This is a genomic window from Streptomyces nidicola (assembly GCF_050106155.1).
Classification (GTDB): Bacteria; Actinomycetota; Actinomycetes; order Streptomycetales; family Streptomycetaceae; genus Streptomyces.
Genome location: NZ_JBNBPI010000001.1, coordinates 7,429,575 through 7,485,454, shown reverse-complemented (window position 1 = coordinate 7,485,454; position 55,880 = coordinate 7,429,575). Strand labels below are relative to the sequence as shown.

Here is a 55,880-nt window from a genome sequence, read left to right as displayed (position 1 = left end):
CATGCGTGCCACGTGGTTCATGCGCGCTACGTAGAGGTGGGTTGCCATCACGCGGCCTCCGTCCGGCCGGCGGCCATCCCGACCGCGTCGAGCAGGGCCGTGCCCACGATGAGGTCGGCGCCGCCGAACTCCGGGTCGTCGAGCTCGGTGCCGTCGTCCACGGCGAAGAGCAGCTTCTCCTCGCCCTGGCGGTAGGCGGTGCCGACCGGCGGGCTCGCCGCGTGGACCGCCAACAGGGCCACCAGATAAGGCAGTTCGGTGTCGCGCTTGCGGGCGTCCGCGAGCAGCCCGGACAGCCGGCGCGGCGCGTCCGACGGCAGGTCGAGCAGCTCCATGGCGCCCGCGAGCTGCTCCTCGCTGAACCGGCTGTCGTCCGGCGTGGCGATGAGGTCCGGCTCGGGCATCTCCGCGCCGAGGTGCTCGCGCTCCATGGGCGGCGTGAGCAGTATGTCGACCAGGTCGCCGACGCGTACGGACACGGGCGTACGAAGGCCGGTGCCGCGCGCGAAGAACGCGTCGGTCGCCTTCTTCGCGCTCTCCACCGGCAGCGGCAGCAGCGGCGCGAGGAGCTGCCCGTACAGATCGAGGCCCGCGCGCGCGGAGGGCGCCGTGAAGGCCTGCCGGTCCTGCTCGGCGCGGAACAGCGGACCGGCCTCCAGGAGGCGCGACTGCAGCTGCGTGTGACGGCGGATGCAGTCCTTGACGATGTCGACGAGCTCAGCGGCGCGGCGCTTCTGCTCCGGCTCCTCCGACTCGTCACGGGCCTTGCGGATGTTCGTCAGGATCGCGTTCTCGTGCCGGTAGCGGTCCGCGACGTGCTCGAGCGCCTCGGCGATCATGTCGGGCACGGCCTGCAGCCAGTCGACGGCGCGCACATTGCGGCGCGTCGCGTCCAGCGCCTTGCGGAGCGTCTCCGAGTACTGCACGGTCCGGTACCTGGCCTGCTCGGCGGCGAGCTGCGCGTCCGCGAGCCGGCCGCGGCTGATCAGCACCTCCAGCTTGACCTCGGCGGCGATCTGCGCGCTCGTGACGTCCGTGTCGAGGGCGCCGACCAGGACGTTCACCGCCTCGTCCGTCGTGCGCAGGTAGACGCTGCCCCCGTAGCCGGGGACCTCCTCGATCAGCTTGAAGTCGTAGTCACGCCGTACGTAGGAGCCGTCCTGCGCGAACGTGCCGTACACGGCGCGGAAACCGCGGTCCACGCTGCCGACGTTGATCAGGTTCTCCAGGACCCAGCGGGCCACCCGCTCGTGCTCCGCGGCGGGCCGCTGCGGGGCCTGTGCCGCGATGCGGGGCACGAGCCTGGCCACTATCTGCTCGTGGTCGGCGCCCGTGTCGAAGTCCATGTTCAGTGTGACGAGGTCGATGGCGGACAGCGCCACCTCCGCCATCCCGTACGTCGAGTACTCGCCGGCGAGATTGGCCTTGCGCACGTCCAGATCGTGCAGCGGCGCGGTGCACGCGAGCGCGCGAAGGCGGCGCGCGAGCCCTTCGTCGGCGGCCGGGCCCGGTGCGGGGCGCGGCCCCGCGCTGAGCTGGGGCGGAACGGATTCCGTGCTGGCAGGCGAAGTCACGGAGCACAGGGTATGCGCTGGGTCTGACAACGGTCGAAACGGCGCAGATGCGACGGCTTTCGGGACTGCCCGCGACGGGCCTCGAAAGGGAGCTACCCGTCCTTCGGCATCCGCTGCCGGTACGCCTCGACGAGCCCGTCGCGGGAGTCGTCGAGGTACTCGCCGAGCAGCGTCTCAGCCGTGTCCCTGCGGCCCTCGCGCAGCATCTCGACGAGTTCCAGATTGCGCGCCAGGTACGGCTCGTGGAGGCGTTGCGGGTCGTCCACGACGTGGAACGCGAGCCGCAGCTCGGCCAGGACACTGCGCATCAGTTCGTCGGTGCGCTCGCTGCGCGCCAGAGCGACGAGTTCGCGGTGGAAGTGGATGTTGGCGGTCGAGACGCTCTTCCACTCGCGCCGCTCGGCCGCCCGATGTCCGTCGGCGACGGCTCCGGCGACCCGGTCGAGCGCGTACGGCGGGTCTCCCAGGGACCGTACGACGGCGCACTCGACCATGCGCCGGGTCCGGTAGATGTCCTCGACGTCGTCGACGCTCAGGACGCGCACGAAGACCCCGCGGTTCAGCCGGTGTTCGAGCAGCCGCTCGTGCGTGAGCAGCCGGAACGACTCACGGAGCGTATTGCGGGACACCCCGAGGGCGCCTCCGATGCTGTCCTCCGACAGGCGCGTGCCGGGCGGGAAGTAACCTTCCGCGATCCGGCTCCGCAGGATGTCCGCGACGCGCTCCGCTGTGCTGGTGCGTCCCAGCAGCGCGCGGTCGTCCGCGAGGGCGTTGAGTTCGTCCATGGCCACGGCCGAATTCAAGCGCAGTTCCAGGAACGAGACAACGTGGTATCGATGGATCGTTCAACGACACCTCGAACGTCTCAGGACACGACCGTCTTCAGAGCCGTGAGCAGCCGCTCCACGTCCTCCGCGCTGCTGTAGGGGGCGAGCCCCACGCGGATGCCGCCCGTGTCCCCGAGGCCGAGCCGCCGCGAGGCCTCCAGCGCGTAGAAGGAGCCGGCGGGGGCGTCGATGCCGTGATCGGCCAGGTGCCGGGAGATCTCGGCCGGGCTCCGGCCCTCGACCGTGAACAGGAGGGTGGGGGTGCGCCGCTCCGCACGCGAGTACAGGGTGACGCCGCCGAGGTCCGCGAGCCCTCGCTCCATGCGCTGCCGCAGCGCGTCCTCGTGCTCCTCCAGGGCCGCGAAGGAGGCGATGAGGCGCTCCCTGCGGCTGCCGCGCGTACCCGTGGACAGGTCCGCGAGGAAGTCCACGGCGGCGCTCGCACCCGCCAGCAACTCGTAAGGAAGCGTGCCGAGTTCGAAGCGCTCCGGTACGGCGTCGCTGGACGGCAGCAGCTTGTCGGGGCGCAGCGATTCGAGCAGTTCGGCTCGGCCGGTGAGCACGCCCAGGTGCGGGCCGAGGAACTTGTAGGGCGAGCAGACCAGCGTGTCCGCGCCGAGCGCCGCCAGGTCGACCGCGGCATGCGAGGCGTAGTGCACCGCGTCCACGTGGAACAGGCCGCCCACTTCGTGGGTGAGGGCGGCCAGGGCGGACAGGTCGGGCCGCGTGCCTATCAGGTTGGACGCGGCGGTCACGGCCACCAGGCGGGTACGTTCCGAGAGCACCGCCTTGAGGTGCTCGGGCCGCAGCTCGCCCGACTCCGGGTCGAAGTCGGCCCACCGTACGGTGGCGCCCGCCGCCTCGGCCGCCTGGATCCACGGGCGGATGTTGGAATCGTGGTCGAGCCGGGTGACGACCACCTCGTCGCCCGGCCCCCAGGTCTTGGCGAGCGTACGGGACAGGTCGTAGACGAGCTGCGTGGCGCTGCGCCCGAACACGACGGTCCCGGGCGTGGTGCCGAGCAGATCGGCCAGTGCCGCACGGGCCTCGACGACGATCCCGTCGGCGCGACGCTCGCCCTCCGTCGTCTGCCCCCGGTTCGCCAGCGGCCCGGTCAGCGCCGCGGTGACGGCCTCGATGACCGGCGCGGGCATCTGGGTGCCGCCCGGCGCGTCGAAGCGGGCCGTGCCGGATTTCAGGGCGGGTATCCGTGCGCGGACGGCGGCGATGTCGAGGGCCATGGCTCAACTCCTATGGTGCGTAGGCGATGCGGGGCCCGCTCCCGGTCAGGGGCAGACCTCGCACGGCTGGCTCGTACCCGGAGCCGCTCCCGCGACTCCCGTCACATGATCGCAAGCCCCAAGCGGCAGCTCCAGACCCGGGACCAGCGGCACCTCCAGACCTGAGACCGCCTGCGCCTCCAGGCCCGGGACCGAGGCGAGCGCCGCCGCGACTCCTGCGGAGGCCCGCAGGTCGAGACGGGCGCCGGTGCCGCGCATGTCGTGCCGCACCTCGTCCGCGGCGAGCGCCAGGAGCCCGGGCAACAGGTCGGCGCAGCGCCGCGCGAGCCAGCCGGTGCCCGCCGTGGCGAGCCACCACAGGCCGGCGGCGCGGGACGGCGCGGGCCGTTCCGGTTCGACGTCGGGCGCCGGGCCGAGCGCCTCCCCCGCGGCGGCGAGCACGGCGTGGAAGCGGGCGGCGAACTGGCGGTGTCCCCGCTCGCCGGGGTGCAGCCGGTCCGCGCTCCACAGGGCACGGTCGGCCGTCCAGTGGGCGTCGGCGGCGTGCAGATGGACGGCTCCGTGGCGTTCGGACAGGGCGTGGACCACGGAGTTGACCGCGCGCTGGCGACGCGCGAGAGGGCGCGCCAGGGCGCCTGGCAGGCCCAGGAGGGCGCCGGGGTCGGGCAGGCACGCGGTGAGCAGGACGGTGCCCCGTTCGGCGAACGCCCCGTACACGGCGTCCAGGTGGGCGGCCACGGCGTGGATGTCGAAGGTGGCGCGCAAAGTGTCGTTGACGCCGATCACGACGGACGCGACTTCGGGGGTGAACGCCAGCGCGTCTGGCAGTTGCCGCAGGAGCACATCGGAGGTCTGCGCCCCGCCGACAGCGAAGTTGCGGAATTCTACGGGTATTTCGACGGGCGCCAGGCCCTCGGCGAGCAGCGCGGCCCAGCCACGCCACCCGCCGCCGACCCGGTCGCCGACGCCCTCGGTGAGCGAGTCCCCGAGCGCGGCGAACCTGAGCGCCTTCATGCCGGGCCCCCGACCGGAATCCGAACGGGGGCGTCGTGCGCCGCCAGGAAGGCGTCCACGGCGGCGTCCCACCCGAAACACTCGGCACGCGCGCGTGCCCTTTCCCTACGTTGCCGTGCGGGCCGCCCGAGCACGTCCCGGACGGCTGCCGCGAACGCCGCACCGTTGTCCTCGGCCACAACCCCTGCCGCGCCGATCACCTCCGGCAGCGCCGAGGACGCACTGACGACGACCGGTGTCCCGCAGGCCAGCGCTTCCAGGGCGGCGAGCCCGAACGTCTCCGCGGGCCCCGGCGCCAGACATACGTCGGCCGTGGCCTGCAGGGCCGCCAGCGCGGCCGGGTCGGTGACGTGCCCGAGGAAGTCGACCGGCAACCGCCGGGCCCGCGCACGTTGTTCGAGCCGCGACCGCAGCGGCCCGTCGCCCGCCACGACGAGCCGGGCGGGCACACCGGACCGGCGCAAGTGCGCCACCGTGTCGAGGCCGATGCCCGGCCGCTTCTCCACGGAGAGCCGTGTGCACATGAAGAGCAACACCTCGTCCACGCGCGCGTACCGCGCACGCACCGCCGCGCTCCGCTCCCCCGGCCGGCACCGCACGAGGTCGACGCCGAGCGGCGCCCGGACCACGTTGCGCACCCCGATCCGCACGAACTCGCGCTCGGCCCACTCCGTGGTGCACACCACGCGCGTGTAGGCGTGCGCCGTACGGACGTTGAGCACGTCGGCGGCCCGCCGTGCGGCGCGCTCGGGCACGCCCCATGTGCGCAGCACTCCATGGGCGGTCTCGTGGGACACCATCACGGCGGGCACCCGCGCGCGGCGCGCCCACTCACCGGTCCAGCGCAGCGTCGTCCGGTCCGACACCTCAAGGCGGTCCGGGCGCAACCGTTCCAACAGCCGTGCCACGCGCTGCCGGTCGGTCAGGACGCGGTAGCCGCCGCTCGCGGGGAGCGGCGCCCCCGGCAACGTGATGACGCGGCCTTGAGGTGTCTCCGTGTCCGAGAGCCGCTCCCCCGGCACGATCAGCACCGGCTCGTGCCCGGCCGCCAGATACCCCGCACCCAGCTCGCGCAGCGCGGTCCGCAGCCCGCCGGACGCGGGAGCGACGAAGTTCGCGAGCCGTACGATCCTCAGGCGCCCGTTCATGCCGCCACCACCCCCGTCCCGGCCTGCCGCGCATGCAGCACTTCTACGTAGTGCTCGACCAGGAGGTCGCCCACGGCCTCCCAACTGCGCCCGGCCACCGCGGCCCGCCCGGCGCTTCCGTATGCGGCGCGCAGCCCGGGGTCCCCGGAGAGCGCCCACACGGCGTCGCGCAACGCCTCCGCGTCGCCGGGCGGTACGAGCATCCCGGTCCTGCCGTGCGCGACGAGGTCGAGGGGTCCGCCGGCCGCCGGGGCGATCACCGGCACCCCGCTCGCCATGGCCTCCTGCACGGTCTGGCAGAACGTCTCGTAGGGCCCTGTGTGCACGAACACGTCCAACGAGGCGAAGATCCGGGCGAGTTCGTCCCCGGTACGCCGCCCCAGGAAGCGCGCGCCGGGCAGCGCGCCGCGCAGGGAGGCCTCGCTCGGCCCGTCGCCCACCACGACGACCCGCACACCATCGAGGCCGCAGACCCGCGCCAGGAGCTCCACGTGCTTCTCCGGCGCGAGCCGCCCCACGTACCCGACGAGCAGCTCCCCACGCGGCGCCAGGTCGGCGCGGAGGAGCTCGCAGCGCCGCTCGGGCCGGAACCGCAGGGCGTCGACCCCACGCGGCCACAACCGCACCCGTGGCACCCCGTGCGCCTCCAGGTCGCGCTGCGCGGCGGTTGAGGGCGCGAGGGTGCGGTCCGCGGCGGCGTGCACGGTGCGGATCCGCCGCCATGCGGCGCCCTCACCCGCCCCCACGTACGTACGCGCATAGCCCGCCAGGTCGGTCTGGTAGACGGCCACGGCGGGCACGCGCTGCCGGGTCGCGGCCGCCATGCCGCGCATACCGAGCACGAACGGGCTGGCCAGGTGGACGAGTTCGGCCCGGTGCGCGGCCACGGTCTGCGCGAGGCGGCGCCCCGGCAGCGCGACCCGGACCTGCGGATAGCCGGGCAGCGGCAGGGACGGCACCCGGACGACGGGGCAGGGCGCCGCCGCGTCCGCCTCCGGCCCGGCGGGGGTGGCGGGTGCGACGACGAGGGGGTCGTGGCCGCGGGCGGCGAGGTGGCGCGCGGTCTGCAGGGCGCAGTGCGCCACACCGTTGATGTCGGGAGGGAAGGACTCGGTCACGATGACGACACGCATACGGGGTTTGTCGCCCCGCCGGACGTGCTCACGTCAAAGTGGATCTTTCCTGGCGAGGAACGGTCCGTGAGCGTTGGCCGCCGGTGAAAACCGCAGGTGAACGACCAGGAGGCGGCCCCTCACCGAAGGGCCACCTCCCGGAAATCAACGCGCCACGTGCGCCGCAGCGGCGGGACGGATCAGCGCGCCACATGCGCCTCCGCGGCGTGACGGATCAGCGCGTCACAACGCAGGAGCGTCGGGGCCGATCCTGCTGCGGACCGCGGTCTGCACCTCGTCCTCCTCGGCCGGATCGGCGGCGAGGCGGCGCAGTTGATCGACGACGCGGGCGTCGCCCGTCTCGGCGTGCCGCGCGGCGACCTCCCGGGTGCTCTCCTCGCAGTCCCACAGGCATTCGACGGCGAACCCGGCGGCGAAGGAGGGATCGGTGACGGCGAGGGCGCGGGCGGCGCGCCCTCGCAGATGCGAGGACGCCGTCTCGCGGTAGATGTGCCGCAGCACGGGGGCGGCGCAGACGATGCCGAGCCGTCCCGCCCCGTCGACGAGCGGCCAGAGAGTGGGGGCGTCGGGGCCGTCGCCGCGTACTGCCTCCCGAAGGGAGGCGAGGACGAGCTCGCCGTCCTGTGCGCCGCCCCTGCAGGCGAGCACGCGGCCCGCCGCGGCGCCGAGCGCGTCCGGCCGGGGGGCCCACTGCCGGGCCCGCTCCACCACGGCGACGCTGCGCATCCGCTCGAAGGCGTCGAGGGCGGCGTCCACGACGGCGCGGGACGGCGCTTCCACGGCGGCCTCGATGAGGTCGAGCACGCCCGGATCGTGCATGTCGGCGAGGTAGCGAAGGGCGGTGCAGCGCGCCCCGTCGGTCCCGTCCTGCGCGGCCCGCACGATCTCGGCGTGGTCCTCGGGACCCGCCACGGCGGTCAGGCAGCGGGCGGCGGGCACGTACAGGACGGCGCCCCGCTCGAAGCCCTCCTGGGCCCAGTCGAAGACGGCCTGCACGCTCCACTCGGGGCGCGGCCCCGCAGGACGCATCTGCCGCTGCCAGCGGTCGAAGGAGCCGGTTTCCTGCGCGGCACGCACGCGTGCCCCCACATGTGGCCGCGGATCCTCGGCCCACAGACGCCAGGGGCGCGGCTCGAACGCGTCGCGCACGACGGCGGCGAGCTCGGCCTCCGCGTCGGCCGGGAAGCGGGCGAGGACCGGCTCGGCGAGCGCGCGCAGGCCCGCGTCGTCGTCGCGCAGAGCCAGCTCGTCGAGCGCCCAGGCCCAGTTGCCGCCCACGGCGGCGTACTTGCGCAGCAGCTCCAGGGCGTCCCGCCTTCCGTAGGAGGCGAGGTGGCCGAGGACCGCGAGCGCCAGGCCCGTGCGTGACTCCTCGGTGTCGAGGAGATCCTCGGGGTCGAAGAGGTGCCGCTCGATCTCGTCGAGCTCGCCATGGAGATCGACGTAGATCCGGGCGTAGTACAGCGAGCGGTTCTCCACCTGCCAGTCGTGGCGGGGGTCGCTCAGCACACAGTGATTGAGAGCCGCGAGCGCCTCGGCACGCGGCGCCGTCAGCGCGTGCAGCGTGCCGTCGCCGCGGCCCCGCTGCAGCAGGCCGAGCAGCGTACCGCTGGGCGCTATGACCGGTTCGAACATGGGAAACAGCCTCAAATCAAGCGTCGACGCAACCGGGATGCTCACCTACCTGGCCACGCGACAACACGTCGGAGCGCCCGCCGTCTCTTGCTTGCTGCTACCCATTTCTCTGCCTCTCGTCCAAGGCCCGGAACCGGGCCGTTCACGGCCCGCTCTGCACGTGGGCACCACCTGCCCCGGCCTCGCGTCCGTAAATCACGCCGTCATCATGACCCAGCGGCGGAGCACACCGCGACCACATTTCCCGTACCCCCGTTTTGCCTGGTCAGAGCCGATGTGTCAGGAGGTGCCGAAGAGGTCGACGAGCTCCGTCTTGCCGAACATCCGAGCCGTGTCGACCGCCGAAGGGGTCCCCGCGGCCGGATCTGCGCCCCCGTCGAGCAGCGCCCTGATCACGTCGTCGGCGCCCTTGAAGACGGCGCCCGCGAGCGGGGTCTGGCCCTTGTCGTTGGCGCGGTTGGCCTCGGCGCCGCGCTCCAGGAGGGCACGCACCGCCTCGGCGTGCCCGTGGTAGGCCGCGAGCATGACGAGCGTGTCGCCCCGGTCGTTCGTGAGATTCGCCGGCACCCCGGCGTCCACGTAGCCCACGAGAGCCTCCGTCTCGCCGCGTCGCGCGAGGTCGAAGATCTTGGTGGCCAGCTCCACGACCTCCGGGTCGGGGGCTTCGCTCATCGGGCGGACCGCCTTTCTCATACGTGCCGGTACGGCTGTGCAGCCGTACGAGTGAATCGACAGGGTACTGCCCGGTCCGGCACATGACCCGAACCCACCGAGGCAAAGATCACGAAGAGTGCGGACGACCGTCCGGCAGCACGCTCGAGCGGCCCAGCAGCAGATGGGCGAACGGGTGAAACCAACAAATTTCCACCCATTTGCACCTTTTGTCGTATAGATACATGCTGTGAGCCTGGAAGAACTCATGGTGACTGTCCCCATCAACCAGGAGAACCCTCATGATCCTGTCCATCTCGGGCGTCGTGCTGCTCGGCATCATCGTCTTCTTGTTCTTCCGCAAGGACGGCCTGAAGGCCTCGCACGCACTGGTCTGCGCCCTCTTCGGCTTCTACTTGGCGGGCACGGCCATCGCCCCGAGCATCAAGGCGGGCGGCCAGAGCCTCGCCAGCCTGCTCGGCGGGATCAAGTTCTGACGGACCACTCACCCGCACACACCTTCAGGAGAACGACGTGGCCAGGCGCCCACTCCCCCGCATTCTGAGCAACGGCAGCGCCACGATCGCCCGGAGCCGGGACATGGCTCGGACGGCCGCCGACGGTGCCACCGACGTACTCCACCCCCTCATCACGGTCAGCCGTGGGCTGCGCCGCCTGGCCGGTGCCGGGCGGCAGAAGTGGGCGAACACCCCCAAGGAGCGGCGCGGACCGCTGCTCTTCCTGGTGGCCGCCGTCGTCCTGGTCGTGGTGTTCATTCCGTACGGTCCGCTGCTGGCGCTCATCACCCTGATGGCGGCGGCCGGATGGAAGGGGCGCGATCCGAAGCCGCCGGAGCAGACCGGCCCCGACGATTCGCAGGTACAGCGCCTCTCGTCCCTCTACGAGGCGCTTGTACCGTACTTCTCCGTAGCCGACGACCCGAGTCCGCTGTACGCGCACGGGGGCGACTGGGAGAAGGCCTTCGAGACGTTCGACTTCGACGGCGACGGCCGGGTCGACCGGATCGACATCCGCTACCCCGCGTACTTCACGGACGGGGAAGCGGCTTCGCGGGCCCGGATCGAGCAGCTGCTGCACGCCAAGCTCGGCCGGGGCCGCGAGTACCACTTCGCCTGGGACGAGGAGGGCAACCACCTCACGGTGAACGTCCTCGACCCGCTGCCCACGGACATCGCAGCCCAGCCCTTCGTGACCTCGCCCGGTGAGACCGTGCTCGGCTTCACCGACGGGACCGGCGTCCAGCGCACGCTGCCGGTGATGGCGGGCGAGGAGGAGCGGGACGTGCCGCCCGTCGTGTGGCGCACCGGCGTCCGCTCCACCGAGCCCCACCTGCTGGTCGCGGGGCAGCCGGGCAGCGGCACGACGTCCCTGCTGCGTTCCGTGGCGCTGCAGGCGCTGCGCCACGGTGACGTGCTGGTCATCGAGGGCAGCGGGACGGGCGACTACGCGTGCCTGGTCGGCCGCTCCGGGGTGCTCGCCGTGGAGTGCGGTCTCGCCGGCGCGCTGACCAGCCTCGAATGGGCGGCGCACGAGACGGAGCGGCGGCTGATCGCCGCGAACCGGGCGCGACAGGCCGGGCACCCCACCCCGGACGACATCAAGCGCCCGCTGTGGATCCTGCTGGACCGTCCGAGCGCCCTGGGTCACCTCGCCGCCGCGGACGGCCGCAAGGACCCGCAGACGCTGCTCCAGGTGCCCCTCAGGCACGGCCGCGCGGCCGGCGTGACGGTCGTCGTGGCCGAGCAGCTCGACAGCCTCGACGCCCTGATCGACCCGGTCAGGCAGCACACCCGCGCGCGCGTGGTGCTCGGCCCGGCCGCCCCGGAGGAGCTGCGGGACGTGCTCGGCACGGTGCCGCAGACGACGCCCACGGCCGACGTCCCGGCGGGCCGCGGCTACGCCCGCCTGGGCACCGGGCCGGTCCATCGCCTCCAGGTCCCCGCCACCCCGGACCCGTACGACGACGCGACGAGTGAGGCTCACCGGCAGGCGGTCATGGCGCTCCTCCCGGAGCGGGGCACGCCGGCCGAAGCGGCCATGGAGACCCCGGTCGAAGCGGTGCCCGACGAGGCCGAGGCGCTGGCCGAGCGCTGAACGCCCGGGCGGGAACGAGCCGCCTGCGAGAGTGGCGCCCGGCTATGCGATCAGGGTGCGCGGCACGTCCCCGCCCGCGCCCTGACCGTCCCGGACGAGCTGCGCCGCGGCCGCGAGCCGCGCCGCCGCCTCGTCGGCCACGGCGCCGCCCACGGTGAACGGCAGCCGTACGTAACCCTCGAAGGCGCCGTCGACGCCGAAGCGGGGTCCCGAGGGGACACGCACCCCGACCCGCTCGCCGAGCTCGGCGAGGCGCGAGCCCGACAGACCGCCGGCCTTCACCCACAGGGTGAGGCCGCCGTTCGGCACCTCGAACTCCCAGTCGGGCAGCTCCCGCCGCACGGCGGCCACCAGCGCGTCACGGTTCCCGCGCGCCTGCGCGCGCCGCAGCGCGACGGCCTCTTCCCAACCCCCGGTGTTCAGCAGCCAGTTCACGGCCAGCTGCTCAAGGACCGGGGTGCCGAGGTCCGCGTACGCGCGGGCGGCGACCAGGCTGCGGATGACGTCAGGCGCGGCCCGCACCCAGCCGATCCGCATGCCCGCCCAGAACGCCTTGCTGGCCGAGCCGACCGTGATCACCGTGGAGCCCGCGGGGTCGAACGCACAGACCCGGCGCGGCATTGCCGCACTTTCGCTGTCCTCCCCGTCGAAGTGCAGCTCGGTCATGGTCTCGTCGACCACCAGCACGGTGCCCGCCGCGCGCGCGGAATCCACCAGCGAGCGGCGCTGCTCCTCGTCGGCGAGCGCGCCCGTCGGATTGTGGAAATCGGCGACTACGTAAGCGAGCCGGGGCGCCGCCTCGCGCAGTACCTGGCGCCAGCGCTCGAGGTCCCACCCCTGGAGCCCGTCGGCCATGGCGACGGGCACGAGCCTGAGGCCCGCCTCGCGCATCAGTTGAAGGATGTTCGCGTACGAAGGTGATTCCACGGCCACGCGTTCGCCGCGGCCCGCGAAGAGGTGGCAGATCGCGTCGATGGCGCCCATCGCGCCGGTCGTGACCATGATCTGTTCGGGCATGGTCGGGATGCCGTGCGCGGTGTACCGCTCGGCGATCATGGTGCGCAGCGCGGGCAGCCCCGCCGGGTAGTCGCCGTGGGTGTGGGCGTACGGCGGCAGTTCTTCCAGGGCGCCCTGTACGGCGCGGGTCAGCCAGGGTTCGGGCGCGGGCAGGGCCGCCGTGCCGAGGTCGATCATGGAGCCGAGGGCCTCGGGCGGCAGGGGTTCCAGGCCGCGCGCGGGAAGCGGGTTCCCGGCGGGCACGGCGGTCCAACTGCCCGCTCCCCTGCGGGACTCCAGGAACCCCTCGCCGCGCAGCGCCTCGTAGGCGGCCGCGACCGTGGTGCGGCTCACCGAGAGTGCCTGGGCCAGTTCGCGTTCGGCAGGGAGCCGTGTGGCCACCGGGACGCGGCCCTCCAGGACGAGCAGGCGGATGCCGTCGGCGAGGGCGCGGTAGGCGGGCGGGCGGCGGGTGCCGGGGCCCGCGGGGCGCGGCTGCTGCGAGGTGAGCAGCCGGGCGAGCTGGGTCGAGCCGATCGCCGAAGTCCACTGAGCCATACGAGCCAGTCCACCTTCCTCGAATTGGCCATGGTTGGCATCCGATTCCACGCCACAGAGTGTCATGCGTCAGTCCACTACGACCACAGAGGGGCTCCCCTTGTCCGCGTCACCGTCCGCTGCGTCGCCCGGCGGCCCGCTCGTCCGCCGCCTCGTGCAGCTCTACGTAGGTCTCGCGCTGTACGGCGCCAGTTCGGCGCTCCTCGTGGAGGCGGGACTCGGCCTGGAGCCGTGGGGCGTCCTGCACCAGGGGCTCACCGAGCTGACGGGCATCTCCATCGGCGTCGTGTCGATCATCGTGGGCGCGATCGTGCTGCTGCTGTGGATCCCGCTGCGGCAGCGGCCCGGCCTCGGCACCGTCTCGAACGTCTTCGTGGTGGGCCTCGCGATGGACGGCACGCTCGCGGTCGTCCCGGATCCGCACTCCTACGGAGTGCGCATCCCGTTGATGCTGGCGGGCGTCGTGCTCAACGGTGCCGCGACCGGCCTCTACATTGCGGCGAAGTTCGGCCCCGGTCCGCGCGACGGCCTGATGACCGGACTCCACCAGCGCACCGGCCGCTCGATCCGCCTGATGCGCACGGTCGTCGAGATCGCCGTCGTGGCGAGCGGCTTCCTGCTCGGCGGCACGATCGGCGTCGGCACGGTCCTGTACGCCCTGACGATCGGCCCGCTGGCCCAGTTCTTCCTGCGCGTCTTCGCCGTCCCCGCGTCGCCCGCAGGCCCCACCGCGGTCGCCGGCCGCACACCCCGGCGGGCCATACTGCGACGGTGACCTCGCGCGTACGCCATCCCTACCTCGACCACCCGGGCCCGCTCGCGCTCGCCCACCGGGGCGGGGCGGCGGACGGCCTGGAGAACACCGCCGCCGCGTTCCGCCGCGCCGTGGACCTCGGCTACCGCTACCTCGAGACCGATGTGCACGCGACGTCCGACGGGCGGCTCGTCGCCTTCCACGACACCACGCTCGACCGGGTCACGGACGACGGCGGCCGGATCGCCGACCTCCCGTGGTCCGCGGTGCGCCACGCGCGCGTGGCGGGCACCGAACCGGTGCCGCTCTTCGAGGAGTTGCTGGAGTCGTTCCCCGACGCGCGCTGGAACGTGGACGTGAAAGCGGGACCCGCCCTCGTCCCCCTCCTCGACCTGCTGCGCCGCACGCGCGCGTGGGACCGCGTCTGTGTCGGCTCCTTCTCCGAGGCGCGCGTCGCCCGCGCGCAGGCGCTCGCGGGCCCCCGCCTCGCCACGTCGTACGGCACGAGGGGTGTGCTCGGCCTGCGCCTTCGTTCGTACGGGATTCCGGCGACGCTGCGTCGCTCGGCGGTCTGCGCCCAGGTGCCGGTGGCGCACGGGCGGGTCCGGGTGGTCGACCACCGCTTCGTGCAGGCAGCCCACGCGCGCGGGCTGCAGGTCCACGCGTGGACGGTGAACGACGAGAAGGAGATGCGGCGACTTCTCGACCTCGGGGTCGATGGCATAGTTTCCGATCACATCGAGACGCTGCGGGACGTCCTCAAGGACCGGGGGGCGTGGGTCTGACCGCCACCCCGCGGCGCCGGACGTCGGGGACGGCAAGGGGACACGGGTGGGGACCGAGATCGCGCGGGAGACGGCGCAGGGGGCGTCCGCGGCCGCCGAGCGCAGGCGCGAGCAACGCGGCTGGTACTTCTACGACTGGGCGTGCTCGGTCTATTCGACCAGTGTCCTGACGGTGTTCCTGGGGCCGTATCTGACCTCGGTCGCGAAGGCGGCGGCGGACCCGGACGGCTTTGTGCACCCCTTGGGCATCCCGGTCCGCGCGGGCTCGTTCTTCGCGTACTCGGTCTCCCTGTCGGTGATCCTGTCGATCTTCGTGATGCCCCTCGCGGGCGCGGCCGCGGACCGTACGGGCCGCAAGAAGCCGTTGCTCGCGCTCTGCGCCTACATAGGCGCGGCGGCTACGGCCGGGATGTTCTTCCTGGACGGTGACCGCTATCTGCTGGGCGGCCTTCTCCTTGTAGTCGCGAATTCCTCGCTCGCCGTCTCGATGGTGCTCTACAACTCTTACCTGCCGCAGATCGCGCCACCGGAGGAGCGCGACGCGGTCTCCTCGCGCGGCTGGGCCTTCGGTTACGCCTCGGGCGCGCTCGTCCTCCTGGCGAACCTGGTGCTGTACACGGCACACGACACCTTCGGTGTCTCCGAGTCGACGGCGGTACGCATCTGTCTGGCGTCGGCGGGCGTCTGGTGGGGCGCGTTCACCGTGGTGCCGCTACGCCGCCTGCGCGACCGGCGCACCCAGTCCGCGCCGGGTGGTACGGCTTCCGGGCCGCGGCAACTGCTGGCCACGGTGAAGGACATGCGCCGCCACCCGTTGACGCTCTCCTTCCTCCTCGCGTACCTGGTCTACAACGACGGCGTGCAGACGGTGATCTCGCAGGCCTCCGTGTACGGCTCCGAGGAGCTCGGACTCGACCAGTCGACGCTCATCGTGGCGGTGCTGCTCGTGCAGCTCCTGGCGGTGGCCGGGGCGCTCGCGATGGGCCGCCTCGCGCGTGCGTACGGCGCCAAGCGCACGATCCTCGGCTCTCTTGTCGCGTGGACGGTGACGATCGGGGCCGGCTACTTCCTGCCTGCCGGGGCGCCGGCGTGGTTCTTCGTGCTCGCCGCCGGCATCGGGCTCGTCCTGGGCGGCACCCAGGCGCTGTCCCGTTCGCTCTTCTCGCACCTCGTACCGGCCGGCAAGGAGGCCGAGTACTTCTCCGCGTACGAGATGAGCGACCGCGGGATGAGCTGGGTGGGACCGCTGGTGTTCGGGCTCGCGTACCAGCTGACCGGGAGTTATCGCGACGCGATCGTGTCCCTTGTCGCCTTCTTCGTGATCGGTTTTGTTCTACTCGCGAGGGTTCCGGTCCATCGGGCGGTGCGCGCCGCGGGCAATTCCGTACCGGCCCGGATTTAGCACCTGAAGGCAAATCCCGGTAGTGTACGCGGTTGGCCTGCCAGGCGTACCGTTACTGCACGTCTAGATCGCGAAACGCTAGGTGACAACCTGCGTGAGATGTGACAAACCGGTCACCGGTGGGTACTGCACAGGTCAACAAGGCTGCGGCTCCGACGGCGACGCATGACCCGGGAACCGGGAATCTTTACCGCCGACCGGACGTTGACCGGATGACGACGACAGCGACACCTGTCCTGTGGGCGACAAGCCCGGGAGGCACGATTCATGAGTGAGCGAGCTCTTCGCGGTACACGCCTCGTAGTGACCAGCTACGAGACGGACCGCGGCATCGACCTGGCTCCGCGCCAGGCCGTGGAGTACGCATGCGAGAAGGGACATCGCTTTGAGATGCCCTTCTCGGTGGAGGCCGAAATTCCGCCGGAGTGGGAGTGCAAGGTCTGCGGGGCCCAGGCACTTCTCGTGGACGGCGACGGCCCTGAGGAGAAGAAGGGGAAGCCGGCTCGTACGCACTGGGACATGCTGATGGAGCGGCGCACCCGTGAGGAGCTCGAAGAGGTCCTCGAGGAGCGTCTGGCAGTTCTGCGTTCGGGCGCGATGAACATCGCGGTGCACCCGCGGGACAACAGCGGACGCAAGTCGGCCTGACTCCCAGAAACACACCGCACAACGGCCGGGGCCGGACACACACCGTGTGTCCGGCCCCGGCCGTTTGTCGTGCGTCCGCCGTCGCGGCTTCCGTCAGGGGGTGAGCGGCGGCCGCGGATCGGCGTCGTCCCCGCGCGGACCCGGACGCTCGTCGTCCTTGATCACCTCGCCCTGGATCACGGTGCCGCCGGACTGCCGCATCCGGGCCTGCTGGAACGCGTCACCGAACGAGCCCGGGCCCGCCGCCGCGCCCATCTTCCGCTCGACCTTGCGCTCCGTGTACCGGCTCAGCGCCGTGCGCAGCGGCGGAACGAGCAGCAGCAGACCGAGAGCGTCCGAGATCAGCCCAGGGATCATCAGGAGGAGCCCGGCGAGCATCAGCAGCCCGTTGCCCTGCGAGCGCTGCTCAGGGGGCTTGGAGGCCTCGGGAGAGCCGCTCTGCTGGCGCTGCAGCGTCTCCGTGAGGTTCTGGAACGCGCGGCGCCCCGCGGACTTCATCACCACGGATCCCAGCACGATGCCGGCCACCAGCAGGATGCCGAGCGTGAAGCCGCCGATCGCGCCCGCCACCACCGTCAGCAGCCAGATCTCCAGGACCATCCAGGCCGCGACGGCGAGCGGCAGATACCTGCGGAGCCGGGAGCGCCGGGCCCCGGAGGACGGGTTACGAGGCGGAGTGCCAGTGGTCATGCATCCAGTTTGCCTGGGCCCGGATGCGATTGGCATAAGCGGGGGATCAAGATCGCTCTCAGCGGACGTCCGGCTTGCGGCCCAGGACCTTGTCCACCCGCGCCCCCACGCCCCACGTGGTGACCCGCCACAGGGCCTCCACGACGATGTCCTTGCTCATCTTGGAGTCGCCGCGCTCGCGCTCCACGAAGGTGATGGGGACCTCGACGACGTGATAGCCCTCCCGCACCGCGCGCCGGGCCAGGTCGACCTGGAAGCAGTAGCCCTGCGAGGCGACCTCGTCGAGACCGAGGCCCTCCAGGGTCTCGCGGCGGAAGGCGCGGTAGCCGCCGGTGACATCGCGGATCGGGACGTCCAGGAGGAGACGCGAGTACGTGGAGCCGCCGCGGGAGATGAACTGGCGGGACTTGGGCCAGTTGACGATCCGTCCGCCGGGCACCCAGCGCGAGCCCAGGACCAGATCGGCGCCCTTGAGGGCGGTCAGCAGCCGGGGCAGCTCCTCCGGCTGGTGGGAGCCGTCGGCGTCCATCTCGACCAGGACGCCGTAGCCATGCTCCATGCCCCAGGCGAAGCCCGCGAGGTAGGCGGCGCCCAGGCCCTCCTTGCCGGTGCGGTGCAGGACGTGCACCTGCTCGTCGTCGGCGGCCAGCTCGTCGGCGAGTTTGCCGGTGCCGTCGGGGCTGTTGTCGTCGGCGATCAGGACGTGCGCCGCGGGCACGGACTCCCGCACGCGGCCCACGACGGGCTTGATGTTCTCCGCCTCGTTGTAGGTCGGAATGATCACCAAGGTCGTGCCCAGAGGGCCGAACTTCCGCCCGCCGCCGTCGCTCACAGCTTCCCCTTAAAACTTCCGTCCACAAGGGGACCACCATAGCGAGCACCCCAGTTCACGCCGATAAGGCGCCCTGGGTGAGCTGTGGAGGGCGGGAAACGGAACCCATCACTACTTGTCTACGAATACTGCGGATCGGGGCCGGGCGTCCTTCGGGCCGACCTGGGGCCCGCTGGCTGCGGGTCGACCTAAAGCCGTTGTCTACTGAACGCCCGGGCCCCACCCGGGTCGCACCTGGCCGACCGGCCGGAACGTTCCAGCGCCCCGTGGCGCGGGCGCTGGGCCTGGCTCCCAGTGGTGGTACGCCGGTGCGGCGCACCACCCCCTGACCCAGCTGCGTTCTACGACTGCCTGGACTTCCCCGGTCGTGCCTGGAGGTGGTGGACCCGGCCGAACCTACCCGTCGACCGCCGCGCCTTGTCAACAGGCGTTCGACCTGCGGCTCTCTGCGAACTGTGCTGGTCAGCGCGGAGGATTCGCAGGTCGCACGGGACCGTGTCGCGGCAAGATCGAAGTCGTGGCGCCCCGGTTATCACTCGTCCGGCCCTACGAAGACGGTCTGACCGAACACCACCGTCCGCAGGCAGACCGGGAGTTGGACTCCCGGGGAGAGGTCCGGCAGGCCGGGTGTGCCGGAGCGCGGATCGGTCGACCAGCGGGCCACACGGTCGTCCGGCGCCTGCACGACCAGCTCGTCCGTGCGCCAGACGGCGTAGTCGGCGGGGGCGCCCGGGACGAGGATGCCCGCGTCGTCGCGGCCGACGGCGCGCCAACCCCCGCGCGTGTGGGCGGTGAACGCGGCGCGTACGGAGACGCGGTGTTCGGGCGTCTTGTGGAAGGCGGCAGCCCGGATCGTGCCCCACGGGTCGAGCGGGGTGACCGGGCTGTCGGAGCCGAAGGCGAGCGGGACGCCGGCCTTCAGGAGGGCCGCGTACGGGTTCAGGGTGCGCGCCCGCTCGACACCGAGGCGGTCGGCGTACATGCCGTCCTCGCCGCCCCACAGGGCGTCGAAGGCGGGCTGCACGGAGGCGGTGAGGCCGAACTCCGCGAAGGCGGCGACGGTTTCGGGCGTGAGCATCTCGGCGTGCTCCACGCGGTGCCTGGCCGCGCGCACGCGCGCGAGGCCGACCTTTTCGGCGGCGGCGCGCATGCCGTCGACCACGGCGGTGAGGGCGGCGTCGCCGATGGCGTGGAAGCCGGCCTGGAGGCCGGACTCCGTGCACGCGACTACATGGGCGGCGATTTCTTCGGCCGACATGTATGCGGTGCCCTTGTGCGACGCGTCGGCGATGTCGGCGTACGGCTCGTGCAGGCACGCCGTGTGGGAGCCGAGGGCGCCGTCGACGAACAGGTCGCCCGCGGCGCCCAGTGCGCCGAGTGCGCGGGCGCGCTGGATGTCGCGGTCGGCCCAGTAGCCGGCGACGCGCGGGCCCGGCTCGGAGCGGGCGAGGTCGAGCAGGCCGGTGAAGTCGTCCTCGGAGGAGATGTCGGGGCCCGCGCACTCGTGGATCGAGCCGATGCCGAGCGACGCGGCGTGCTTCAGCGCGGCGCGCTGGGCCTCCGTACGTTGCTGGGGGCCCACGGCGGCGAACGCGGCGGAGCGCACGGCGTGGTGGGCGTCGCGGGTGAGGGGGCCCTCGGGGGCGAATCCGGGGCGGTCCGCGATGCCGGGGACGAGGTCGAGGAGGGCGGTGCTGACGGCGGCCGAGTGCACGTCGATACGGGAGAGGTAGAGGGGGCGGCCGGCCGTGGCCTCGTCGAGTTCGGCGCGGGTGAGGGGGGCGCGGTCGGGCCAGCGGGCGGCGTCCCAGCCGTGGCCGAGGAGGACGCGGTCGGCGGGGTTGGCCGCGGCGTGTTCCCGTACGAGGGTCAGGGCTTCGGCGCGGGTGCGGGCGGCCGTGAGGTCGAGGCCGGTCAGGGCGAGGCCGGTCGACGTGGTGTGGACGTGGGCGTCGGTGAACGCGGGGGTCACCAGGGCGCCGTCGAGGTCGATCACCTCGTCCACGCCGTCCGTGAACGCGTCCGCCGCGCCCTCCGAGCCGACCCAGGCGACGTGGCCGGCCTCCACGACCATCGCGGTGGCGAAGGGGTCGGCCGGGCTGTGGATCTCGCCTCGACGCAGGAGGACGGTGCGGGGGGTGGGGGGCGTGCTCATGGTGACAGTTTCCCGTGTCCGGGGGGTGGGGTGTGCCGCGGGGTGGTCGTCGTCGGTTTTCCTACCCGTGCCGGGGCGGCGCCTGCGGTGATCGTGGCGCGGGGGCGGCGGGGGAGCCGGGGGGCGCCGGGGGCGACGCCCTCCGTCGTGCCGTGCGGCACGTGGCCAGGGGGTTGCCGGGGTCAGCGCCTGTCGTGTCGGGGGCCGGGGGGGGCACCGGGGGTGACGCCTTCCGCCATCGTCACGCGGCACCGGGGCCGCCTTGCCCACCCTGCCGCCCCAGGCGGCAGATTGCCCAAGTCGGTGGCGGCCGAACGCCGGGGTGGGGAGCCGTGGTTGGCGGAGGTTACCCAAGGCGGGGCGGCGTCGACTGCGACGGGTGGGGAGACCTGGTGGCGCCGCGGGTTGCACAAGGCGGGTCGGCGTCGACCGCAATCGGGTGGGGAGCCGTGATCAGCGGCGGATCGCCTAGGGCGGGTGCGGCACCCCGTCGGGCCGACGCCCCCGGAGGGGGCAGGTGGGTGGGAGATGGGCGGAGATCGGGAGGAACGCTGGACCGGCGGCCAGCGACGGCACGGCGCCGCACCCCTCCGGCACCGCACCACCGGAACGGTCGCGTCGCTCCGGACCAGACCCACCTCACCGACCCGGACCCGCCGAGCCCACCCGGGCCCGCCGAGCCGCCGGGCCCGCCCCCTAAATCCGCGGAGGCCGCGCCTCGTACGGCGTGGAGAGGACCACCGTTGTGCGGGTGGAGACGCCGGCCAGGGAGCGGACTCGGGCCAGGAGGTTTTCCAGTTCGTGGGGGGTTTCCACGCGGACCTTGAGGATGTAGTTCTCGTCGCCGGCCACGCTGTGGCACGCCTCGATCTCGGGGACACCCGCGAGGCGCTCCGCGATGTCGTCGGGAGCGCTCGGGTCGAACGGCTTCACCGAGATGAACGCGGTGAGCGGCAGGCCGACCGACTCCGGGTCGACGACCGCGGCGTAGCCCCGGATCACACCGCGCTGTTCGAGGCGACGCACCCGCTGGTGCACCGCGGACGTGGACAGGCCCGTGGCCTTGCCCAGGTCGGTGTAGCTCATCCGCCCGTCCTTGACGAGCAGCTGCACAATCTGTCGGTCGAGCTCCTCCATGCCGCTGAACCTACCGGTCCCTTGATCCTCACGGATACCTGAAAGAACGAGATGGGCGATACGTCTACCGCCGGGCGGGCAAGTCCATTCGACATGTGACGAACACCACAGGACTCGGACCGTGTCCACCGGCATGGAGTGATTACCTCGACGAACAGCCGGGAAATGCTTGCTGTGGCCGAGGCCGCCACTCATGGACATCCGCGGCCGGCCCACCCGAGGGGGAGAATCCCATGCAGAGTGTGAAGCGTTCCGGACGTCCTGGCGCGCGCGGCCGCCAGCAGGCGATCGCCGAGCCCCAGCCGGAGGGCGTCGAACCCGACGCCTTCGACGCGGCCGGGGACGAGGGGGACGGGTACGACACGTTCGAGATGTACCGGGTGGCCTGCCCCGACTGCGGCAAGGCCATCGCCCTCCTTGCGGAGGAGGACGTACTGCCGGAGCACGCCCATGTGACGTCACCGTGGGACCCGTTCGGGCTCACCGTCTGCGTCGGCAGCGGCAGGACCGTCGCGGAGTCCCTGCCCACGGACGACCTGGTGGGTGCCCAAGAGCAGGCCACCGCACTCCTGTTGACGCTCCCTCAGGGGCTCGACTGGCGTACACAGCCCTTCTCGCACGCCGGTGGCCCCGGCTCGCGCCCCATCCGGGTGCCGGACCAGCCCTACCGCCGAGCCGCCGCCTGACCCGCTACGACCGGTCGGCCCAGTAACTGCCCCGCACCATGGCCCGCAAGCTGTCATGGTGCAGGATCAGTGTGTCCGCGTCGGCGGGCTCGGTGGCCTCACCGAAGTGGATCTGCCGGTAGGTGACGCGGAGCATCACGCACGCGTGCCGCAGGGCCGCGTACAGCGTGTAGAACTCCATGTCGCGCGGGGTGTGGCCGGTGAGCCGGGCGTAGCGCGCCTCGACGCGGTCGCGGCGCAGGAAGTCCGGCAGGCCGCGCTGCCCGAAGGCCTCGGTCAGGTCCTGGAAGAAGCGGTGTAGATACACCGTCCAGCCGAGGTCGACCTCCCGCGGGGCCAGCGAGGCCATCTCCCAGTCGAGGACGGCGGCGGGTGCGAACCCGTCCTGCTCGTAGATGATGTTGCCGATGCGGGCGTCGCCCCAGTTGAGGACCGCGGGGCCGGGCTCCCGCGGCCACATCTCCTCCAGGCGCGCGAAGGCGCTCTCGATGAGGGGCGAGGGGCTGCGGCCCTCCACCACCCATGCGTAGTAGGCGCGTTGGGCGTCAACGTGCCGTCGCAGCGGGCTTCCCTCGCCGGGCAGTTCCAGGAAGGACGCCTCGACCGCCGGCACGCCGTCGTGCAACCGCGCCAGCACCTGGACGCTCGCGTCCTCCAGGCGTTCCCGCTCGTCGTCGGTCGCCTCGTGCAGCCAATTCCCCTCGTACGTATAGGGCATGACGTCGGGCGGCACACGGCCCGCCACCCGTTCCATGACGAAGAACGGGGCGCCGAGCGGCCCCGCGTCCTCCTCCAGCCACAGCACGCGCGGCACCGGCAGTCCGGTGCGCTCGGCCGCGAGCCGCATCGTCCGGTACTGGCGCGGCATGTCGTACACCGGGAAGATCGTGTACGCGGACGGGTCCGCGGCCAGCCGCAACGCGCAGGCGCGTACGGGCGGTTCGGGGTGTTCGATGTCGAAGAGCAGTGTCTCGCTCGACATGCCGTTGGACTCGGGGACGGTGACGTTCACCGCCTTCGCTCCCGGCAGCCGGCGCCCCAGCCAGGCGGTGAGTCGGCGGGACACCTCCTCGGGTTCACGGGTGGATGTGCGGGGCCTGGGCTGTCGGGGTGTTGTCGCCATCGCCGAACTCCCTTTTCGTGAAGGGTGGTTACGAACGCTCCGGGGCCACCGAGTCGAAGCCCGTGAAGCCGCTCGGATCGTGGCGGCCGAAGGAGCCGTGCTCGAAGATGCCGTGCCCGACCTGCCCGTCGAGGGTGAAGCGGGCCGCGTGGTCGATGACCCCGTACGCGGCCAGGGGGTGGGCCGCCGGGTCCGCGAGGTCGTACGTCCGCCGCTCGCACCAGTCGTGGCCGCGCCAGGTCCCGTGCTGCCAGTCGTCGGCCGGCGGGTAACCCGCACCGACGGCGAGCGGGGAGGAGGCGAGGATCTCGACGCCCACGTCGAGCGGTTTGCGGTCGACCGGGTCCATGAGGTGGATGACCGCGCGCTCGGGGTGGCGGGTGCCGGGGCGGTACGTGATGTCGGTGTGCGGCCAGCCGAGTTGGCGGTCGCGGTGGCCCTCGCGGACGACCGTGGCATCGTTCAGCGTGCGGTAGCCGTCGGCGTCCTCCTGGGTGATCACCATGAGGAACCGGTCGTCGAAGCGGATCGGCGCCCAGATCCAGTGGAAGCCCTCGGTGGGGTACTCCTGCGCGAGCCGGCCGCCCTCCTCCCCCGGCACCGGCCGCACGCCCCAACTCCGGTCCCGGGTCCCGGTCCAGCCACCCACCCGGATCTCCCGGCCCCCGATCCGCAACCACCCGTCGCACCGCCCGGCCTGCACGAACCGCTTGCCCTCCAGGGTGAGCCGCGGCCCCTTGCGCTGCGTGTGGTGCGGCTCCCACAGGGCGGGGAAGTCGGCGCTCCAATTGATCTCGTACGAGAGTCCGTCGGGGTCGTCCGGGTCGGCTGCGCAGGACAGGATGAAGTCCTTGAGCGGGCGCTCGACCATGATGTGCAGCGGTCCGACGCGCATGCTCATCCGCGTGTCCTCGCTCAGGGCGTCGGAGGCGCGGACCGCGTGGAGGGTGTCACCGACGCGCAAGGTGGCGTAGGCGTCGATCACCCCCAGGTTCGGATAGACCCCGAGGCCGAGGATGAGCAGGAACTGCCCTGTGGGATCGAAGACATGGAAGATGCAGCGGTCGTAGGCGTTGCGGTCGCTCGTGGCGACATGCTTCATCGACAGCGGGACCTGGTGGACGGGCCACTCGTCGAAGGCGACGGGACGGTCGGCGGCCTCGTTTGCGGACACGGCAAACCTCCCTGGAATCACGGCAGTTGACGTCGCCCGCAGGGGTGCGGCCTACCCGGCGGCGGAGTTGACGGTACGTCAGCTCCGCGTTGCTGGCCAGATGTTCGACCGGTCGACGCCACGCGTACGGGGATGTCGCGAACTGACGCTCGAATTCGTCAACCAGTGACCTCTTCGATCCCCCTTTCGTTGACCCGGCATGACCTCGACGCAGACCTCGGCACCTGCGCCCACGGGACGACGCAGGCGCATCCTCGTTCCGGTTACCGCAGAATCGGTTCACCAGGGCCGGCAGTCCCCCACGTCCCACCCGCTTCCCCAGGGTCAGCAGGTGCCACAGGAACAGCAGTCCCAGCCAACGTCACAGGTTCAGCGCACCCCCCGGGCCGCCCAGTCCCCGCGGCCCTCGACGCCCCCGGCCGCACAGCCCCCGGGGCCGCCCGCGCTCCAGCCCGCGGGACCGCAGCCGCTCCCCCGGCCCCAGCAGGCCCGGCCGCCGCAGCCGCCGCGCCCGCAGCCGCCCCAGCCACGCCTGCACAACCCGCCGATCTACCAGGCGATGGTCGCGGCCTGGACCGAGCGCGGCAGGACGCTGCCGGGATGCGAGGACCCGGAGTGGGCGCGGCTGATCGCGCCCACCGTGCGCACCGGGCAGTTCAGCGCGATGCAGAGCACCCGGCAGTAGGTCCCGCGGCGTCGCGGGGCTCCTTCCTCCGCGCTACCTACTGCCGGCCCCTCTCAGGACCGGCGAGGTGACGGGCGATGACCATGCGCTGGATCTGATTGGTGCCCTCGACGATCTGGAGCACCTTCGCCTCGCGCATCATGCGCTCCACGGGGAAGTCGGCCGTGTAGCCGTACCCCCCGAGGACCTGCACCGCGTCCGTGGTGACCTTCATCGCGGCGTCCGTGCACAGCAGCTTCGCCATGGCGGCCTGCTTGGAGAAGGGCCTGCCCGCGTCCCGCAGCCGGGCCGCCGACAGATACAGGGCGCGGCCCGCCTCTATCTGCGTGGCCATGTCCGCGAGCATGAAGCGCAAACCCTGGAAGTCCGCGACGGGCCGGCCGAACTGGGCACGCCCCTTCGCGTACTCCACCGCCGCGTCGAGCGCGGCCTGCGCGACGCCGACCGCGCAGGCCGCGATCCCGAGGCGGCCCGAGTCGAGCGCCGAGAGGGCGATCTGGAAGCCCTGCCCCTCGTCCCCGAGGCGGCGCGCGTCGCTCACCCGCACCCCGTCCAGGTGGATCTGGGCGGTGGGCGAGCCCTTCATGCCCATCTTCTTCTCGGGCACCGCCGCGCTCAGCCCCGCCGCGTCGCCGGGCACCAGGAACGCCGTGATGCCGTGCGCGCCCTCGCCGCCGGTGCGGGCCAGGACCGTGTAGAAATCGGCCACGCCGCCATGGGTGATCCAGGCCTTCGTCCCTGTGAGCACCCAGTCGTCGCCCTCGCGGACCGCCTTGGTACGCAGGGACGCCGCGTCGGAGCCCGAGGACGGCTCGGAGAGGCAGTAGGCGCCGAGCAGGCCGCCGCCCAGCATGTCGGGCAGGTGCTCGGTGCGCTGCTGCTTCGTGCCGAAGTTCGCGAGGGCGTGACAGGACAGCGAGTGCACGCTGACGCCGAGGCCCACCGTGAGGCGGGCGGCCGCGAGTTCCTCCAGGACCTGGAGATAGACCTCGTACGGCTGCTCGCCGCCGCCGAACTCGGCGTCGTACGGCAGTCCGAGCAGTCCCGACTCGGAGAGGAGCTTGAAGATCTCGCGCGGGAAGCGGCCCGCCTCCTCGTCCTCTGCCGCGCTCGGCGCGATCTCGCGCTGTGCGATGTCGCGGACGAGCCGCAGCAGATCCTGAGCTTCGTCCGTCGGCAGCTGACGCTCGACTCCTGGCTCCGGCATGGCGACGCTCTCCTCCCTGGGCGGGCGCTGCGGCGACGACCGCCGGGTGGGCGGGCGTCGCCGGATGGTCACTGCCGGGCCGATGCTGCCCTTCCGGATCACGGAAAGCGCAGACCAAGCGGCTGCGGCGTGTTGAGTATTCCCGATCCGGAGGCCCTCGTCACTAGTTAACGACCGCTTACTCCAAGTTTTTCGGAGCGCCCGAAATTGGTTCGGACCATTGACCCCACTGGTCTAGTCCTTCTAAGGTGCGGCGCGCAGGTCCACAGCACGAACCCCCACGCTCCCCTCCCCCACGAGGAGACACGATGCTCAGACCGCACCTCCCCCGTAGGGGCCTCAAGGCCCTCTTCTCCGCCGCATGTTGCGCCGTCCTCGGCGCGGGGCTGCTCGCCGGAGCGGGCAGCGCCTCCGCACAGCAGCAGGCCGACACCGAGCCGAAAGCGGCCGGCTCGAAGGTCGTCGGATACTTCACCGAGTGGGGTGTCTACGACCGGAACTACCACGTCAAGAACATCGAGACGTCGGGCTCCGCCGACAGGCTCACGCACATCAACTACTCCTTCGGCAACGTCCAGGGCGGCAAGTGCACGATGGGCGACTCCTACGCCGCGACCGACAAGGCGTACACGGCCGATCAGTCCGTGGACGGTGTCGCCGACACCTGGGACCAGCCGCTGCGCGGCAACTTCAACCAGCTCCTGAAGCTGAAGAAGAAGCACCCGGACCTCAAGATCCTGTGGTCCTTCGGTGGTTGGACCTGGTCCGGCGGGTTCGGCGAGGCGGCCAAGGACCCGGCCGCGTTCGCCCAGTCCTGCTACGACCTGGTCGAGAACTCCAAGTGGGCCGATGTCTTCGACGGCATCGACATCGACTGGGAGTACCCGAACGCCTGCGGTCTCACCTGTGACACCAGTGGGCGCGACGCCTACAAGAACCTGATGTCGGCGCTGCGTTCGAAGTTCGGCGGCGACTACCTGATCACCTCCGCCATCCCGGCCGACGCCTCCGAGGGCGGCAAGCTGGAAGCCGCCGACTACGCGGGCGCCGCCCAGTACGTCGACTGGTACAACCCGATGACGTACGACTTCTTCGGTGCCTGGGACGCGAAGGGGCCCACCGCCCCGCACTCGCCGCTGACCTCGTACGACGGGATTCCGAAGGCGGGTTGGGACACCTCGGCCACCATCGCGAAGCTCAAGGCGATGGGCGTGCCCGCCTCCAAGCTGCTGCTCGGGATCGGCTTCTACGGGCGCGGCTGGACGGGCGTCACACAGGACGCTCCCGGTGGCACGGCGACCGGGCCCGCGGCCGGCAAGTACGAGCAGGGAATCGACGACTACAAGGAGCTCAAGAGCAAGTGCCCGGCCACCGGCACGGTCGGCGGCACCGCGTACGCGCACTGCGGGAACGACTGGTGGAGCTACGACACCCCGGGGACCATCGCAGGGAAGATGGACTACAAGAACCAGCAGGGGCTCGGCGGCACCTTCTTCTGGGAGCTGTCCGGGGACACCTCGGACGGTGAACTGATCAAGGCGATCAACTAGCCCTACAGCCAACCCCTCACAGGCTCCCCTGGCCGCACGCGCGCGTACGTGCGCGTGGTCAGGGGAGCACCGGCGCGGGGTAGGAGGGTTCGAACTCCTCGATCACGCGCAGGGTTTCGCCGAGCGTGCGCACCAACAGGGCGCGCACGGCGTCCCGTTCGAGCTCGCGGTGGCCGATCCAGTCGAGCGTGATGCCCTCGACGCTGCACAGCCAGCCGAGCAGCGCGGTCCGCGGGAGCCGTGGCACCCACGAAGTCCCGTACGCGGCCCGGGCGATGGTGTCGATCAGCGCGTCGCGCACCCCGTCCCTGATGGCCTGCACCTGGGTGTCGAACCCCACGCCACCCGTGACGATGGTGCGGTACGCCGCCTGGTTCCGCTCCGCGTAGCGCAGATAGCCCTCCACCGTGCGGTGCACCCGGTCCACGGGGGCGAGGTCTCCGACGCTGCTCGCGCCGTCGACGAGTTCGCCGACGGACTCCTCGATGATCGCCAGGTAGTAGCCGCGCTTGGAGTCGAAGTAGTAGTAGATCAACCCCTTGGCCACGCCCGCGTGCTGCGCGATGTCGTCCATGGACAGCGCGTCGTAGGACGTGTCGGCGAACAACTTCCGTCCGATGGCGATGAGTTCGGCGCGTCGGGTGGCGGAGCGTTCGCTGCCGCGCACCCGCTGGTGGCTAGTGTTCAATTCCGGCCCTGGTCTCGGACTCCGTGCGAATGCCGCAGTATGGCACTTCCCGGGGTGTCCGCACGCCTGCGCGGTGGGAGCCGTAGTGGTGCGTGTCACATCGCGGTGGGCGACGGGCCGGTCACATCAGGCCGAGCTGTGTGACGAGCATCGCGAGGACCACGACGAAGGTCCAGCCCAGGACGTGTTCGAGGATCTTCGGCCCGTTGTCCTCGGGCCCGCCGGTGCGGGTGCGCGTAGCGGCGGTGGAAGCGGTGGCGGAATGTGCGGTCATGGATCTCTCGCTCGGGTCGCGGTGCTGGTCCTGGCTCCCCCGGCTGCGCCCCGGGCCCGACAGACCCAGCCCCCTGCGGCGCCTTCTCCACCATGCCATCGGATCGCCGACCCGCCGCCGAGACCTTGGTCACGTACAACCGGGCCGCCGTGTCGTGCGTCCCATACAGCGACGCGTTCCGTCCGACCGGAAGGTTCTCGATGAGTACGTACCGGACACCACGCCGCAGAACCCGTCTCGTCCTCGCCGCGGCCATCACCGTCACCGCGGCGCTGACCGGCCCGGCGGCCGTCTCCCGGGCGGCCACCGACACGCCGACGCCGGGTGCCGCGGGACTCGGCGACCCGATGTTCCCGCTCGACGGGAACGGGGGCTACACCGTGCGCCACTACACGCTGGACTTCGACTGGCAGGCGCCGAGGACCCCGTTCGCCGCCTCCACCACCGTCAAGGCCACGGCGACGCAGGCGCTGTCCCGCTTCGACCTCGACTTCGCCGGGAACGAGCTGCACTCGGTGACCGTGAACGGCCGCGCCGCGCAGACCCGGCGCGAGGGCGACGAGCTGATCGTCACGCCCACCTCGCCGATCCCCAAGGGCAGCGCCTTCACCGTGAAGGTCGCGTACACCGCCGACCCGACGCAGGTGCGCCACCGCGACGACGCGATCGAGGACTACGGCTGGATCCCGACGCCCGACGGGACGGTCCTGTATCCGCAGCCGAACGGCGCCAAGATGATCTTCCCGGCCAATGACCACCCGAGCCGGCGCGCCCCCTTCACGTTCCGCGTGACGACCCCGGCCGACCGGACGGCCGTCGCGAACGGGCGCCTCGTCGACCGCATCGAGCGCAGCGACGGGCGGGTCCGCTGGACGTACGACTCCGAGCAGCCGATCGCGACGCAGCTGGTCCAACTGGCCATCGGTGACTTCACGTTGATCGACAGCAAGGGCCCGGGCGGGCTGCCGCTGCGCGATGTCGTGCCGGACGCGCTCGTGGCGCCGACCAAGCAGTACCGCGACCTGACGCCCGATCATCTGGCCTGGCTCCAGCAGAAGTTGGGGCCCTATCCGTTCAACCGGTACGGCGTCCTCGTCGGCGACACCGACCTCGGCGTCGCCCTGGAGACACAGACCCTCTCGCTCGTCCCGAAGGCGGACCTGCTCGGCACCAAGGTCGACGCCGAGCGCAATCTCGTCCACGAGCTGGTCCACCAGTGGCTCGGCGACAGCGTCGGCATCGCCACCTGGTCCGACCTGTGGCTGAGCGAGGGCCACGCCCGCTTCTACGAGCGCTGGTACTCCGAGGAGCACGGCGGCGACAGCTTCGAGGCCGCGATGAGGACGGCGTACGAGAACCACGACCAGTGGCGCCACGACGCCGGCGCCCCCGCCGAGCCCACCGAGCCGAACCTCTTCAAGCGGATGCGCTACGACGGCTCGGCGCTCGTCCTGTACGCGCTGCGCGAGCAGGTCGGCGCGGAGACGTTCGCGAGGATCGAACGAGCGTGGGTCACGCAGTACCGGGGGAAGACCGCGTCGACGGCCGACTACATCGCACTCGCCTCGAAGGTCGCGGGCCACGACCTGAAGGGCTTCCTGCGCCCGTGGCTGTACGGCTCCAAGACCCCGCCGATGCCGGGCCACCCCGACTGGGTGGTGAACCCGGTCGTCACCGGCTGACCCGCGTCACCGGCCGGCGACCCGCTCGTACACGACCCCGAAGTCCGTCTGCCACGCCTCTCCGTCCTTCGACGCCTCCCAGGCGCCCGTGAGCGTGTCCCCCGACGCGTCGAACCGGGCGGAGAAGCGCTGGTGGAAGTCCGGGGCCGCCCGCCAGATCCGCAGCTCCCCGTCGGCCAGGCGCAGCCCGTACACGCGCGAGACGCCGCGCCCGTCGGCGTAGAGCATCGTGAAGTGCCCGGCAGCGTCGTCGTATCCGATGTAGGCGACGGTCGGGAACGGGTGGTGTTCGCGCCAGCCCTCCGGCAGGGCGGCCGCGGTGTCCGGCGCGAGGTCGGCGCGCTGCACGAGGAAGCCGCCGTCGGGCGTGCGCGCGTACGAGGTCGGGATCGGTCCGATCCGGCCACCGGGAGCGCCCTCGACGAGGGCCCACTGCCGCCACTCGCCGAGGAGCGGGTCCAGCGTGCTCAGGGCCGGGTGGTTCGTGTTCTGCTGCCGCATGGCGTCTCCGTGGTCTCCTCATAGGGATGCACAGGGGTGCACCGGGATGCACAGGGGTGTGCCGGGGTGCCCCTTCACATGAGGAGACCACGGTGGGCGGCCCGATTCATCGGTCCGCGGGGCGGTCAGCGCACGCCCACCGCCGCCAGCGCCTTGCGCTGCTTCTCGGTCGGGGCGGCCGGGAAGTACAGGTAGCAGACGCCGCCGGTGCCGGAGACGACCTTGCCGTCGGCGTTGTAGCGCTTCGTTCGGAGCCAGATGTTCTCCCACTCGCGCCTCTTGTAGACGCGGCGGACCGCGGCGTCGCTGGGTGAGGCCGGGTCGTTCGCGATGACGTCGCCGCCGGCGGTGAAGCCGATGACCGTCATCAGGTGTCCCGAGGTGCCGTAGCCCGCGCCGGTCAGCTCCTCCTTAAGGAACGACTGGGACGTTATGGCCGGGATACCGGCCGCGATCAGCTTCTCCAGGTCGGCGAGGGAAGAGAGGCGGGTGACGACGCCCTGAAGGTCCTTGTACGTCGCCGCGTACGCCGCGTTGAACGGCCAGTTGCCGCATCCCTCGTACTGGTAGTCATACGTATAACGCGCCGCGTGGCAGACCTGCGGATCGGCGTACGAGGGGTCCACCCAGGCGAGCTGCTCGGCCGTCGGCTTGCGACCCCAGTACTCGATGATCATCTGCGAGGACGTGGGGCTGCACCAGGCCTCTCCCCCGTTGTCGTACTCGGGGTACTGGCCAACGTGGATGTTCTGCGAGTAGCGCGGGACCTTCAGCTCCTTGGCGAGACCCGGCGTGGACGCGGGCACCGTGAAGCGGTCGGGGACATCCGAACCCATGGCGCCCAGGCGCCACACCGTGGGCGCCGCCTTCGAACCCGGCGCGCGCAGCAGTGTCAGGCGCAGCCGGTACGAGACCAGGCGCAGGCCCGAGGCCGCGTCGTCGATGGAGAACGTGTCCGTCCAGATGCTCGACTTCCCGTCCGACTGGTCGTCCACGGACGTGCGGCGGATGTCGGCGTCCTTGTCGTCGCCCGCCGTCCAGCGGCCCATGACGTACCAGGGGGTCGTGGCGCCGTCCGTGTAGGTGCCCTGGAGTTCGATCTGGATCCAGGTGCCCTTCGGGGTGCGCGCGTTCCAGGACGCGATGACCTCGGTGGCGGGGACCGAGAGCGCGTGGACCGGGGAGAGCCACTCGGCGTACTCCCACTGGGCCGTCTTGTTCAGGTGCGGATCCTTGTACGTTCTCGTGCCGGCGGGCGCGCCGATCGTCACGCCGGGGCGCGCGCCGCTCACGACGCGCGTGCCGTGCGCGGTGCCGGAGTGCCAGTCGACGGACGTCGTCCAGGTGCGGTTGTCCACGAGGCGGGTCGCGGCCTTCTTCTGTGTGAGCTGTGCGGATTCCCGGGCGCCGGTGGCGGCGCGCGCGGAGCCCGTCGCGGCCGTCGTGGCGAGCGCGGCGCCCGCGGCCGCCGCGAGAACGGTTCTCCGGGAGAGCGGGGACGGGGTTTCGGGTCGGGTCATCGGCTGATCCCTCGGTCGTCGGTTCTGACAAACGTGGCGGACGTGACGGAGACGGAGACTGACGTGACAGAGTGCGCCAACTATGGCCGCCGGGGCGGGATTTCCACCAGCGTTTCGCAGCGGGGCACCGGCACGAATATTGGTCTTCACCACTGGCATGACCTGCGGCGGCGCGCGCGAAACCGATCCGGGCGGCGTCGTACCCTTGCGGCCGTGAGCTACCACCATGTGCCCCTCGCCGACTGCGCCGACCGGATCCGCCGGCTGCCGCCCTCCTGCGGCCCCGTGCGGCTCGTCGGCGTCGACGGGCACGCGGGTTCCGGCAAGTCGACCTTCGCGGTGCGGCTCGCGGAGGCGCTCGGCGGGGCGCCCGTCCTGCGGCTCGACGACCTCGCGAGCCACGACGCGCTCTTCGGCTGGACCGAGCGGCTGCGCACCCAGGTCCTCGCCCCGCTCTCCCGCGGCGCGACCGCGCGCTACGAGACGTACGACTGGCACGCCCGCCGCTACACCGCCGTGCGCGAACTGCCGGTCGCGGATGTCGTCCTGATCGAGGGCGTCGGGGCGGGCCGGAGCGAACTTCGGCCGGAACTCGCGATGTTGCTGTGGCTCGACATGCCCCGCGAGGCGGCGTGGGCACGGGGGCGGGCGCGGGACGGCGAGGCGCAACGAGAGTTCTGGGACGGCTGGATCCCAGCGGAGCAAAAGCACTTCAAAGAGAACCCTTCCCTCCCCTTCGCACACCTTTTGGTACGCGAGTGTCCGGAGGGATATGAGATGCGGGAAGGGCCTGATGGGATCCCACCCTTGAACGAGACCATCACTCACAGTGATGGACCGCCAGCGGTCCGGTGAACCTGTGGAAACGGCCTTCCGCCACTTTCCGCGAGAGCTCCAACTCTGCTTGACCGAGGGGCCGTACAGGACTTACGTTCTCAATGTGCGGCCTTTCGGGACCGCCTACAGACGCGAAGCCCCCGGTTGTTCCCCCGTGATCGGGGGCTTCGTTCTGCCCTCAACGCCCCTTCTCGAGCGCACCGAGGCGCCTTCCGCTCACCCTGGGTCACCATCCGGAACCACGCCCACCTGCGCCGAATCCCCCCGCCCGGACCCCGATCCGACCGGGTTGCGCCCTACGGCCGAGCTCGCCCCCGCAGGTACGATGCCCTCGGTGCGGTCTACGGACGGCTCGCTGTCCGCATCGTGACAACTCCCGTCCATGACAGAGCGGTTCATCGGGGGCACGGTTTGTGGGGGACGTGATGGACTTCGGCACCGGTGCACAGGCCGGCCCGGCCGACCTCGCCTGGCTGCGAGGCGTCGACGCCTACACCATGGGTGCGTATCCGCAGGCGGAGGACGAATTCCGCACGGCGGTACGGATGGACCCTGGGATGGCCGACGGCTGGCTCGGGCTGCACGCCCTGCGCGTCGACACGACGACGGCGCTGCTGCGCATGTTCCGGCACCGCGACCGGTTCGGCGAGCAGCGCATGCGCCACAGGCGCACACTCAACTCCTGGTACTGGCTTGGCTGGTGGGTACAGCCGGTGCTCGAGCACCCGCGCGACCTGCTGCTCGCGCACGCCTCGCACTGGCTGGACGGGCGCCATGTCCCGGACCTCGACCGGGCGTTGGCCACCCTGCCCCCGTTCGACGCGGATCCACAGGTGCGGTTCCTGCACGCCTGCCGCTCGTACCTCGTGAAGGACTGGGATCAACTGGTCCGGCACACCGACCCGTTGACCGACGACCCGATGCTCGGCATCGAGGCCGGTCTCTTCGGCGGCATGGCCCGGGTGCGCCTGGAGATGTACGGGCAGGCGGAACCACTGCTCTCCTCGGCCCTGATGCGCTGTCGCAGCGAGCAGCCGCAGCGCAAGGAGCTGCGCTACTGGCTGGCCAGGGCCCATGAGGGCACCGGGCGTTCGGCGGCCGCGCTCCCTCTGTACCGGGCTGTGCACCGGGTCGACCCTGCTTTCATGGACACCTCCGCGCGGCTCGCGGCGATCGCCGAGGGGGACGGGTACGGGGACTTCGGCGACGGGTCGGACCTCGCGCCCCTGTCCATGACGGGATATCAGGACGGGCCCGACGGTGACATGGGCGATCCGCTGTACGAGAGTGACGGGCGGGATCTGAAGGTCACCGACCCCGATCTGCCGCCTCCCGGCGGCTCGGCCGCCGATGACGCCGACATGGTGCGGGAGAAGGCCGTGGTGCCGGTGCCCGCGCCGCCGCCGGCCAGCAGCACGGATCCGGTGCTCCTGGAGGAGGCGCTCAGCGAGCTGGAGCGGATGGTGGGCCTGGAGCCCGTGAAGCGCCAAGTGAAGGCGCTGTCCGCCCAGTTGAACATGGCGCGGCTGCGGTCCGGGCAGGGGCTTCCGGTCCAGCCGCCGAAGCGGCACTTCGTGTTCTCGGGGCCCTCGGGCACGGGCAAGACGACCGTGGCGCGGATTCTTGGGCGGGTCTTCTACGCGCTCGGGCTGCTGGGCGGCGACCATTTGGTCGAGGCGCAGCGGGCGGACCTGGTGGGCGAGTATCTGGGCCAGACGGCCGTGAAGGCGAACGAACTCATCGACTCGGCGCTCGGTGGCGTGCTGTTCGTCGACGAGGCGTACGCGCTGTCCAACTCCGGCTACGGGAAGGGCGACGCGTACGGCGACGAGGCGCTTCAGGTGCTGCTGAAGCGGGCGGAGGACAACCGGGATCACCTCGTGGTGATCCTCGCCGGGTACCCGGAGGGCATGGACCGGCTGCTCGCCGCCAACCCCGGGCTCTCGTCGCGGTTCACGACGCGGGTCGACTTCCCTTCGTACCGGCCGCTCGAACTCACCTCCATCGGCGAGGTGTTGGCCGCGGAGAACGGGGACGTGTGGGACGAGGAGGCGCGGGACGAGCTCCGCTCGATCGCCGGGCATGTGGTGGACCAGGGGTGGATCGACGAGCTCGGGAACGGGCGGTTCCTGCGGACGCTGTACGAGAAGTCGTGTGCGTATCGCGATCTGCGGTTGACCGGGTATGCGGTGGAGCCCACTCGGGATGACCTGGCGACGTTGCGGTTGCCGGATCTGATGCAGGCGTATGGCGAGGTGTTGTCGGGGCGGGGGCCGTCCGCCGGGTGACGCGGTGGCGGACGGCTCCCGCCCGGAAAGGCTGGGGCTCTGCCCCCTACCCCGCTGCTCAATCGCCGCAGGGGCTCAATATGCCGAACCGGACTTGACGGAAAATTACGCCAGCGCCCCCTCGCGCCTTCGGGCCTCCGGGACGCGTGGGCTCTCGCGGTGGGCCGGGTCGCGGACCTCGCCGACCAGGAGTTCCAGTACGTCCTCCAGGGCCACCAGGCCGAGTACGCGGCCGGAGGCGTCCGCGACCTGGGCCAGGTGGGTGGCGGCGCGGCGCATCACCGTGAGGGCGTCGTCCAGCGGGAGTTCGGCCCGCAGCGTGGCCATGGGGCGCCAGAGCTGCTGCGGCACCGCACGGTCCGTGTCGGGGCCGTCGATCAGGTCGAGGACGTCCTTGACGTGGAGGTAGCCCATGAACGCGCCGTCGTCGGAGCAGAGCGGGAAGCGCGAGTAGCCCGTGCGGGCCGTGAGTCCGATGATCTCGGCCGGGGTGACCGCGGGGCCGACCGTCACCAGGGAGGCGCGGTCGATCAGGACGTCCGTCACCGGGCGGGAGCCCAGTTCCAGGGCGTCCTCCAGGCGCTCCTGCTCCTCGGGGGCGAGGAGACCCGCCTGGCCCGAGTCCTCCACGAGCCGGTTGAGCTGCTCGCTCGTGAAGACCGCCTCCACCTCGTCCTTGGGCTCGACCCGGAAGGCCTTCAGGATCAGGCGGGCGCAGGCACCGAGCGCGATCGTGACCGGCTTGCAGAGGCGGGCGAAGGCGACGAGGCCGGGGCTGAACCACAGCGCCGTCTTCTCCGGCGCCGCCATCGCCAGGTTCTTCGGGACCATCTCGCCGATGACGAGGTGGAAGAAGACCACGGCCGCGAGCGCGATCGCGTACCCGAGGGGGTGGATCATGCCGTGCGGGACGTGGGCCGCCTCGAAGACGGGCTCCAGGAGGTGGGCCACGGTCGGTTCGGCCACCGCGCCGAGTGTCAGCGAGCAGACGGTGATGCCGAACTGGGCCGCCGCCATCATCTGCGGCAGGTGCTCGAGGCCGTACAGGACCTGCTTGGCCCGCTTGCCGGGGATGGGTTCGATCTGGCTTCGGCGGACCGACACGAGAGCGAACTCCGCGCCGACGAAGAAGCCGTTGGCGAGGACCAGCAGGGCCGCGAAGACGAGTTGCAGCGCGCTCATCGGGCCGCCTCCAGGACGGGCGTGGGCGCGTCGGCGGTCTTCACGATGCGAACGCGCTCTGCCCTGTAGTGGTCCACCGCTCGCACCGACAGGCGCCAGCCCGGGAGTTCGGCCTTGTCGCCGGGGGCCGGGATGCGGCCCAGGAGGTCGGCGACGAGCCCCGCCACCGTCTCGTACGGGCCCTCGGGGACATCGAGGCCTATGCGGCGCAGGATGTCGACGCGGCAGCTGCCGTCGGCCTCCCAGGCGGGACGGCCGTCCTCGGGCGGGGCGACCGCCAGTTCGGGAAGGTCGAGGCCGTCGTGCTCGTCGCGGACCTCGCCGACGAGCTCCTCCACGATGTCCTCCAGGGTGACGACCCCGGCCGTGCCGCCGTACTCGTCGACGACGACGGCGATCGGCTGCTCGCTGCGCAACCGGGCCAGCAAGGGCTGTACGGGGAGGGTCTCGGGGACGAGCAGCGGGGGTTGCGCGATGCGGCCGACCGGCGTGCGCAGCCGCTCGTGCGCGGGCATCGCGAGGGCGTCCTTCAGGTGGACCATGCCGATGATCTCGTCGATCCGCTCCCGGTAGACCGGGAAGCGGGACAGGCCCGTGGCGCGGGTCAGGTTGACCACGTCCTCGGCGGTCGCGGACGACTGCAGCGCGCTGACCTTCACGCGCGGCGTCATGACGTGCTGCGCGGTCAGCTCGGCGAGCGACAGGGTCCGTACGAAGAGGTCGGCCGTGTCCTGTTCCAGGGCGCCCGCCTGCGCGGAGTGCCGGGCCAGGGAGACGAGTTCGCCGGGCGTGCGGGCCGAGGCCAGCTCGTCGGCGGGTTCGACGCCGAGGGCGCGGACGAGGCGGTTCGCCACGGCGTTGAGCAGGGCGATGACCGGCCGGAACAGGCGGGAGAAGGCGTGCTGCGGGCCGGCCACGAAGCGGGCGACCTGGAGCGGCTTCGACACCGCCCAGTTCTTCGGCACGAGTTCGCCGACCACCATCTGCACGGCGGCGGCGAGCAGCATGCCGACGACGACCGCGATGCCGCCCGCGGCGCCGTCGGGGATGCCGACGGCGGTGAAGGGGCCGTGCAGCAGCTCGGCGAGGGCCGGTTCGGCGAGCATGCCGACGACCAGTGAGGTGATGGTGATGCCGAGCTGGGTGCCGGAGAGCTGGAAGGAGAGCTGCTTGAGGGCATTCACGACCGTGCGGGCGCGCTTGTCGCCCGCGGCCGCGGCCTTCTCGGCGTCGGGGCGTTCCACGGTGACGAGGCCGAATTCGGCCGCCACGAAGAAGCCGTTGGCGAGGATCAGGAGGAAGGCTGCCGCAAGGAGCAGCAACGGGGTGGTCATGCCGCCGCCTCCGGGGACGTGTGCGCGCGGGGCGCGCCATGTCGGGAGGGGGCGGCGCAGGTACTACCGGACGATCCGTCCATCGCTGGAGGGAGTCACTCCTCGGTTCGCAGGAGCCCTTGGCTCCGCCGGTTTGGCGGGTAAGGGCGGGGCGGCACTTGTGGCGCGCCCCGGGACCAGGTTAATCAAGCCGGGGGGCGATGTGTCAGGGGCTGCTCGTCCCGGAGTCGGCGGCGCCGGGGTTGACGTCTCGGGGCTCCGCCCCGGACCCCGCGCCTCAATCGCCGGCGGGGCTTGACTGGTGTGCCGCTTCCGTCAGGGCGCGGAGCGCCTCTGCGTCGCGGATTGCGGCGGTCTTGGCCATGCCGGGCTGGATGCCCATCGCGGCCATGCTGGTGCCGTCGGTGAGGTCGAGGAAGACCCAGGGGTCGCCGGGGCGCAGGTTGACCTGGACGATCTCCGCCCAGGAGAGCCGGCGGCTGCGCGCCACGTTGACCACCGTGACGCCCTCGGTGTCGGCGACGACCTTGGGACGGGCCAGCAGCCAGAGCACGCCCCAGAACAGCGCCCCGGTGAAGACGAAGCTGACCTTCTCCCCCGGGCTCAGGCCGCCGAGCAGCAGCGCGACGATCGTGATCACCACGAAGGACGCGGCGCCGAGCGTGTGCAGGACCGCGCGGGTGCGGCCCGGCCGGAAGGTGACGGGCAGGCTGGGCTGGTCGGACATGGTCGACGTCCTCAGAGGCGGCAGGCGTGGATGGCCGTGGTGAGGATGGCCCGCGCGCCGAGGGCGTACAGGTCGTCCATGATGCGCTGCGCGCCCTTGGCCGGGACCATCGCGCGGACGGCGACCCAGCCCTCGTTGTGCAGCGGGGAGACGGTCGGCGACTCCAGGCCGGGCGTGAGCGCGACGGCCTTCTCCAGGTGCTCGGCGCGGCAGTCGTAGTCCATCATCACGTACGTCCGGGCGACGAGGACGCCCTGGAGGCGGCGCAGGAACTGCTGCACCTTGGGGTCGTCCGTCGTCTCGCCCTTGCGGCGGATGACGCAGGCCTCGGAGCGCATGATCGGCTCGCCGAAGACCTCCAGGCCGGCGTTGCGCAGCGACGTACCCGTCTCGACGACGTCCGCGATGGCCTCGGCGACGCCGAGCTCGATGGCGGTCTCGACGGCGCCGTCGAGGTGCACGACGTTGGCCTCCACGCCGCGCTCGGCGAGGTACTTGCCGACGATGCCCTCGTAGGAGGTGGCGATCGTCTTGCCCGCGAGGTCCGCGATGTCCTTGACCGCGCCCGGACGCGACGCGAAGCGGAAGGTGGAGCGGGCGAAGCCGAGCGGCAGGATCGTCTCGGCCTCGGCGCCGGAGTCGATCAGCAGGTCCTCGCCGGTGATGCCGATGTCGAGCTTGCCCGAGGACACGTAGATCGCGATGTCCTTGGGACGCAGGTAGAAGAACTCGACCTCGTTGTCCGGGTCGACCGTGACGAGTTCCTTGGACTCCTTGCGCTGCCGGTATCCGGCCTCATGCAGCATGTCCGACGCAGGCCCTGAGAGTGAACCCTTGTTGGGGACGGCGATGCGCAGCATGAGGTCGGATTCCTTTGCGTAAGGGGTGAGTTGCGGATGGGGTGGTCGGTACGCGGGCTTAAAGGTGCGCGTACACGTCGTCGAGGGAGATGCCGCGGGCGACCATCATCACCTGCACGTGGTAGAGCAGCTGCGAGATCTCCTCGGCGGCTGCCTCCTTGCCCTCGTGCTCGGCGGCCATCCAGACTTCGGCGGCCTCCTCGACGACCTTCTTGCCGATGGCATGGACGCCCTTGCCGACCAGTTCAGCGGTGCGGGAAGTGGCGGGGTCGCCGTTGGCTGCCTTGTGCTGGAGCTCGGTGAAGAGCTCCTCGAACGTCTTATTGGACATGGTGGCGTCTACTTTACGCGTCCCGGGCCGGGCCTCAGCGCCAGGGCTCGGCGATCGTGCGGAGCGTGGTCGCGGTGGCGACGGCCGCGGTGACCGCCTCGTGCCCCTTGTCCTCGTTGGAGCCCTCGATGCCGGCCCTGTCGAGCGCCTGCTCCTCGGTGTCGCAGGTCAGGACGCCGAAGCCGATGGGGACGCCGGTGTCGACGGTGACCTGGGTGAGCCCGTTCGTCACGCCCTGGCAGACGTACTCGAAGTGCGGGGTGCCGCCGCGGATGACGACGCCGAGCGCGACGATCGCGTCGTAGCCGCGGCCCGCGAGGACCTTCGCGACGACCGGCAGCTCGAAGCTGCCGGGGACGCGCAGCAAGGTGGGCTCGCTGATGCCCAGCTCGTTCAGGGCGCGCAGGGCGCCGTCCACGAGTCCGTCCATGACCTGCTCGTGCCACTGGGCCGCGATGACGGCCACGCGCAGGTCGCCGCAGTTCTTCACGCTCAGTTCGGGTGCACCCTTGCCGCTCACGCGCTTCTCCTCGTACGTACGTCGTTCGAAATGGGGTTACTGGTTGTTGCAGGCGGACGTCCGCGGGGCGTCCAGCCAGGGCAGGTCGTGGCCCATGCGGTCCCGCTTGGTGCGCAGGTAGCGCAGGTTGTGCTCGCCCGCCGTGACGGGCATCGGCTCCCGCTCGGTGACCTTGAGGCCGTGGCGGGTGAGGGCCTCGGTCTTGTCGGGGTTGTTGGTCATCAGGCGCAGGCTGCGCACGCCGAGATCGCCGAGGATCTGGGCGCCGGCCGCGTAGTCGCGGGCGTCGGCGGGCAGGCCGAGTTCCAGGTTGGCGTCGAGGGTGTCGCGGCCCTGCTCCTGGAGCTCGTACGCGCGCAGCTTGGAGACGAGGCCGATGCCGCGGCCCTCGTGTCCGCGCAGGTAGACGACGACGCCGCGGCCCTCCTCGACGATGCGGCGCATGGATTCCTCCAGCTGGGGGCCGCAGTCGCAGCGCAGCGAGTGGAACACGTCGCCGGTCAGGCACTCGGAGTGGATCCGGGCGAGGACCTCCTCGCCGTCGCCGACCTCGCCGTGCACGAGGGCGACGTGCTCGACACCGTCGACCGTGGAGCGGTAGCCGTACGCCGTGAACTCACCGAAGGCGGTGGGGAGTTGGACGGTCGCCGCGCGCTTGACGGTGGGCTCGGAACTGCGGCGGTAGTCGATCAGGTCCTTGATGGAGATGATCGTCAGGCCGTGCCTGCGGGCGAACGGGACGAGCTCGGGCAGGCGCAGCATCACGCCGTCCTCGCCCGCGATCTCCACGATGGCGCCGGCCGGGCGCAGGCCCGCGAGCCGCGCGAGGTCGACGGCGGCCTCGGTGTGGCCGTCGCGGACCAGGACGCCGCCCTCCTTGGCGCGCAGCGGGAAGATGTGTCCTGGGCGCACGAAGTCGCCGGGCTCGCTGCTTCCCGAGGCGAGGAGCCGGAGCGTGGCCGCGCGGTCGGCCGCGGAGATGCCGGTCGTCACGCCGTGCGCGCCGGAGGCGTCGACGGAGACGGTGAACGCGGTCTGCATCGACTCGGTGTTCTGGCCGACCATCTGCGGCAGCTCGAGCCGGTCGAGCTCGGGGCCCTCCATGGGGGCGCAGATCAGGCCGCGGCACTCGCTCATCATGAAGGCGACGATCTCGGGCGTGATCTTCTCGGCGGCGACGACGAGGTCGCCCTCGTTCTCCCGGTCCTCGTCGTCGACGACCACGACGGGGCGGCCCGCGGCGATGTCGCGGACGGCCATCTCGACCGGGTCGAGGCTCAGGTCCTCGACCTCGTACAGGTGCGGTGCCGTGCTCATGCGCGGGCTCCTTCCAGGGCCGGGGCGGTGGAAGCGGCCGCGCGGGAGCGCAGCCACCAGTCGCGCATGCCCCACAGGACGAGCGCGCCGTAGATGACGTAGACGAAGCCGGAGAAGGCGAAGCCGTTGGCGAAGTTCAGGGGGACGCCGACGAGGTCGACGAGCAGCCAGGCGAACCAGAACTCGACCATGCCGCGGGCCTGGGCGTACATCGCGACGACGGTGCCGACGAAGATGTACGCGTCCGGCCACGGGTCCCAGGACAGCGTCGGGAACGCGGTGAACAGGCCGCCCACGGCGAGCGTGCCGACGGCGGCGGCGCCCACCAGGTAGCCGCGCTCGCGCCAGGTGGCGAAGCGGACCGCGATGGAGCCGTCCTGCGCCTGGCCCTTGCCGCGGTTCCACTGCCACCAGCCGTAGAGGGCGACGACGATGACGACGAGCTGCTTGCCGGCGCTGCCCGAGAGGTGGGCGGTGGCGAAGGCGGTGAGCAGGATCGCGCCGGATATCAGCTGGGCGGGCCAGGTCCAGATGGAGCGGCGCCAGCCGAGCGCGAGGGCGATGAGACCGATCGTGTTGCCGATCATGTCGGACCAGAGGATGTGCTGGCCGAAGATCGTGAACGCCTCGGTGTTGAGCCAGTTCACCGCGCACCGCCCTGCGAACCGTTGGAAGCGATCCGGTCACCGAGCATCCGCTCCACGTACTTCGCGATGATGTCGACCTCGAGGTTCACCGGGTCGCCGGCCTGCTTCACGCCGAGCGTGGTCAGGGCGAGGGTGGTGGGGATGAGGCTGATGGTGAAGTAGTCGTCGGCGGCCTCGACGACGGTCAGGCTCACGCCGTCGACGGTGATCGAGCCCTTCTCGACGACGTAGCGGGACAGCTCGGCAGGCAGCGAGATCTTGACGATCTCCCAGTGCTCGGAGGGGGTCCGCTCGACGATCGTGCCCGTGCCGTCGACGTGGCCCTGCACGACGTGCCCGCCGAAGCGGCCGTCGGCGACCATCGGCCTTTCGAGATTGACGCGGGAGCCCGTGGCGAGTGCGCCGAGGCTGGAGCGCTTGAGGGTCTCGGCCATGACGTCGGCGGTGAACTCGTCGTTCTCGTGCTCGACGACGGTGAGGCACACGCCGTTGACCGCGATGGAGTCCCCGTGTTTGGCGCCGTCCGTGACGACGGGGCCGCGCACACGGAAGCGACAGGCGTCATCGAGATTCTCGACGGCGGTGATCTCGCCCAGCTCTTCGACGATTCCGGTGAACACTTCCCGGGTCCTCCCTTTACGGGCCTGGACTCCGGGGCACTGTCGTACGACGACGACAGAACGTACGGACTGCGACACCTGTGGCTACGCCGCGGTCGACACCGGTCCCCTGGGGAACCGCTGAAACAGCCGGCGACGCGCACTCACGTGCCCGCCCGCCGCGCACTGCCTCCCATCCGGACTTTAACCGTCGGTCCAGGAATTTCACCTGGTCAACCGGCCACAGGATCGTGACCGGGTCGCGGACTGTAACCGCCGGTTCGGACTTTCACCGACCCCGGAGTGCGCTGCTTCTGGTACAGAGCCAGTCTGCCACGTCTCCCCGACGTGCACGCATGCGAATGCTGTGGGCTGACTCACAGGCCGCGACGCTGGTTTCCGCCCGCCGGCGGGAATACGACGCCGCTCCGGCAGGCGCCGTTCTGGCAGGCTGAGGGCGTGACCAGCACGCATTCCACCGAACACGCGGCCCGCGCCGCCGAGTTCGAGAACCACAGGGCCCGGATGTTCGGGCTCGCCTACCGGATGCTCGGCTCCGCCGAGGAGGCCGAGGACGCGGTGCAGGACGCGTATCTGCGGTTCGGTGCCACGGAGCCGGGGGCCGTCGAGCACGTCGGCGCCTGGCTCGCCAAGGTCGTCACGAACCTCTGTCTGAACCGTCTCTCGTCGGCCCGCGTCCAGCGGGAGCAGTACGCGGGCCCCTGGCTGCCCGAACCCGTCCTTACCTCGGACGGCGCCCTCGGTCCGCTCGAGTCGGCCGAGCGGCTGGACTCGGTGTCGTGCGCACTGCTCGTACTTCTGGAGCGCCTCACACCGACCGAGCGGGCGGTGTACGTGCTGCGGGAGGCCTTCGCGTACGGGTATCGGGAGATCGCCGGGGTGCTCGACCTCGGCGAGGCCAACTGCCGCCAGCTGTACCGGCGGGCGACGGCGCGCATCGCGGAGCCCGCCGCGCGGTTCGAGCCGTCCGAGCGGGTGCGGCGCGAGCTGGTGGAGGCGTTCGTCGGGGCGGCGCGCGAGGGCGATCTGGCGGGCCTGGAGAAGATCCTCGCCACGGATGTGCAGTGGTGGGGCGACGGCGGCGGCAAGGTCACGGCGGCCCGCAAGGCGGTCGAGGGCCGCGAGAAGGTGCTGCGGTTCCTGGAGGGCATCGCGGAGAAGTATCTGGTGGGCGTCGAGCTGCTCGTGGAGGAGATCAACGGGGAGCCGGGGATCGTCGTGCGGCAGCCGGACGGGAGCCTGTTCGCGGTGGTGTGTTTCGAGGTACGGGAAGGGCGCGTTTCGGTGGGGCGGACGATCCTGAATCCGGACAAGCTGAGGTTCGTGTCCCGTCAGCTGGGCGCGGTCGCGTAGGGCTGTCACATTCGCGCGGCCGTCACATTCGCGCGGCTGTCACATTCGCGCGGCTGTCACATTCGCGCGGCCCCGCCGGTTCTCAGCTGACGACGGGCGTTCCGCAGGGGGACGCCCGGTTGCGAAGGAGCTGAGACGGCGATGACCACGATCCTGGTGACCGGCGGAACCGGAACGCTCGGCCGGCTCGTCACCGAGCGGCTGCGCGGGGCGGGGCACGAGGTGCGGGTGCTGAGCAGGCACAGCGAGCCGTACGCCGTGGACCTGCGCGAGGGCGGGCCCGCGCTCGACCGGGCCGTGACCGGCGTGGACACGATCGTGCACTGCGCGACGACGCAGACCGGCGGCGACGAGAAGGCTGCAGCCCGGTTGGTGGAGGCGGCGCGGCGGGCGGATGTGCCGCACCTGCTCTACATCTCGATCGTCGGGGTGGACGAGGTTCCGTTCCCCTACTACAAGGCGAAGCTCGCGGTGGAGCGGCTCGTCGAGGAGTCGGGGCTCGGGTGGACGGTGCTGCGGGCGACGCAGTTCCACGATCTGGTGGCGACGATCGTGCGGGTCGCGGCGAAGCTGCCGGTGGTGCTGTTGCCCGCCGGTGTGAGCGATCAGCCGATCGAGGTGGGCGAAGTGGCGGACCGGCTGGCCGAGTTGGCGGTGTCGCCTCCGGCGGGGCGGGTCGAGGACATGGGCGGGCCCGAGGTTCTTACGTTCCCGGATCTTGCGCGTACGTATCTCAAGGCGGCGGGGAAGCGGCGCCCGGTCGTGTCGGTGCCGCTGGCCGGGAAGGCGTATCGGGCGTTTCGGGCGGGCGGACATCTCGCTCCGCGGGAGGCGGTCGGGAAGGTGACGTTCGCGGAGTATCTCGCTCGGCGTTGACCGGTCCTGCGCCTCGGGGCTCCGCCCCGGACCCCGCCGGCTCTCGTCCGAAGGCGGGGCTCGAATTACCCACCGGACTCGCCGCTCCATCGCGGGTAGACGGCCTCCTGGGCCGTCTCCCGCGCCACCAGCAGCGCGCCCCGCAACACCGCCGCGCCACCCAACTCACCCGCCCGGACCTCGGTCGGCAGCGGGGACATACCCGCCAGCCGCGCAGCGACCCGCTCGGCGAGCGCCTCGCCGCCCGCGCGGCCCACCTCGCCCGCGAGCACCACGCAGCCGGGGTCGAGGACGGCCACCACCGCGGCGGCGCCCAGCACCACCCGGTCGGCCAGCGCGTCGAGGAATGCCGCGTCGCCGGCGCGCACCACGTCCGCCGCATGCTCCAGCGGCTCCCCCGGCCCCACGAGGCCGTGCTCCGCGGCCAGTTCGAGGATCGCCGCCGAGCCGGCGAGCGAGTGGAAGCCTCCGTCGCAGCCGGACGCGGACGGCAGGCCGCCGGTGCCCGGCACCGGCAGGAATCCGACCTCTCCGGTGCCGCCGGAGGCGCCGCGCCGCAGCTTGCCGTCCAGGACGACGGCGGCGCCGATGCCGAGGCCCAGCCACAGCAGCGCGAAGGTGTCCCGGTCGCGGGCCGCGCCGTCGCGCCGCTCGGCGAGGGCGGCGAGGTTCGTCTCGTTCTCCACCAACACCCGTGCGGGCAACCGTTCTTGCAGCGCGGAGACCAGGCGGCGGTGCCATTGCGGCAGGCCGGAGGAGTCGCGCAGTTCGCCGGTCGCCGGGTCGATGAGGCCGGGGGCGCCGACGCCGACGGTGTGCAGCCGCTCGACGCCCGCCTCCTTCGCCGTGCGTTCCAGCGTCGTGACGGTGCGCTCGACGGCGGCGCCCGCCTCCTCCCCCGCCCCGACCGGCACCGACGCCTCCGCGAGCACCGTGCCCACCAGGTCGGCGACGACGAGCCGTACGCCGCCGGTGCGCACGTCGAGCGCGGCGAGGTGGGCCCGGCCGGCGACGATCCCGTAGAGCCGGGCGTTGGGGCCGCGCCGCTGGGCGCCCGCCTCGCCGACGACCTCGATGAGGCCCGCCGCGGTGAGCCGCTCGACGAGGTCGGCGACGGTGGGCCGGGACAGGCCCGTGCGGTCCTTCAACTGCCCTGCGGTGAGCGGCCCTTCCTCCTGGAGGAGGCGCAGCGCGAGCCGGTCGTTGATGGCTCGGGCGGTTCTGGGCGATGCGGGCATGGCGGGATCCTACGCGGATATCACTGGCATTATCAGGCAGGGTTCCTGATAGTTTACGGCGGCACGCAAGGGAGACTTGGGGAGGGCTCGCGGGATGCAGGAACTGACGTACGCACCAAGGGAGTTGAAGCGGGCGCGGTACGCCGTCGCCACCGTCTTCTGCATCCATGGCTCCGTGACGGGGTCGTTCGCGACGCGGGTGCCCTGGATCCAGGAGCACGCGGGCGTGAGCGCGGGGCAGTTGGGCCTCGCGCTGGCCTTCCCCGCGATCGGCGCCTCGCTCTCGATGCCGCTGGCGGGCAGCGTCACCCACCGCTTCGGCGCCCGCGCCGGGCTGCGCGGACTGCTCGCGCTGTGGACGCTGGCCCTGATCCTGCCCTCGCTCGCACCCAACCTGCTCACGCTGTGCGCCGCGCTGCTCGTGTACGGGGCGACCGCGGGCATGTCGGACGTGGCCATGAACGCGCTGGGCGTCGAGATCGAGACCCGGCTCGACAAATCGATCATGTCGGGGCTGCACGGGCTGTGGAGCGTGGGCGCCCTGCTCGGCTCGCTCGGCGGCACCCTCGCCGCGCATCTGGGCTCGGACGCGCGGCTGCACCACGCGATCGCGGCGGTCGTGCTGACCGTGGCGGGCCTGGTCGTCTGCCGCTGGGTGCTCGATCTGCGTCCGACGGAGGAAGAGGAGGCGCCGCCGCGCTTCGCGCTGCCGCCCAAGTCGGCGCTCCTCATCGGGGCGGTCGGGTTCTGCGCGGTGTTCGCGGAGGGCGCGAGCCTGGACTGGTCGGCGGTGTATCTGCGGGATGTGCTCGGCACGTCGGCCGGGCTCGCGGCGGCCTGCACCACGGCGTTCACGCTCACGATGGCGGTGGCGCGGATCGCGGGCGACGCGGTGGTGGACCGGTTCGGCGCGGTGCGCACCGTGCGGATCAGCGGCGTCGTGGCGACGCTCGGCGCGCTGCTCGTGGTGGTCGCGCCGAACCCGGGCGTCGCGATGGCCGGATTCGGCCTGGTGGGCCTCGGTATCGCGGTCGTGGTGCCGCTCTGCTTCGCCGCGGCCGGGCGCAGCGGCCCGAATCCGAGCCTGGCCATCGCCGGCGTCGCCACCATCACGTACACCTCGGGCCTGATCGCGCCCTCGGCGATCGGCACGATCGCCGACGCGACCAGCCTGGTGGTCTCGTTCGGCCTGGTGACCGTGCTGGCGACCGGGCTCGTGGTGTTCGCGAAGGTGCTGCGCGGCGGCGACCGTACGAAGACGGGGGCGGCGCAGCCGAGCGCCTCGCGGGCGGCGGATCACGCCTCGTAGGACCGGGCAGGTGGGCGGTGGCTCGGTGCGAGGTCGCACTTACGTCGCATTAACATGAAGCGATCATTTCGAGCCGCACAGGCAGCAATGGTCGGCCACCCCACCACCCACCTCACGGCCCCCACAGAAGGCGGAAACTCTCATGGACCTCGGCGTGCGCTGGAAACTGCACGGCGGCGACGGGCGCACGCCGGCCCCTGGCGCGGTCGTCCGCCCCGACGAGCGGCTGACGTGGCCGCGCACGATCGGGCTCGGCGCACAGCACGTGGTCGCGATGTTCGGGGCGTCCTTCGTGGCGCCCGTCCTGATGGGCCTCGACCCGAACCTCGCGATCATGATGTCCGGCGTCTCGACGGTCATCTTCCTGCTCGCGACGCGCGGCCGGGTCCCCAGCTACCTGGGCTGTTCGCTCTCCTTCGTGGGCGTCGCGGCCGTGATCCGGGCGCAGGGCGGCACCAGCGCGACGGTCACGGGCGCGGTCTTCGTCGTGGGTGTCGCGATGTTCCTGGTGGGCCTCGCGGTACAGAAGTTCGGGGCGCGGATCATCCACGCGGCGATGCCGCCGGTGGTGACCGGCGCGGTCGTGATGCTGATCGGCTTCAACCTCGCCCCGGTCACGGCCACCACGTACTGGCCGACCGACCAGTGGACGGCGCTGCTCGTCATGCTGTTCACCGGTTTGGCCGTGGTGTGCCTGCGCGGTTTCTGGTCGCGCATCGCGATCTTCCTGGGACTGGTCTTCGGCTACGCGATCTCCTGGGTCCTCGACCGGATCTTCGGGCAGATCCACTCTCCGAACAGCGGCGGCAAGGCCGTCGACCACTGGCGCCTCGACCTGTCGGCGGTCGGCCATGCGGACTGGTTCGGCCTGCCGAGCTTCCACGCGCCGTCCTTCCAGTGGTCGGCGATTCTGGTCGCCCTCCCCGTCGTCATCGCGCTGATCGCGGAGAACGCGGGCCACGTCAAGGCGGTCGGCGAGATGACCGGCGACAACCTCGACGGCAAGCTCGGCACGGCCATCTCGGCGGACGGCGTCGGCTCGATGCTCTCCACGGCCGTCGGCGGCCCGCCCAACACCACGTACTCCGAGAACATCGGCGTGATGGCCGCGACCCGCGTCTACTCGACGGCGGCGTACTGGGCGGCGGCGGGATTCGCGCTGCTCTTCGGCCTGTGCCCGAAGTTCGGCGCGATCGTCGCGGCGATCCCGGGCGGCGTCCTCGGCGGCATCACGGTCATCCTCTACGGCATGATCGGCCTGCTCGGCGCGCAGATCTGGATCAACGCGGGCGTCGACCTCCGCAACCCCCTGAACCTCGTCCCCACCGCCGCGGGCATCATCATCGGCATCGGCGACGTCTCCCTGAAGTTCACCGACACCTTCTCGCTGAGCGGCATCGCCCTCGGCACGATCGTCGTGATCACCGGCTACCACGCACTGCGGGCGATGGCCCCCGCGCACCTCAAGACGCAGAAGCCGCTGCTCGACGAGGGCACGTCGTCGTACGACGAGGAGCGAGCCGACAACAGGCCGGTCGGCGACAAGTAGTCACCCGCCCTCCCACCGGTCCACCGCAGGGCCCGGCAGGGCGAGTTGATCGAGGACCCGGGCGACCGTGTGGTCGACCAGGTCCTCGATCGTTTTGGGGCGCTGGTAGAACGCCGGCATCGGCGGCACGATCCGGACGCCCATGCGGGCGAGGGCGAGCATGTTCTCCAGGTGGATCTCGTGCAGCGGGCTCTCGCGCGGTACGAGGACCAGCGGCCGCCGCTCCTTGAGGACCACGTCGGCCGCCCGGCCGATCAGCCCGTCCGCGTAGCCGGCCCGGATCCCCGCCAGCGTCTTCATGCTGCACGGCGCGATCACCATGCCGTCGGTGCGGAACGAGCCGGACGAGACGGCCGCCGCCTGGTCACCGGGGCGGTGCACGACGTCGGCGAGCTTCTGTACGTCGCCGACGCTCCGGTCCGTCTCCAGCTCGATGGTCGTACGCGCCCAGCGGGTCAGGATCAGATGCGTCTCGACGTCGGGCACGGCGCGCAGCGCCTCCAGAAGGCGGATGCCGTAGACCGCGCCGGTCGCGCCCGTGATCCCGACGATCAGCCGCACGCCGGCCCCCGGTCCAGCAGTTCGCGGGCGCGCGCGACGCGGGCCGGGTCCGTACGGATGCGTACGGCGTCGAAGTGCGGGGCGCGGGTGGCGTCGAGGGCCATGCGGGACGTGGTGCCGTCCGGGGTCGACGAGGGGTCGAGGGGGCTGCCGGGAAGGCCGTCAACCGTGAACACGTCGGCGCCCGGCTGGAGATGGGTCGCGAGCGCCCACAGCACGTCCTCGTCGCGGGTGATGTCCACGTCGTCGTCGACCGCGACGACCGTCTTCAGATACGGGTCCCAGCCGAGCAGCGCGAGCATGATCTGCCGGGCCTGTCCTGGACGGGCCTGGCGCAGGGCGACGTACGCGTGGAAGTGCGTGCCGGAGGTCGGGTAGTGCAGCGCCGTGACCTCGGGAAAGCGGGACGTGAGCTGCTCGGACATCTCCGACTCGCGCGGGATGCGGGCCAGGTTGAGGTGTTCGGCGCTGTTGCCGCCGACGATGTCGAGGAGGACGGCGTCGCGGCGGCGCAGCACGCTGTGCACCGTGAGGACGTTGTTCGTGGAGCGGTCGGAGGAGTAGCCGGAGAACTCGCCGAAGGGGCCTTCGGGCGCGGTGCGGGCCGGGTCGATGACGCCTTCGAGGACGAGTTCGGCGCAGGCCGGGACGCGAATCCCGTGCCGTGGGGTGCGTACGACGTCCAGGGGCTCCCCCAACAGGCCGCCCGCCAGGGTGCGTTCGTCCACGTCGGGGCCGACGCGGGCCGAGGCGGCGAGCTGGAAGAGGGGGTGGGCGCCGATGACCATCGCCACCGGCAGCGGCTCGCCGCGCTCCTCGGCAAGGCGCAGCAGCTGCCACAGGTGGCCGCGCGAGTGCAGGCTCGTGGCGAGTTCGGTGCGGCTGTGCACGAGGGCGCGGTGGTAGCTGAGGTTGCCGGAGCGGCCGGGGGCGTCGGGTGCGGGCGGTGGTGCTTCGGCGGTGATGACGCCGCTGGTGATGTACGGGCCCCGGTCCGAGTCGAAGTGCTTGAGGAGCGGGAGCGTGGTCAGGTCGACGTCCGGCCCCTCGGCGACCGTGTCGAGGACGGGGCCCGTGGGGACGACGCGGGGTTCGGTGCGGCGGGCGGCGGCGCGCTGGTAGGCGCGGTGCAGACCGGCCGGGTCCGTGCCGAGGAGGCGGGCGACGCGGGTGCGCGAGGCGAAGAGGTTGGTGACGAGGGGCGTGCCGTCGAGGCCTTCCACCTGTGCGCACACGAGAAGTTCGTCGCGGCCACGGGCGGCGAGTTCGGCGACGAGGGCGGCGACGTCCTCGCCTTCCAGCTTCTCGTCGACGGTGAGTACGTCGTCGGGGTGGGCAGTGCGGTAGGCGTCGAGGAAGGCGTGCAGATCCTGATCGGCGGTGGTGGTGGCCCGGGTGGGGTCAGTGGCTGTCACAGCAGACTCCCGCGTGTATGCCGCCGGTGAACAACCCGCCCCACGCGGGGGATTCGACTCCCGTGCCGAGCAGGTCGAGTGCCGTACGGACGGCCACCCGCGCCCCGTCGTGCACCGGCTTGCCCAACTCCCGTTCCACCATGGCTGCGACGGGGGCGACCGGTAGTTCGGTGCCGGCCACCACCAGGCACTCGGCGTCGGCGGAATCGGCGTCGAGGAGGATCCGGCGGACCTTCGACACGGGGAGCTCGGCCGCCTCGCGCGGGGTGGCCAGGTCGAGGGCCGTGAGGGAGGCGATACGGAGGCCGGCGGCGAGGCAGGTGTCGGCGAGGCGGCCCGCCTGTTGTTCGGAGCCTGCCGTGATCAGGGCGATGGAGTGGGTCGCGGCGCGGGCGAGGAGGTCGAGTTGGCCGAGGGTGACGGTGGAGGCGCGGACGCCGGCGGTGCGTTCGATGACGCGGGCGACGGTGCGGGCGTGGGCGGCGCCGTCGAGGCCGGCCGAGGTGCCGTGCCACACGATGGCGTCGGCGCCGGCCTGGGCCAACTGTTCGGCACCGCGCCGCAGTTCGTCGGTGTGGGTGGCCGTCAGGGACGGGCCGTACTGGAACTCGGGGAGGAGGGCGCGGGCGGCGGGGTGGGCGATGTCCACCTGGACCGGGGCGCAGATCTGGGCGACCCAGCGGTCGGCGCCGAGGGAGGTGGCGGGGAGGAGGTGCCCGATGCGCTGCATGGTGGCGGGTCCTGTCTGTGGCGGTGGGGTATGGCGGGGGCGTGGTCGGGGTCGGGGTTGGGGTTGGGGTTGGGGTGACTGTTGCGGTGGGCCGCGGTGGCGCCGGCGCGGCAGCGGGTGGGTGGGCCATGGCTGGTGCGCGGCACCGGGCGGGCGGTGATGCCGCCTGACGTGGGTGGTGCGCGGCACCGGGCGGGCCGTGACGGCGCCTGACGCGATCGCTGCGCGGCACCGGGTGCGTGCTGACGCTCGCCGTGACCGTTACGCGGCACCGGGCGCGTGCTGACGCCTGACGTGACCGTTACGCGGCACCGGGCGCGTGCTGACGCCTGACGTGACCGTTACGCGGCACCGGACCTCCCCCGGCTGCGCCGGTACCCGCCCATCTCCCACCCGCCCGCCCCCTCCGGGGGCTCCGGCCCCCGCGGGCGACCCGGACCGGCGTCCACGGTGCTCGCTGCCCCACACCAGGGCTCACCCACCGCCCGTGAGGCAGCACCGAGGCTGCGCACCGGCACCGGGGCCGGAGCCTCCGTGTTCATTGCACGGCACCGGGCGCCGCCTTGCCCACCCTGCCGCCCAAGGCGGCAGATTGCCCAAGGCGGGGGCGGCGTCGGCCGCTGCGGGTGGGGAGCCGTGGTCGGCGGAGGTTGCCCCCAGGCGGGGCGGCGTCGACTGCGACAGGTGGGGAGACGTGGTCGCGGCCGACCGCAACGGGTGGGGAGCCGCGGTGGCGCCAGATCACCCCAGGCGGGTAGCGGCCACCCGACGTGCCCCAGGCGGCGGTGGGCAAAATAAGCCCCTGCGGCGATTGAGCAGCGGGGTCCGGGGCAGAGCCCCGTGACGTGGGCCGATCGACCGCAACAGGCCGGGAACCGGGCCGACAGCACCCCGTGGGGCCGACGCCCCCCGGAGGGGGCGGGTGGGTGGGAGATGGGCCGACGCACCCGGCACGGGGCACCGGAGGGCCAAACGCCCCATTAACCTCCGGCGCCCCCGGCCCACCCCTACCTACGCGCAACCGTGTCCAACGACGCGTACGTGTCCGTGAGGCGAAGTCGCGCCTCCTCCTGGTTGCGCGGCGGAGGCGTCGGCTTCAGGTCGAGGAGCTTGGCCATGTTGTTGCCGAGGTACCCCTCAAGGTGCTCCTCGGAGAGGTTCATGCCCTGCGGCGGCGGACCGCACAGCACCTCCAACTCCCGCGCCCACATACCCGGTTCGTTCGGCGGCGAGTCCGTGCCGAAGACCAGCTGGTGCTTCTCCATCTGCTGCGCGAACTCCACGATCCGCGACTGGAGCAGCCAGCCGGACTCCCCGTACACGTTCGGCGAGTCGAGGATCATGTACAGCGCCTCGAAGCAGTACACGCCACCGGTCTGCACACCGAAGTGGGCGAGGATGAAGTTGACGTTCGTGAACTCCCGGATGATCGGGTAGAACTGCGTCGGGATCGAGTACGGCCCGTCGCCGGTGTGGATGAGGACGACGACACCCAGTTCGTCGCAGACCCGCAGCACGGGCCGCAGCCAGTCGAGCGCCCGGTCGGGCCGGTAAGCATGCATGTTGGCATGCAGCTTCAGCATCTTGTAGCCGTACTCCTTGACGTGGAACTCCAGCTCCTTCGCCCCGTTCTCTGGCCCGAAGCGCGGGTTGTACATGAAGTTCCCGATGAACCGGTCGGGGTACGTGGTGACCAGTTCGGTGATGTACGCCATGTAGTCGCGGATGCCCTCGCGCCCGGTGCGCATCCCGTCCTGCCAGACGGAGTTGCCGGGCGGCGGCATGATGCAGCCGTAGTCGATGCGGCGCGGCTTGCCGTTGATCATGTACGGGCCGTCCATCATCTCCAGCGTGCGCTCACCCGTGAACGGGGAGCCGTCGTGCCGCCACGCCTGGTCGACGATGTTCGTGGGGTGCATATGGGTGTCGATGATCAAGGTGCTGTTTCCTTCCCAGCTGGTACCAACCGTGTTCAGTGGTGGACCGTTTGGGGACCCAGGGCAGGGCCCGCCTCACCTCCCTTCGTTCAGGACGACGTGTTCCGGCCGCACCGGCACCTTCGCCAGCTCCAACCCCGTCGCGGCACGCAGCGCGTTCGCGATGGCGGGAGTCGACGACAGGGTGGGCGGCTCACCGACTCCGTTGAGGCCGTACGGCGAGTCCGGGTGCGGAAGTTCGAGCAGGTCGATGGGGACCTGCGGCATGTCGGCGATGGTCGGGATCAGATAGTCCGTGAACGACGGATTGCGCACCCTCCCGCCCTCCACCCGCAGCTCCTCCATCACCGCGAGGCCGAGGCCCTGCGCGCTGCCGCCCTCGATCTGGCCTTCCACGGCGAGGGGGTTCATCGCCTTGCCGACATCCTGCGCGGTGGCCAGCTCGACGACCTTCACGAGCCCCAGTTCGGTGTCCACGTCCACGACGGCCCGGTGCGCGGCGAACGCGAACGCGATGTGCGCGTCGCCCTGCCCGCGTTCGTCGTCGACGGGGAACGTGCGACGGTGGGCGTACTCGTACTCCTCCTCCAACTCCCCATGTGTGGCGAGGAGTTCGGGCAGCGGTCGGTCACCCAGCGCCGTGATCCGCTCGCGCAGCGCCTTGCACGCGCCCTGGACCGCTCCCCCGCTCATCCAGGTGATGCGCGACGCCGAGGACGATCCCGCGTCGCCGACCCGCGTATCGGCGGGGAGCACGACCACCCGCTCGACACCCAGCTCGGTCCGAACGATCTGCGTCTGTACGGTGACGATGCCCTGGCCGCACTCGGCGGCGGCGGTGTGCACCTCGGCGACGGGTTCGCCGCCGTTCAGGACGAGGCGTACGCGGGCCACGGAGCGGTCGTCGACGCCGCCGGAGAAGCCGATGGCCTTGACCCCGATCGCGTACCCGACGCCGCGCCTGATGCCTTCGCCGTGGCTGGTGTTGTTGAGCCCGCCGGGGTTACCGAACGCCCCCTCCCCGGGCGGCGGCAGCGGCCGCGCACGCAGCCGCTCCAACAGCTCCGCCGCCGGCGCGGGACCGTCCACCGCCTGCCCGGTCGGCAGCACCGTCCCGGTCGTCATCGCGTTGCGCACCCGCAACTCGACCGGATCCATGCCGAGTTCACGGGCCAGCTTGTCGAGGTTCGACTCGACGCCGTAGCAGGACTGCACGGCGCCGAAGCCGCGCATCGCGCCGCAGGGTGGGTTGTTGGTGAAGACGGAGAAGCCGTCGATCTCGGCGTGCGGCACGTCGTAGGCGCCGGCCGCGAAGTACGAACCGTTGGCGATGACGACCTGCGAGGTGGAGGTGTAGGCGCCGCCGTCGAAGAGCAGCCGGGCTTTCACGAACACGATCCGGCCGTCGCGCGTCGCCCCGTGCTCGAACCACATGCGGGCCGGGTGCCGGTGCACATGACCGTAGAAGGACTCCTCGCGGTTGTAGCTCATCTTCACCGGCCTGCCGGTGCGCAGCGCGAGCATCGCCGCGTGGATCTGCACGGACACGTCCTCCCGCCCGCCGAACGCGCCGCCCACGCCGGACAGCGTGAGCCGCACCTTCTCCGGCGGCAGGCCGAGCGCGGCGCACATCTGGTGCTGGTCGTCGTGCAGCCACTGCGTCGACACGTAGACGTCGACGCCGCCGTCCTCCGCGGGGATCGCGAGCCCGGACTCGGGGCCGAGGAAGGCCTGGTCCTGCATGCCGACCTCGTACGTGCCGCTGACGGTCACGTCGGCCTCGCATCGGGCCGCTTCCATGTCGCCATGGCGGATGCGGACGTGCCGGACGACGTTGCCGTGCTTGCCGTCGACGCGGTCGTCG

General features: G+C 71.7%; 51 protein-coding genes and 1 riboswitch (1 of these 52 only partly in view). Of the genes, 16 read left to right on the top strand and 35 right to left on the bottom strand.

Going from position 1 to position 55,880, the window contains the following annotated elements; all coding sequences use genetic code 11:
* Window positions 1-47: 47 nt before the first annotated feature.
* The 8 genes from ACOKM3_RS33850 to ACOKM3_RS33815 form a co-directional block, all read right to left on the bottom strand.
* Complete coding sequence (locus ACOKM3_RS33850) at window positions 48-1,574, bottom strand: hypothetical protein (RefSeq protein ID WP_426905039.1); 1,527 nt, start codon at window positions 1,572-1,574, stop codon at window positions 48-50.
* A 92-nt stretch (window positions 1,575-1,666) separates the two neighbouring features.
* On the bottom strand, window positions 1,667-2,359 hold the full coding sequence (locus ACOKM3_RS33845) for a GntR family transcriptional regulator (RefSeq protein ID WP_426906965.1): 693 nt from the start codon (window positions 2,357-2,359) through the stop codon (window positions 1,667-1,669).
* A gap of 80 nt (window positions 2,360-2,439) precedes the next feature.
* A complete protein-coding gene (locus ACOKM3_RS33840) occupies window positions 2,440-3,642 on the bottom strand; it encodes a cysteine desulfurase-like protein (RefSeq protein ID WP_426905038.1) in 1,203 nt (400 codons plus the stop codon).
* A 45-nt stretch (window positions 3,643-3,687) separates the two neighbouring features.
* Window positions 3,688-4,656: an SGNH/GDSL hydrolase family protein gene (locus tag ACOKM3_RS33835; protein WP_426905037.1), complete on the bottom strand. Its 969-nt coding sequence runs from the start codon at window positions 4,654-4,656 to the stop codon at window positions 3,688-3,690.
* A complete protein-coding gene (locus ACOKM3_RS33830) occupies window positions 4,653-5,804 on the bottom strand; it encodes a glycosyltransferase (RefSeq protein ID WP_426905036.1) in 1,152 nt (383 codons plus the stop codon). Before ACOKM3_RS33830 ends, ACOKM3_RS33835 begins: the two co-directional genes overlap by 4 nt.
* Window positions 5,801-6,937 carry a glycosyltransferase family 4 protein gene (locus ACOKM3_RS33825; protein WP_426905035.1) on the bottom strand — a complete coding sequence of 379 codons (1,137 nt, stop codon included), beginning with the start codon at window positions 6,935-6,937 and terminating at the stop codon, window positions 5,801-5,803. The genes ACOKM3_RS33830 and ACOKM3_RS33825 overlap by 4 nt, the downstream gene beginning before the upstream one ends.
* Before the next feature lie 222 nt (window positions 6,938-7,159).
* The gene (locus ACOKM3_RS33820) at window positions 7,160-8,572 is read right to left on the bottom strand and encodes a HEAT repeat domain-containing protein (RefSeq protein ID WP_426905034.1); all 1,413 of its coding nucleotides are present in this window, start codon (window positions 8,570-8,572) and stop codon (window positions 7,160-7,162) included.
* 279 nt (window positions 8,573-8,851) lie between these two features.
* Window positions 8,852-9,244: an ankyrin repeat domain-containing protein gene (locus ACOKM3_RS33815; protein ID WP_266721976.1), complete on the bottom strand. Its 393-nt coding sequence runs from the start codon at window positions 9,242-9,244 to the stop codon at window positions 8,852-8,854.
* Window positions 9,245-9,525: 281 nt separating this feature from the next.
* Between ACOKM3_RS33815 and ACOKM3_RS33810 the strand changes: the two genes are divergently transcribed.
* The gene (locus ACOKM3_RS33810; protein WP_266598445.1) at window positions 9,526-9,720 is read left to right on the top strand and encodes a hypothetical protein; all 195 of its coding nucleotides are present in this window, start codon (window positions 9,526-9,528) and stop codon (window positions 9,718-9,720) included.
* A 37-nt stretch (window positions 9,721-9,757) separates the two neighbouring features.
* Window positions 9,758-11,338: a hypothetical protein gene (locus ACOKM3_RS33805; protein WP_426905033.1), complete on the top strand. Its 1,581-nt coding sequence runs from the start codon at window positions 9,758-9,760 to the stop codon at window positions 11,336-11,338.
* A 42-nt stretch (window positions 11,339-11,380) separates the two neighbouring features.
* Here ACOKM3_RS33805 and ACOKM3_RS33800 read toward each other — a convergent pair whose 3' ends face one another.
* Window positions 11,381-12,892 (bottom strand): SCO1417 family PLP biosynthesis transcription factor, encoded by a 1,512-nt coding sequence (locus ACOKM3_RS33800; protein WP_426905032.1) that lies wholly within the window; start codon window positions 12,890-12,892, stop codon window positions 11,381-11,383.
* Window positions 12,893-12,956: 64 nt separating this feature from the next.
* Here ACOKM3_RS33800 and yczE point away from each other — a divergent pair, with 64 nt between their 5' ends.
* The 4 genes from yczE to ACOKM3_RS33780 all read left to right on the top strand — a co-directional run bounded on the left by yczE (window position 12,957) and on the right by ACOKM3_RS33780 (window position 16,481).
* Entirely contained in the window at window positions 12,957-13,667 is a 711-nt protein-coding gene (gene yczE, locus ACOKM3_RS33795; RefSeq protein WP_426905031.1) for a membrane protein YczE, read from the top strand.
* Window positions 13,664-14,431 (top strand): glycerophosphodiester phosphodiesterase, encoded by a 768-nt coding sequence (locus ACOKM3_RS33790; protein ID WP_426905030.1) that lies wholly within the window; start codon window positions 13,664-13,666, stop codon window positions 14,429-14,431. The genes yczE and ACOKM3_RS33790 overlap by 4 nt, the downstream gene beginning before the upstream one ends.
* A gap of 46 nt (window positions 14,432-14,477) precedes the next feature.
* Entirely contained in the window at window positions 14,478-15,833 is a 1,356-nt protein-coding gene (locus ACOKM3_RS33785) for an MFS transporter (protein WP_426905029.1), read from the top strand.
* Between the two features lie 267 nt (window positions 15,834-16,100).
* Entirely contained in the window at window positions 16,101-16,481 is a 381-nt protein-coding gene (locus tag ACOKM3_RS33780) for an RNA polymerase-binding protein RbpA (protein ID WP_266721963.1), read from the top strand.
* Window positions 16,482-16,574: 93 nt separating this feature from the next.
* On the opposite strand, the gene fxsA is transcribed toward ACOKM3_RS33780, so the two are convergent.
* From fxsA to ACOKM3_RS33760, 4 genes are all read right to left on the bottom strand, one after another.
* Window positions 16,575-17,171: an FxsA family membrane protein gene (gene fxsA / locus ACOKM3_RS33775; protein WP_426905028.1), complete on the bottom strand. Its 597-nt coding sequence runs from the start codon at window positions 17,169-17,171 to the stop codon at window positions 16,575-16,577.
* Window positions 17,172-17,229: 58 nt separating this feature from the next.
* Window positions 17,230-18,003, bottom strand: a complete 774-nt coding sequence (locus ACOKM3_RS33770) for a polyprenol monophosphomannose synthase (protein ID WP_426905027.1) — start codon at window positions 18,001-18,003, stop codon at window positions 17,230-17,232.
* A 532-nt stretch (window positions 18,004-18,535) separates the two neighbouring features.
* A complete protein-coding gene (locus ACOKM3_RS33765) occupies window positions 18,536-20,158 on the bottom strand; it encodes an amidohydrolase (protein ID WP_426905026.1) in 1,623 nt (540 codons plus the stop codon).
* Between the two features lie 696 nt (window positions 20,159-20,854).
* Window positions 20,855-21,295, bottom strand: coding sequence for an Lrp/AsnC family transcriptional regulator (locus tag ACOKM3_RS33760; RefSeq protein ID WP_161306038.1), 441 nt, complete (start codon window positions 21,293-21,295; stop codon window positions 20,855-20,857).
* A 233-nt stretch (window positions 21,296-21,528) separates the two neighbouring features.
* Here ACOKM3_RS33760 and ACOKM3_RS33755 point away from each other — a divergent pair, with 233 nt between their 5' ends.
* Window positions 21,529-21,981, top strand: coding sequence for a hypothetical protein (locus tag ACOKM3_RS33755; RefSeq protein WP_426905025.1), 453 nt, complete (start codon window positions 21,529-21,531; stop codon window positions 21,979-21,981).
* 4 nt (window positions 21,982-21,985) lie between these two features.
* On the opposite strand, the gene ACOKM3_RS33750 is transcribed toward ACOKM3_RS33755, so the two are convergent.
* Both ACOKM3_RS33750 and ACOKM3_RS33745 read right to left on the bottom strand, forming a co-directional pair.
* Window positions 21,986-23,104, bottom strand: coding sequence for a phosphotransferase family protein (locus ACOKM3_RS33750; protein ID WP_426905024.1), 1,119 nt, complete (start codon window positions 23,102-23,104; stop codon window positions 21,986-21,988).
* Between the two features lie 28 nt (window positions 23,105-23,132).
* The gene (locus tag ACOKM3_RS33745; protein WP_426906964.1) at window positions 23,133-24,206 is read right to left on the bottom strand and encodes a hypothetical protein; all 1,074 of its coding nucleotides are present in this window, start codon (window positions 24,204-24,206) and stop codon (window positions 23,133-23,135) included.
* A 403-nt stretch (window positions 24,207-24,609) separates the two neighbouring features.
* On the opposite strand from ACOKM3_RS33745, the gene ACOKM3_RS33740 reads away from it, so the two are divergent.
* The gene (locus ACOKM3_RS33740; RefSeq protein WP_426905023.1) at window positions 24,610-24,963 is read left to right on the top strand and encodes a hypothetical protein; all 354 of its coding nucleotides are present in this window, start codon (window positions 24,610-24,612) and stop codon (window positions 24,961-24,963) included.
* Between the two features lie 37 nt (window positions 24,964-25,000).
* Here the strand turns inward: ACOKM3_RS33740 and ACOKM3_RS33735 are convergent, their stop codons facing one another.
* A complete protein-coding gene (locus tag ACOKM3_RS33735) occupies window positions 25,001-26,170 on the bottom strand; it encodes an acyl-CoA dehydrogenase family protein (RefSeq protein ID WP_426905022.1) in 1,170 nt (389 codons plus the stop codon).
* 308 nt (window positions 26,171-26,478) lie between these two features.
* Between ACOKM3_RS33735 and ACOKM3_RS33730 the strand changes: the two genes are divergently transcribed.
* On the top strand, window positions 26,479-27,720 hold the full coding sequence (locus tag ACOKM3_RS33730) for a glycoside hydrolase family 18 protein (protein ID WP_426905021.1): 1,242 nt from the start codon (window positions 26,479-26,481) through the stop codon (window positions 27,718-27,720).
* Between the two features lie 58 nt (window positions 27,721-27,778).
* Here the strand turns inward: ACOKM3_RS33730 and ACOKM3_RS33725 are convergent, their stop codons facing one another.
* Window positions 27,779-28,408 (bottom strand): TetR/AcrR family transcriptional regulator, encoded by a 630-nt coding sequence (locus ACOKM3_RS33725; protein WP_426905020.1) that lies wholly within the window; start codon window positions 28,406-28,408, stop codon window positions 27,779-27,781.
* A gap of 121 nt (window positions 28,409-28,529) precedes the next feature.
* On the bottom strand, window positions 28,530-28,682 hold the full coding sequence (locus tag ACOKM3_RS33720) for an SCO1431 family membrane protein (protein WP_426905019.1): 153 nt from the start codon (window positions 28,680-28,682) through the stop codon (window positions 28,530-28,532).
* Window positions 28,683-28,882: 200 nt separating this feature from the next.
* On the opposite strand from ACOKM3_RS33720, the gene ACOKM3_RS33715 reads away from it, so the two are divergent.
* Window positions 28,883-30,364, top strand: coding sequence for a M1 family metallopeptidase (locus ACOKM3_RS33715; RefSeq protein ID WP_426905018.1), 1,482 nt, complete (start codon window positions 28,883-28,885; stop codon window positions 30,362-30,364).
* Window positions 30,365-30,370: 6 nt separating this feature from the next.
* Here the strand turns inward: ACOKM3_RS33715 and ACOKM3_RS33710 are convergent, their stop codons facing one another.
* Window positions 30,371-30,865, bottom strand: coding sequence for a hypothetical protein (locus ACOKM3_RS33710; RefSeq protein WP_426905017.1), 495 nt, complete (start codon window positions 30,863-30,865; stop codon window positions 30,371-30,373).
* Between the two features lie 125 nt (window positions 30,866-30,990).
* Window positions 30,991-32,385, bottom strand: a complete 1,395-nt coding sequence (locus ACOKM3_RS33705; protein WP_426905016.1) for a peptidase C39 family protein — start codon at window positions 32,383-32,385, stop codon at window positions 30,991-30,993.
* Window positions 32,386-32,598: 213 nt separating this feature from the next.
* On the opposite strand from ACOKM3_RS33705, the gene ACOKM3_RS33700 reads away from it, so the two are divergent.
* A complete protein-coding gene (locus tag ACOKM3_RS33700; protein ID WP_426905015.1) occupies window positions 32,599-33,240 on the top strand; it encodes a uridine kinase family protein in 642 nt (213 codons plus the stop codon).
* 407 nt (window positions 33,241-33,647) lie between these two features.
* On the top strand, window positions 33,648-35,510 hold the full coding sequence (locus ACOKM3_RS33695) for an AAA family ATPase (RefSeq protein WP_426905014.1): 1,863 nt from the start codon (window positions 33,648-33,650) through the stop codon (window positions 35,508-35,510).
* A 105-nt stretch (window positions 35,511-35,615) separates the two neighbouring features.
* Here ACOKM3_RS33695 and ACOKM3_RS33690 read toward each other — a convergent pair whose 3' ends face one another.
* The 9 genes from ACOKM3_RS33690 to ACOKM3_RS33650 form a co-directional block, all read right to left on the bottom strand.
* Window positions 35,616-36,692 (bottom strand): hemolysin family protein, encoded by a 1,077-nt coding sequence (locus tag ACOKM3_RS33690; RefSeq protein WP_426905013.1) that lies wholly within the window; start codon window positions 36,690-36,692, stop codon window positions 35,616-35,618.
* Window positions 36,689-38,026, bottom strand: a complete 1,338-nt coding sequence (locus ACOKM3_RS33685; RefSeq protein WP_426905012.1) for a hemolysin family protein — start codon at window positions 38,024-38,026, stop codon at window positions 36,689-36,691. Before ACOKM3_RS33685 ends, ACOKM3_RS33690 begins: the two co-directional genes overlap by 4 nt.
* 277 nt (window positions 38,027-38,303) lie before the next feature.
* Window positions 38,304-38,753, bottom strand: a complete 450-nt coding sequence (locus tag ACOKM3_RS33680) for a PH domain-containing protein (protein ID WP_426905011.1) — start codon at window positions 38,751-38,753, stop codon at window positions 38,304-38,306.
* 11 nt (window positions 38,754-38,764) lie between these two features.
* Entirely contained in the window at window positions 38,765-39,613 is an 849-nt protein-coding gene (hisG, locus tag ACOKM3_RS33675; RefSeq protein WP_426905010.1) for an ATP phosphoribosyltransferase, read from the bottom strand.
* Window positions 39,614-39,671: 58 nt separating this feature from the next.
* Window positions 39,672-39,944 (bottom strand): phosphoribosyl-ATP diphosphatase, encoded by a 273-nt coding sequence (locus tag ACOKM3_RS33670; protein ID WP_425836281.1) that lies wholly within the window; start codon window positions 39,942-39,944, stop codon window positions 39,672-39,674.
* Between the two features lie 34 nt (window positions 39,945-39,978).
* On the bottom strand, window positions 39,979-40,464 hold the full coding sequence (gene ribH / locus ACOKM3_RS33665; RefSeq protein WP_266721889.1) for a 6,7-dimethyl-8-ribityllumazine synthase: 486 nt from the start codon (window positions 40,462-40,464) through the stop codon (window positions 39,979-39,981).
* 36 nt (window positions 40,465-40,500) lie between these two features.
* Complete coding sequence (locus tag ACOKM3_RS33660; protein WP_426905009.1) at window positions 40,501-41,781, bottom strand: bifunctional 3,4-dihydroxy-2-butanone-4-phosphate synthase/GTP cyclohydrolase II; 1,281 nt, start codon at window positions 41,779-41,781, stop codon at window positions 40,501-40,503.
* Window positions 41,778-42,428: a nicotinamide mononucleotide transporter family protein gene (locus tag ACOKM3_RS33655; RefSeq protein ID WP_426905008.1), complete on the bottom strand. Its 651-nt coding sequence runs from the start codon at window positions 42,426-42,428 to the stop codon at window positions 41,778-41,780. Before ACOKM3_RS33655 ends, ACOKM3_RS33660 begins: the two co-directional genes overlap by 4 nt.
* Window positions 42,425-43,048: a riboflavin synthase gene (locus ACOKM3_RS33650; RefSeq protein ID WP_426905007.1), complete on the bottom strand. Its 624-nt coding sequence runs from the start codon at window positions 43,046-43,048 to the stop codon at window positions 42,425-42,427. Before ACOKM3_RS33650 ends, ACOKM3_RS33655 begins: the two co-directional genes overlap by 4 nt.
* Window positions 43,049-43,206: 158 nt before the next feature.
* Window positions 43,207-43,338: riboswitch (FMN riboswitch) on the bottom strand.
* Between the two features lie 148 nt (window positions 43,339-43,486).
* Here ACOKM3_RS33650 and ACOKM3_RS33645 point away from each other — a divergent pair.
* Together ACOKM3_RS33645 and ACOKM3_RS33640 are read left to right on the top strand one after the other, a co-directional pair.
* Entirely contained in the window at window positions 43,487-44,401 is a 915-nt protein-coding gene (locus tag ACOKM3_RS33645) for an RNA polymerase sigma-70 factor (RefSeq protein WP_426905006.1), read from the top strand.
* 141 nt (window positions 44,402-44,542) lie between these two features.
* Window positions 44,543-45,277, top strand: a complete 735-nt coding sequence (locus ACOKM3_RS33640; RefSeq protein ID WP_426905005.1) for an SDR family oxidoreductase — start codon at window positions 44,543-44,545, stop codon at window positions 45,275-45,277.
* 65 nt (window positions 45,278-45,342) lie between these two features.
* On the opposite strand, the gene ACOKM3_RS33635 is transcribed toward ACOKM3_RS33640, so the two are convergent.
* Window positions 45,343-46,515 carry an ROK family transcriptional regulator gene (locus ACOKM3_RS33635; RefSeq protein ID WP_426905004.1) on the bottom strand — a complete coding sequence of 391 codons (1,173 nt, stop codon included), beginning with the start codon at window positions 46,513-46,515 and terminating at the stop codon, window positions 45,343-45,345.
* Between the two features lie 94 nt (window positions 46,516-46,609).
* Between ACOKM3_RS33635 and ACOKM3_RS33630 the strand changes: the two genes are divergently transcribed.
* Window positions 46,610-47,824 (top strand): MFS transporter, encoded by a 1,215-nt coding sequence (locus tag ACOKM3_RS33630; RefSeq protein ID WP_426905003.1) that lies wholly within the window; start codon window positions 46,610-46,612, stop codon window positions 47,822-47,824.
* A gap of 142 nt (window positions 47,825-47,966) precedes the next feature.
* Window positions 47,967-49,373, top strand: coding sequence for a uracil-xanthine permease family protein (locus tag ACOKM3_RS33625; RefSeq protein WP_426905002.1), 1,407 nt, complete (start codon window positions 47,967-47,969; stop codon window positions 49,371-49,373).
* Here ACOKM3_RS33625 and ACOKM3_RS33620 read toward each other — a convergent pair whose 3' ends face one another.
* The 5 genes from ACOKM3_RS33620 to ACOKM3_RS33600 form a co-directional block, all read right to left on the bottom strand.
* Window positions 49,374-49,934 carry a non-oxidative hydroxyarylic acid decarboxylases subunit B gene (locus ACOKM3_RS33620; protein WP_426905001.1) on the bottom strand — a complete coding sequence of 187 codons (561 nt, stop codon included), beginning with the start codon at window positions 49,932-49,934 and terminating at the stop codon, window positions 49,374-49,376.
* On the bottom strand, window positions 49,925-51,349 hold the full coding sequence (locus tag ACOKM3_RS33615) for a UbiD family decarboxylase (protein ID WP_426905000.1): 1,425 nt from the start codon (window positions 51,347-51,349) through the stop codon (window positions 49,925-49,927). Before ACOKM3_RS33615 ends, ACOKM3_RS33620 begins: the two co-directional genes overlap by 10 nt.
* A complete protein-coding gene (locus ACOKM3_RS33610; protein WP_426904999.1) occupies window positions 51,336-52,079 on the bottom strand; it encodes an aspartate racemase/maleate isomerase family protein in 744 nt (247 codons plus the stop codon). Before ACOKM3_RS33610 ends, ACOKM3_RS33615 begins: the two co-directional genes overlap by 14 nt.
* Window positions 52,080-53,086: 1,007 nt before the next feature.
* Window positions 53,087-54,016: an amidohydrolase family protein gene (locus ACOKM3_RS33605; RefSeq protein WP_426904998.1), complete on the bottom strand. Its 930-nt coding sequence runs from the start codon at window positions 54,014-54,016 to the stop codon at window positions 53,087-53,089.
* 75 nt (window positions 54,017-54,091) lie between these two features.
* Window positions 54,092-55,880 carry the 3' portion of a molybdopterin cofactor-binding domain-containing protein gene (locus tag ACOKM3_RS33600; protein WP_426904997.1) on the bottom strand. 455 nt of this gene lie beyond the right edge of the window, so 1,789 of the gene's 2,244 nt are visible here — the last part of the coding sequence; the start codon falls outside the window, past its right edge; its stop codon occupies window positions 54,092-54,094.

Excerpts from the sequence above, each read along its gene's own strand:
- ACOKM3_RS33695 (WP_426905014.1), top strand. The coding sequence starts at position 33,648 with ATGGACTTCGGCACCGGTGCACAGGCCGGCCCGGCCGACCTCGCCTGG.
- ACOKM3_RS33670 (WP_425836281.1), bottom strand. The coding sequence starts at position 39,944 with ATGTCCAATAAGACGTTCGAGGAGCTCTTCACCGAGCTCCAGCACAAG.
- ACOKM3_RS33815 (WP_266721976.1), bottom strand. The coding sequence starts at position 9,244 with ATGAGCGAAGCCCCCGACCCGGAGGTCGTGGAGCTGGCCACCAAGATC.
- ACOKM3_RS33735 (WP_426905022.1), bottom strand. The coding sequence starts at position 26,170 with ATGCCGGAGCCAGGAGTCGAGCGTCAGCTGCCGACGGACGAAGCTCAG.
- ACOKM3_RS33835 (WP_426905037.1), bottom strand. The coding sequence starts at position 4,656 with ATGAAGGCGCTCAGGTTCGCCGCGCTCGGGGACTCGCTCACCGAGGGC.
- fxsA (WP_426905028.1), bottom strand. The coding sequence starts at position 17,171 with ATGACCACTGGCACTCCGCCTCGTAACCCGTCCTCCGGGGCCCGGCGC.
- ACOKM3_RS33755 (WP_426905025.1), top strand. The coding sequence starts at position 21,529 with ATGCAGAGTGTGAAGCGTTCCGGACGTCCTGGCGCGCGCGGCCGCCAG.
- ACOKM3_RS33760 (WP_161306038.1), bottom strand. The coding sequence starts at position 21,295 with ATGGAGGAGCTCGACCGACAGATTGTGCAGCTGCTCGTCAAGGACGGG.
- ACOKM3_RS33660 (WP_426905009.1), bottom strand. The coding sequence starts at position 41,781 with ATGAGCACGGCACCGCACCTGTACGAGGTCGAGGACCTGAGCCTCGAC.
- ACOKM3_RS33830 (WP_426905036.1), bottom strand. The coding sequence starts at position 5,804 with ATGAACGGGCGCCTGAGGATCGTACGGCTCGCGAACTTCGTCGCTCCC.
- ACOKM3_RS33685 (WP_426905012.1), bottom strand. The coding sequence starts at position 38,026 with ATGACCACCCCGTTGCTGCTCCTTGCGGCAGCCTTCCTCCTGATCCTC.
- ACOKM3_RS33720 (WP_426905019.1), bottom strand. The coding sequence starts at position 28,682 with ATGACCGCACATTCCGCCACCGCTTCCACCGCCGCTACGCGCACCCGC.
- ACOKM3_RS33820 (WP_426905034.1), bottom strand. The coding sequence starts at position 8,572 with ATGTTCGAACCGGTCATAGCGCCCAGCGGTACGCTGCTCGGCCTGCTG.
- ACOKM3_RS33765 (WP_426905026.1), bottom strand. The coding sequence starts at position 20,158 with ATGAGCACGCCCCCCACCCCCCGCACCGTCCTCCTGCGTCGAGGCGAG.
- ACOKM3_RS33635 (WP_426905004.1), bottom strand. The coding sequence starts at position 46,515 with ATGCCCGCATCGCCCAGAACCGCCCGAGCCATCAACGACCGGCTCGCG.
- ACOKM3_RS33715 (WP_426905018.1), top strand. The coding sequence starts at position 28,883 with ATGAGTACGTACCGGACACCACGCCGCAGAACCCGTCTCGTCCTCGCC.
- ACOKM3_RS33690 (WP_426905013.1), bottom strand. The coding sequence starts at position 36,692 with ATGAGCGCGCTGCAACTCGTCTTCGCGGCCCTGCTGGTCCTCGCCAAC.
- ACOKM3_RS33610 (WP_426904999.1), bottom strand. The coding sequence starts at position 52,079 with ATGCAGCGCATCGGGCACCTCCTCCCCGCCACCTCCCTCGGCGCCGAC.
- ACOKM3_RS33710 (WP_426905017.1), bottom strand. The coding sequence starts at position 30,865 with ATGCGGCAGCAGAACACGAACCACCCGGCCCTGAGCACGCTGGACCCG.
- ACOKM3_RS33825 (WP_426905035.1), bottom strand. The coding sequence starts at position 6,937 with ATGCGTGTCGTCATCGTGACCGAGTCCTTCCCTCCCGACATCAACGGT.
- ACOKM3_RS33845 (WP_426906965.1), bottom strand. The coding sequence starts at position 2,359 with ATGGACGAACTCAACGCCCTCGCGGACGACCGCGCGCTGCTGGGACGC.
- ACOKM3_RS33640 (WP_426905005.1), top strand. The coding sequence starts at position 44,543 with ATGACCACGATCCTGGTGACCGGCGGAACCGGAACGCTCGGCCGGCTC.
- ACOKM3_RS33625 (WP_426905002.1), top strand. The coding sequence starts at position 47,967 with ATGGACCTCGGCGTGCGCTGGAAACTGCACGGCGGCGACGGGCGCACG.
- ACOKM3_RS33680 (WP_426905011.1), bottom strand. The coding sequence starts at position 38,753 with ATGTCCGACCAGCCCAGCCTGCCCGTCACCTTCCGGCCGGGCCGCACC.
- hisG (WP_426905010.1), bottom strand. The coding sequence starts at position 39,613 with ATGCTGCGCATCGCCGTCCCCAACAAGGGTTCACTCTCAGGGCCTGCG.
- ACOKM3_RS33730 (WP_426905021.1), top strand. The coding sequence starts at position 26,479 with ATGCTCAGACCGCACCTCCCCCGTAGGGGCCTCAAGGCCCTCTTCTCC.
- ACOKM3_RS33800 (WP_426905032.1), bottom strand. The coding sequence starts at position 12,892 with ATGGCTCAGTGGACTTCGGCGATCGGCTCGACCCAGCTCGCCCGGCTG.
- ACOKM3_RS33780 (WP_266721963.1), top strand. The coding sequence starts at position 16,101 with ATGAGTGAGCGAGCTCTTCGCGGTACACGCCTCGTAGTGACCAGCTAC.
- ACOKM3_RS33750 (WP_426905024.1), bottom strand. The coding sequence starts at position 23,104 with ATGGCGACAACACCCCGACAGCCCAGGCCCCGCACATCCACCCGTGAA.
- ACOKM3_RS33630 (WP_426905003.1), top strand. The coding sequence starts at position 46,610 with ATGCAGGAACTGACGTACGCACCAAGGGAGTTGAAGCGGGCGCGGTAC.
- yczE (WP_426905031.1), top strand. The coding sequence starts at position 12,957 with ATGCGTCAGTCCACTACGACCACAGAGGGGCTCCCCTTGTCCGCGTCA.
- ACOKM3_RS33810 (WP_266598445.1), top strand. The coding sequence starts at position 9,526 with ATGATCCTGTCCATCTCGGGCGTCGTGCTGCTCGGCATCATCGTCTTC.
- ACOKM3_RS33840 (WP_426905038.1), bottom strand. The coding sequence starts at position 3,642 with ATGGCCCTCGACATCGCCGCCGTCCGCGCACGGATACCCGCCCTGAAA.
- ACOKM3_RS33745 (WP_426906964.1), bottom strand. The coding sequence starts at position 24,206 with ATGAAGCATGTCGCCACGAGCGACCGCAACGCCTACGACCGCTGCATC.
- ACOKM3_RS33705 (WP_426905016.1), bottom strand. The coding sequence starts at position 32,385 with ATGACCCGACCCGAAACCCCGTCCCCGCTCTCCCGGAGAACCGTTCTC.